This is a genomic window from Variovorax sp. PAMC 28711 (assembly GCF_001577265.1).
Lineage (GTDB): Bacteria > Pseudomonadota > Gammaproteobacteria > Burkholderiales > Burkholderiaceae_C > Variovorax.
The window spans coordinates 3,150,117-3,207,419 of record NZ_CP014517.1 but is presented as its reverse complement, the minus strand read 5'-3'; the positions used below and the strand labels follow the sequence as shown (position 1 = coordinate 3,207,419).

The window sequence follows — 57,303 nt, the reverse complement described above, 5'->3', positions numbered from 1 at the left end:
GCCGGAGTAAAAGGACGCGATGAAAAATAAAACGCTGGCCGCCTGGCTGAGCTTCATCGGTGGCCCGCTCGGACTGCATCGCTTCTACCTGCGCGGCTTCGGCGACCTCATGGGATGGCTGTTGCCGATCCCGACGGCACTCGGTCTGTACGGCATCGAACGCGTCAAGCAGCACGGGCTCGACGACCTGTGGAGCTGGGTGCTGGTCCCCCTGCTCGGTTTCACTGTCGCGGGCTGCGCCCTGACGGCCATCGTCTATGGCTTGATGACCCCGGAGAAATGGAACGCGCGCTTCAACGCCGGCGCAGCGCCGGATGCGGCATCTGGCCAGACCAACTGGTTCACCATCGGTGCCATCGTGTTCGCATTGCTGATCGGCACCACGGTGCTGATGTCCAGCATCGTGTTCAGCTTCCAGCGCTACTTCGAATTCCAGGTCGAGGAAGGCCGGAAGATCTCGCAGTAGCGCCGCGCAGGCACCACCTGCGCGTCAGAACATCGTGTTGCCGTGGGCCATCTGCTCGGGCACCTGCTGCATGACGTCCCAGTGCTCGACGATCTTGCCGTTCTCGACGCGGAAGATGTCGACGATCGCGGTCTCAGGGCCGCCGGGCTGCGCCAGCGACTGCACATGCAGAACGACGAGGTCGTCCTGCACGACCACGCGCCGGACCGTGGCCTTGAGCGCGGGGTTGGCCTTCTTCAGATAGCCGTTGATGAAGCCCTTGAGCGCCTCGACGCCGTCCGCGGCACGCGGGTTGTGCTGGATGTACTTGGGGCCGATGAAGGCCGCTGCGGCATCGGCGTCCTTCTTGTTGATGGCCGTCTCGTAGAACGCGAGGACCACGTCCTTGTTCGCCTGTTCCTGGGGGCTGAGCGCGAGTGCCCCCGTGCAGAAAACGGTGACGGACGTGGCGAGCAGGAACGCGCGCAGTGCGGGCGGAAGAAATTCAGGGTGGTCATGGGACGCGATCGGTTCGGAACCGGCAGAGAAGAAAGAGAAAGGCCGCCCCGAGGGCCGACCGGCAAACCTTCATTCTTGGGTTCGACTGTGTCTGCGCCTTAGGCATCGTGTGTCGATGCCGACACAAAGCGCAGCTCGGCCCGCAACCCGCCGCCCGGCCGGTTCGCGAGCGAGAGCTGCGCACCCTGTCGCAGCGCCAGTTCGCGCGCGATGTACAGGCCCAGGCCGGTGCCGCCCGTCTGGCGATTGCGCGAGGACTCGACCCGAAAGAAGGGCTCGAACACGGCATCCAGGTGCTGCGGCGCGATGCCCGGGCCGCGTCCTCCACGAGGATGCGAACCTCCGCCCCTGCGACCCGCACCGACACCTCGGCACGGCCGGCATAGCGCAGCGCGTTGCCCACCAGGTTGCCGACCACGCGGCGCAGCGCCGCGGGTTCGGCACGCACCACCTGCGCACCGGCATCGTCATTGTCCGCGGCGAAATGCACGGCCTCGCCCTGCTCGATCCAGTCGTCGGTCAGCGACTGCACCAGGGCCACGACGTCGGTGTCCTGCAGCGCGCCGGGCGTGTCGAGCGCATCGCCCCGGAAGACGCCAAGCACCGTGTCGATCAGCCGGTCCATCTCGCGGATGTCCTCGACGGCGCGCCGCCGCAGCGGCGCAGCCGTATCGCCGTCCATCGCGTCGATGCGCATGCGCAGCCGCGTGAGCGGCGTGCGCAGGTCGTGCGAGATCGCCGCCACCATGAGGCCGCGCGCCTTGAACTGCTCGCGCAATCGCCGCGCCATTGCGTTGAACACCCGCGCGGCTTCGCGCACCTCGCGCGTGCCGCGGCCTTCGTCGAGCAGCACCGGTTCCGGGGGCCCGGTCAGCGTGCCACCCAGACCCTGCGCCGCGGCCACCAGGTCGCGCGTCGGACGGGCCAGCCAGCGCGAGCCCCACCAGGCGGCCAGCGCGATCACGGCGATGCGCACACCGTAGTCGAGCAGCAGCACCTGGAGCGGCAGCGCCGCCGCGTCGGCGGGCATGTCGTGCGCAGCGGGCACGCCCGGCGTCGGCGGCAATCCGGGCATGGCGGCGACGCCGGACGCCGTCGGCGCGTGGCCGGCGTCGAGGTAGAAAACATGAACCACGAGATAGCCCGCCAGATGGCTCGCCACCAGCGCCACCCACATCAGCAGGAACAGCCGGCGGGCCAGGGTGTCGTGCAGCAACGCCTTCATGGGTGCACCACGCCGTCGAAAAGATAGCCTTCGCCGCGCAGCGTGCGGATCAGCCGCGGCTGCCGGGGCAGCACCTCGAGCTTCTGGCGCAGGCGCGACACGGCCAGGTCGACGCTGCGGTCGTTGACCTCCACGCCGGACGCACGGGTCAGGTCGATCAGCTGGTCGCGCGTGAGCACGCGGCCGGGCCGCTCGACGAAGGCCGACAGCAGCCGGAACTCGGCCTGCGACAGCGACACGACGACGCCCTTGGCCGAGGTCAGTTCGCGCCGCACCCGGTCGAAACGCCAGCCGTCGAAACGCACGCTGGACGCCGATTCGCCCGCCGCCGCGCGCGGCCCCTTGTGGATGCGCCGCAGCACCGAGTGGATGCGCGCCACCAGCTCGCGCGGCTCGAAAGGCTTGCCCAGGTAATCGTCGGCACCCATCTCCAGCCCGAGCACCCGGCTCGCCGGGTCGCCGTGCGCGGTCAGCATGATCACCGGCACGTTCTGGCTTTGCTGGGCCCAGCGGCACAGCGCGAGGCCGTTCTCGTCGGGCAGCATCAGGTCGAGCACGACCACGTCGAAGGCGTCGGCCGCCATGCGCGCGCGCATCTCGCGGCCGTCGGACGCCGCGGCGACGGTCATGCCGAAGCGCTCGAGCAGCAGCTGTAGGGAGGCGCGGATCTCGGGTCGTCATCGACCACCAGGCAATGGGTCATGAAGGCTCCTCGGCGAACGGGACACGGCGGGGCTGCAGCAGTCTTCGCCGGGACCCACCGGATGATAGGTCGCGCGTCAAGCAAGGCGGCCTGAACGCAGCCCCGCCCTAGAAGATCTGAAGGCTGATCCAGTAGGCCACGGCCGCCACGAACGCCGAGGCCGGGATCGTGAAAATCCAGGCCCAGACGATCGTGCCCGCCACGCCCCAGCGCACCGCGCTCGCACGCTGCACCGAACCGACGCCGACGATCGCGCCCGTGATGGTGTGGGTGGTCGACACCGGAATGCCCAGCGCGGTGGCCAGGAACAGCGTCAGCGCCCCGCCCGTCTCGGCGCAGAAACCCCCGACAGGCTTGAGCTTGGTGATCTTCTGCCCCATCGTCTTCACGATGCGCCAGCCCCCGAACATGGTGCCCATCGCGATCGCGGTGTAGCAGCTCACGATGGTCCAGAGCGGCGGCGCCGCGTCGGCGGCCGACGCATAGCCGGTCGCGATCAGCAGCATCCAGATGATGCCGATGGTCTTCTGCGCATCGTTGCCGCCATGCCCGAGGCTGTAGGCGCCTGCAGACACCAGCTGCAGCCGGCGAAACCAGCGGTCGACGCGGGACGGCGTCGAGCGCCGGAACACCCAGGCCACCAGGATCATCATGAACGAACCGAGCAGAAAACCCAGCAGCGGCGACACGAAGATGAACGCGACCGTCTTCCAGATGCCCGATGCCACCAGCGCACCGGCGCCGGCCTTGGCGATCACTGCGCCGACAATGCCGCCGATCAGCGCGTGCGACGAGCTGCTGGGAATGCCGTAATACCAGGTGACGAAGTTCCAGCTGATCGCGCCGATGAGAGCGCCGAACACCACGTGCACATCGACGATGCCCGGCTGGGCGATGCCTTTGCCCACGGTGGCCGCCACGCTCAGGTGGAACACGAAGATCGCGATGAGATTGAAGAAGGCGGCGAACACCACCGCCTGGCCGGGTTTGAGCACGCCGGTCGAGACCACCGTCGCGATCGAGTTCGCCGCATCGTGGAATCCGTTCATGAAGTCGAACAGGATCGCCAGCACCACCAGCACGACCACCACCCACAGGGCGACCTGAACCGTTGCCATCTGCGCTACCCGCTCAGGAGTTCTCGAGGATGATGCCCTCGATCACATTGGCCACGTCTTCGCACTTGTCGGTGATCGTTTCGAGCAGCTCGTAGATCGCCTTGAGCTTGATCACCTCGCGCACATCGGGCTCTTCGCGAAAGAGCTTGCTCATTGCGCTGCGCATCACGCGGTCGGCGTCCGATTCCAGGCGGTCGATCTCTTCGCAGGTCTTGAGCGTGGCTTCGGCGACGGCCGGGTCGGTGATCTTGCCGAGGTACTTCACCGCATCCGCCAAGCGATCGCAACATTTGACGCTGAGCGCGGTGAGCCTGACGATTTCCTCGGTCATGTGCCGCACGTCGTACAGCGCCATGGTCTCGGCGCAGTCCTGGATCAGGTCGGCCACGTCGTCCATCGTGTTGATGAGCTTGTGGATCTGCTCTCGGTCGATGGGCGTGATGAAGGTCTTGTGCAGGACGCGGTTGACCTCGTGCGTCACGCGGTCGGCGGCGCGCTCGGCATTGTCGACATCGCGGTTGTATTGCTCCCGCAGATGCACGTCGTTGTAATTGGCGACCAGGTTCTCAAACGCACGCGCTGCCTCGACGATGCGCTCGGCGTGCTGGTTGAACATCTCGAAAAAATTCCCCTCGCGGGGCAGCAGCTTGCCGAACATGGCGCTCTCCAGGGTTCGCGACCACCACAGGTATGTGACAGTTTCGTGAAAAACCGCGCAAGTGTAATGGCCGGGCCGGAACCGGCCCGCGATCCCGAGGGCGCCTCAGCGAATCCGTTCGATGACCTGCTTCGAAACGCGCGCCAGTGCCGCAGCGGGCACCTTGTCGGGCGCGATCTCGGCCAGTGGCTTGATGACGAACGCGCGGTCCCGCATGCGTGGATGAGGCAGCGTGAGTTCAGGCGTGTTGCGCACGGTGTTGGCGAACATCAGCAGATCGAGGTCGAGCGTGCGTGGCGCATTCGGGAACGGCCGCTCGCGACCCGCTTCCGATTCGAGGCGTTGCAGCGCAGCGAGCAGCTGCTCTGCATCCAGCCCGGTGCGCAACGCGACCACGGCGTTGATGTAATCGGGGCCGGTGGCATCGACCGGCGCGCTGCGGTAGAGCGAAGAGCGCGCGGTCACGAGCGTTTTCGGCAGTTGGCCGAGGGTTTTCATTGCGCCCAGCACCGTGGCAGCGGCATCACCGAGGTTCGCGCCAAGACCGACATAGGCGGACACCGTCGCGTAGTCTTCCTTGGTTCGCCGCACCACCGACCCCGTGGGCGACTTGCGTGTCGGGCCGGGCGAGCGCGTCGCAGGTCCTGTCTTGCGCTTGGGTGCGCCGCCTTGCGGCCGGGCTGGTGACCGGTTCATGCGTCGGGCGCGTCGCCGCCCTCGTCAGGTCCACCGCCCTCACCGCCCGTGCGTGGCTTCCGGCGCCGGCGGCGCTTGCGCGGCGCCGCGGCTTCCCCATCGGGCGGCACGGCCACGGCGTCTGCCGAAACCTCGTCGTCTTCTTCGGACTCCGCGGAGTCGCGCTGAGGCGGCTGCGCTGTCGCCGCTTGTGGCGCGCGGACCCGCACGCGCGGACCCTTTTTCTGCTCGTCACGGACCTGGTCCATCAAATCCTGGCGACGCAGGTCATCGGCCGTGCTGAACTCCTGCCACCACTCGCCGATCGCTTCGCTCACTTCGCCCACGTCGGCCCGCAACCGCATGAAATCGAAGGCCGCGCGAAAGCGGGCCTGCTCGACCAGGCTGTATGGCGTGGCGCCGCTGCGCTTGTCGAAGCGCGGCTGCATCATCCAGATCTCGCGCATGTCGGCGGCCAGCTTGCCGCGGCCCGACACATCGCCGATGCGTGAATTGAACACATCGTCGATCGCGTCCTGCAACGCCGGGTAGGCAGGCTGGCCGCGCTGGCCGTGCCGTCCTTCGATGCGGGCAGCCCAGCCGTCACGCACATCGGCCCACAGCACGCAGGCGAGCAGGAAGCTCGGCGCCACTGGCTTGCCTTCGCCAACGCGACGGTCTGTGTCTTGCAACGCTGCGTTGACGAAAGGACTGTCGGCCCGCTCGACAACCACGTCGAGCAACGGGTAAATGCCCTTGGCCAGGCCGAGCTTGCGCAGCTGCGCGACGGTGGCGATCGCATGGCCCGTTTGCAGCAGCTTGAGCATTTCGTCGAAGAGCCGGCTCTGCGGCACGTCGGCCAGCAGCTTGCTCGATTCGATGAGCGGCGCGGCGGTTTTCGGCTCCATGCTGAAACCGAGCGCGGCGAGCTTGGCCGAGAAGCGGATCGCGCGAATGATGCGCACCGGGTCTTCGCGGTAGCGCGTGGCGGGGTCGCCGATCATGCGCAGCGTGAGCTTCTTCGCGTCGCGGATGCCGTTGTGGTAATCGACCACGATCTGGTTCGCCGGGTCGTAGTACATCGCGTTCACAGTGAAGTCGCGGCGTGCGGCGTCCTCGTCCTGCGGGCCCCAGACGTTGTCGCGCAGCACGCGGCCGCTCGAATCGACCGCGTGCGTCATTCCGGCCAGTTCGCCCTTGCTGGTGCGCTCGTTGCCCTTGACCTGTTCGGCCGCGGCGTTGTCCATGTAGGCACGGAACGTCGACACCTCGATCACTTCGTGTTCGCGCCCGCGGCCGTACACCACGTGCACGATGCGAAAGCGCCGGCCAATGATGAAGGCGCGCCGGAACAGGCTCTTGACCTGCTCCGGCGTCGCGTTCGTCGCCACGTCGAAGTCTTTCGGTCGCAGGCCGAGCAGCAGGTCGCGCACCGCACCGCCTACCACGTACGCCTCGTAGCCGGCTTGCTGCAAGGTCGTGACGACGTTCTTGGCGCGCTCATCGACGAGTGCCGGGTCGATCCCGTGGACAGAGGCTGCGACTTCCTGTCGTTTGCCGAAACGGGGCGCTTCGGGCGATTTCCCAAGCAGTTTGTCGATGAAATTCTTGATCATTTTTTGTGTGTGAGCGCGCGTTGAGGCGCCTATTCATTTTCCAGCATCGCGCGGATCAGCGGAATGGTGATCGCGCGTTGCGTCTGCAAGGCAAAGCCGTCGAGCTGCGTGAGCAGCTCCATCAGGCTTCCGAGGTCGCGGCTGAAGCGGTGCAGCATGTAGTCGAGCACATCGTCCGACAGCATCACGCCGCGCGCGTCCGCCGCCTGGCGCAGCACTGCGCGGCGTTCGGGCTCGCTCAGCACGTGCAGATGGAACACATGGCCCCAGCCCAGCCGGGTGCGCAAGTCTTCACGCAGCGCCAGATCGGCCGGCGGCAAGGCGCCGGCAGCCACGACGCCGCGCTGCAAGGTCTGCGCGTTGACGAACCAGTTGAAGGCCGCGTGCTGCTGCACTGCGGTGTAGAGGTGCACATCGTCCATGAGCACAGCGCCCCAGCGTTCGTCGAATTCCGGCGGCTCGGCCAGGCCCGGGTGCAGCCAGCCGACCGCGGCGCCCTGCTCGCGCAACGCGACGCGCACCGACTCGAGCAGGTGGCTCTTGCCGCAACCGCCTTCGCCCCAGAGGTACGTCGGCACCGGCGAATGCACGGCCGGCCCCGACGTGCTGCCGACCCAGACTTGCAAATGCCGCAGCGCCGCCTCGTTCGGGCCTGCGAAGAAGCCCGCAAAGGTCGGGCCGGTCGCAATGCCGATGTCGAGCGCGAGCTGTTTCATCCGGGGAAGAAGTTGTTCATAAAGCGGGCCGTGGAAGCGGGGATGCGAGGCCCTTAAAATCGTGTCGAATTCTATCGGCCCGGGCATCTCGGTTGCCTCGGCCCTTCCCTCCCCTCTTTTCGCCTGCCCATGACCTCTCCCTCGGCCACTCCGCTCAGCTACAAGGACGCCGGTGTCGACATCGACGCCGGTGATGCCCTGATCGACCGCATCAAGCCCCTCGCGAAGAAAACGATGCGCGAAGGCGTGCTGGCCGGCATCGGCGGCTTCGGCGCCTTGTTCGAGGTGCCCAAGCGCTACAAGGAACCGGTGCTGGTGAGCGGCACCGACGGCGTCGGCACCAAACTGCGCCTGGCTTTCGAATGGCAGATGCACGACACGGTCGGCATCGATCTGGTCGCCATGAGCGTCAACGACGTGCTGGTGCAGGGCGCCGAGCCCCTTTTCTTCCTCGATTACTTTGCCTGCGGCAAGCTCGAGGTGGACACCGCCGCGGCCGTCATCGGCGGCATCGCCCGCGGCTGCGAATTGAGCGGCTGCGCGCTGATCGGCGGCGAAACCGCCGAAATGCCCGGCATGTACCCGGCCGGCGAATACGACCTGGCCGGCTTCGCGGTCGGCGCGGTCGAAAAATCGAAAATCCTCACCGGCCAGGACGTGAAGCCTGGCGACGTGGTGCTCGGCCTGGCCTCGGCCGGCGTGCACTCCAACGGTTTCAGCCTGGTGCGCAAGGTGATCGAGCGCGCAGGCGCCGATATCCCGGCCACGCTCGACGGCCAGCCGTTTCGCCAAGCCGTGATGAAGCCGACGCGCCTTTACGTGAAGCCGGTGCTGGAGGCGCTCGCAAAGCACCCGATCAAGGCGTTGGCGCACATCACGGGCGGCGGCCTGCTGGAGAACATCCCGCGCGTGCTGCCCGAAGGCACCGCCGCCCAGCTCGTCAAGGGCAGCTGGCCCCAAACGGAGCTGTTTGCCTGGCTGCAAAAAGTCGCCGGCATCGACGACACCGAAATGAACCGCACGTTCAACAACGGGATCGGGATGGTCGTCGTGATCGACGCAGCCGAAGCGTCCGCCTGCGCCGCCACCTTGCGCGCCGCCGGCGAGACGGTGTACGACATCGGCGTGATCGCCGCGCGCGGTGAAGGCGCTGCGGTCGTCGTCGCTTGACGTCGCCAGCAAGTCCGCCGAGCCGATGGGCCCGCCCCGAACCGTGACGATTTCCGCCGACGCCGCGCAGCGTCCGACGTCGCGCGCGACCATCATCGCCAGCTACCTGTTGATGGGGGGTGCGTTGCTGGGCGTGATGCTCAACCATCTGCTGGTCGGCCTGCTGTGCGTCTGCCTTGGATTTCTCGCAACGCGCTGGTTCGTGCGCCTGCTCCATCGGCTGCTCGACCGGAGTGGGCGTTCCCGTTCGCCCGCTGCGCGCCCATCGTGGCTGCAGGCCAGCGTGCGCGTGCTGGCCGTGGGGCTCGTCGTGCTCGGCCCGATCGCCTTGCTGGTCATCGGACTTTCGCAAGCGCGTGAGTACGTCGTCGATGCTCCGCAGCAGTACCGGGAACTGCTCGACTACGTCGCGCGCACCATTCTTGAGTTGCGGCAAAAGCTGCCGCCGGACATCGCGGCCTACCTGCCGGTGGCCGCCGACGACGTGCAACGCATGGTCGCCAACTATCTGCGCACGCAGGCGGGATCGCTGGCGCTGGCCGGGCGCGCCTGGCTGAACGCGCTGCTCTTCGCGTACGTCGGGCTCATCATCGGCGGCCTCGCGGCAGTCGCGAGTGCGCCGCAGCAGCGGCGTCCGCTGGCCGCGCAAATGCACCAGCGCATCACGACCTTCGGCGATGCGTTCGCGCAGATCGTGGCGGCCCAGTTCTGGATCGCCGCCTTCAACACGATGCTGACGGCGATCTTCCTGCTCTTCTTGCTACCGCTCTGGGACTTGCGCCTGCCCTATACGCCCGCGCTCATCACGCTGACCTTTCTCGCTGGCCTCATCCCGATTGTGGGCAACCTGCTGTGCAACGCGGTGCTGACGCTGGTCGGCCTTTCCGTGTCGCCACTCACGGCAGTCGCCTGCCTGATCTTCCTGATCGTGATCCACAAGGCGGAGTACGTGATCAACGCGAAGGTGGTCGGCAGCCGAACGCACATGGCGGTGTGGGAACTGCTCGCGGTGATGTTCGTCGCCGAGGCGGTGTTCGGCCCGGCCGGCCTGGTGGCGGCGCCGCTGTTCTACGCGTACCTCAAGAAAGAGCTCGAAGCCGCACGGCTCGTGTGAGCTCGACACCGGACAAATCGATGCTTGAAATGCGCCCGGATTGCGAGCACTGCCACAAGGCACTGCCGCACGACGCGACCGACGCCCGGATCTGCAGCTATGAATGCACTTTCTGCGCAGACTGCGTGACGCGCGTGCTCCACAACGTGTGTCCGAACTGCGGCGGCGGACTGGAACCGCGGCCGGTGCGACCTCCCAAGTCGGCAGCGGCCACCGCCTAGAGATAGCCGCAGAAACGCAGGACGTGGCCGTCCGGCTCGCGGATCGCGAACTCGCGCAGGCCCCAGGGCTGGGACACCGGCGACTCGATCACGTCGACGCCGCGCCGGAGATAAGCGGCGTGCAGACCGTCGACGTCCCGGCCGACATGAATCACGATCTCGCCGCGCCATTGCCGCGTTTCGCGCGCGTTGCATTGCCAGAGACGGACGTAGACCGGGTCGCCATAACTGCGATCGCCCTTCTTGACCCGAGCGTAGCTGGGCGGCTCGCCGGCGATGAAGTCGAGTTCGAAGCCCAGCACATCGCAAAAATAGCGCGCCGCACGGCTGACATCGGACACCGGCAGCACCGGCTGCACGCCGTGGAACTGGTGCTGCGTGCCCAGGTCCGGCACGGCAGAAGCGCCGGCCTGCGCCGCCATCAGTACCTGGCGCGGCGAAGCGCGGCGACCCGTTCGGCGATGGCGTCGAGGTCGAGCGCATCCTCTGCGTGCCGCAGGTAGGTCTCGAGATCGCGCACCGCTTCGGCGGTGTTGCCTTGTTCGGCGTGGGCCAGGCCGCGGTCGCGGTACTCGCTCCAGGCGTCTGGTAGCAAAGTGATGAGGCGGTCCTGCACGGCGATGGCGCGTTGCCAATCCTCCTGGGTGCTGTGCACTTCCTTCAGGTTGCGCAACATTCGGGAGATGATCTCGCGCGGGCTGGCAGGCTGCAGGTACAAGCCCAGCGGCACGTCGAAATCGCCGACCAGACCGTTGCTGCGCTTGTAGGGCTCGAGCCGCTCACCCAGCTCTTCGCGCGACAACGATTTTCCGGTGAACGGATCGATCACGACCTGCCCCTTCGGCAGCGTCACCTTAAGCATGAAATGACCCGGAAATCCGACGCCGCGTGCGTTCAGTCCGAGCCCCTGCGCGAGCTCGATCCAAAGCACCGCCAGCGAAATCGGGATGCCACGACGCGTGCGCAACACGGCATTGAGGTAGCTGTTGTCGGGGTCGTAGTAGTCGTTGACGTTGCCGCCGAAGTTCAGGTCGTGAAAGAAAAACTGGTTGAGCAGACGCAGCCGCTGCAACGGTGCGGCGTCGGCCGGCAAACGGCGCTTGAGGCGGGCCAGCAACTGGTCGACATCGCCGAGCACCTGCTGCACGTCGAGTTCCGGGTATTCGTCTTGCGCGAGGCTGGTGGCGGCTTCGAGCAGAGGAAAGTGTTCGTCGCTCTGGACAAGAGAGCCGAAGTACTCGAGGGCGGTGGGCGCTGAATAGCTCAGGGACATGTGTCTTTGTAGTGGAGGCCACCGGGGCCGTCAAGGCGGCGCGGCGCTGCGGCGCTCAATGGCGCAGGAAACTGCGCAACTTCAGGCCGGCCAGCGTCAGCACGCCGAAATACAGAACGCCCGCACCCGCGATGAACGCAGCCAGCAGGCCGGCCCGCAACAGCCGCTGGTCGCGCAGCGCGATCCAGTCGAAGTGCTGGTTGCCCCAGGCCAGCAGGGCCGCGAGCAGCAATGTGGCGGCCAGCACCTGCGCGAAAAAGCGCCACCAGCCGGGCAGCGGCTTGAACGCGCCGATGCGGCGCAGCCCGATGAGCAGCAGCAAGGCATTGAGCAGTTGCGCCAGGCCGATCGACAGCGTGAGGCCGGCGTGCTGCAGGTACGGCACGAGAAAGATGTTCAGCACCTGCGTGAGCGCCAATGCGATCAGGCTGAAGCGCATCGGCGAGCGCATGTCGTGCCGCGCGTAGTAGCCGGCGGCCAGCACCTTGATGGCCACGATGCCCACGAGACCCGTGCCGTAGCCCATGAGCGCGACAGTCGTGCGCTGCACGTCGATTGCGCTGAACGCGCCGTTGTGGAACAGCACCGCGACCAGCGGCTTCGGAAAGACCAGCAGCGCCACTGCGCAGGGCACCGCCAGCAAGACGATGAGCCGCAGGCCCCAGTCGAGCATGGCGGAATAGCGCAAATGGTCTTGCGCCGCGCGCGCGGCCGCCAGCTGCGGCATCAGCACCACGCCGAGCGCGACGCCGAGCATCGCGCTCGGAAACTCCATGAGCCGGTCGGCGTTGGTGATCCAGGTCACGCTGCCTTCGGCCAGATGCGACGCGATCTGCGTGTTGATGAGGAGCGAAATCTGCGCCCCGCTCACCCCGATCATGGCCGGCAGCATGAGGCCGAGGATCTTGCGTGTGGTCGGGTCGGCCCAGGCCGTTCGAAGGGCTGCGAAGGTCACGCCGATGCGCGGGAACATGCCGAGCTTCCGCAACGCCGGCAGTTGCAGCCCGAGTTGCAGCATGCCGCCGACCAGCACGCCCACGCATTGCGCGTAGATCGGCTCGATGCCCCAGCGCCGGAACAAAGGCGCGCCCACGACGATCGACAAGATCAACGCCACGTTCAGCAGCACCGGCGACGCGGCCGGCACCGCGAACTTGCGCCACGTGTTGAGGATGCCGCCCGCAAACGCCACCAGCGACATGAAGCCGATGTACGGGAACATCCAGCGCGTCATGACGACCGCGGGGTCGAAGCCGCCCGATTTCTGCAGGCCGCTGGCCATCGCCCAGACCATCAGCGGCGCCGCGACCACGCCGGCGATGCACAGCAGCACCAGGGTCCAGGTCAGCAGCGTGCCGACATGGTCGATCAGCTGCTTGGCCCCCTCGTCGCCTTTTTCCGTCTTGCAGGCGGCCAGCACGGGCACGAACGCCTGGCTGAAGGCGCCCTCGCCGAGCACGCGGCGGAACAGGTTGGGAATGCGGAAGGCGACGTAGTAGGCGTCGGTCAGCGCGCTGACGCCGAACACCGAGCTCATCAACACGTCGCGGATCAGTCCTGTGATGCGCGAAGCGAGCGTGAGCAGGGAAACGGTGGAGGCGGAGCGAAAAAGGGACACGCGGGCAGTGTATCTGGCCCCAATCGCGGCACGGCCTATAATGGAAGGCTTTGCTGCATCATCCTCAGACACCTAAGGAACACAACTATGGCATCCGCCAAGCCCAAAAAGAAAAACCCCCGTCTCGCCTCCGGCCGCAAACGCGTCCGCCAGGACGTCAAGCTGAACGCTGCGAACACCTCGCTGCGCTCCAAGTACCGCACCGCTGTCAAGAACGTCGAAAAGGCTGTTCTCGCTGGCGACAAGACCAAGGCAACCGAAATGTTCGCCAAGGCACAAAGCATCGTGGACATGGTTGCCGACAAGGGCATCTTCCACAAGAACAAGGCCGCTCGCGACAAGAGCCGCCTGTCGACCAAGGTCAAGGCCTTGGCTCTGGCGCCCGAAAAGGCCGCCGCCTGACCCCAGTCAGGCAAACAGCCCGGACAGAAAACCTTCTGTCCGCCGTTTGATCGGGGTGCGCTGCAGCAAAGATGAAAAAACCGCCTTCGGGCGGTTTTTTCATGGGCGGTCGGGAAGGACGCAGGCCTCGCCGACCTGCAGCCCGTTGTCGCGGGCGAAATTCATGACGAAGTCCCACGCCATGACTTCGTGCTCGCGCAGTTCGCGGTCGACCACCACGCACTTGATGCCGTTGATCGTGTTCGGCACGCACCACGGGGAATAGCTCAGGTGATCGCCGGGAATCGGGCCACCGGGGCGGAACGAACTCATGACGCCTGCCAGCCGCTCGGCCCAGTCGCTGGGCCGGAAGGCGCGACCGTCGGCGGTGACGCCCATGACGAAAATGTGTTTGGCGGTGGGGGTATCCATTGAGCGGAGTAGCGCCTGCGGCCTGGTGCTGCAGTGCACAAGGATTTTACCCATCAAGCCGCGCACGAGGCGTGCCAGCGGGCATTGCTGTGATGCGCATTCCTCAACGAAACCGTCGAAGCACGCCCCTAGAATCCAACGTTCCCTTTCTGGAGAACCGCATGAGCACCCCCGACCAGCCGACCTCGCCCCACGTCATGAACACCTACGGTCGCCTGCCGATCGCGTTGTCGCACGGGCAAGGTTGCCGCGTCTGGGACACCCACGGCAAGGCCTATATCGACGGGCTCGGTGGCATCGCCGTCAACACCCTGGGCCACAACCACCCGGAGCTGGTGCCCGCGCTGCAGGACCAGCTCACCAAGCTCATTCACAGCTCCAACTACTACCACGTGCCGGGCCAGGAACAGCTGGCCGCCAAGCTGGTGGAACTGTCGGGGCTGACCAACGTGTTCTTCTGCAGCACCGGCCTGGAAGCCAACGAAGCCGCACTCAAGCTGGCGCGCAAGTTCGGCCACGACAAGGGCATCGAACGGCCCGAGATCGTGGTCTACGAGCATGCCTTCCATGGCCGCTCGATCGCCACCTTGTCGGCCACCGGCAATCCGAAGATCCAGGCCGGTTTCGGTCCGCTGGTCGAAGGCTTCATCCGCGTGCCGCTCAACGACATCGAGGCGCTCAAGAAGGCCACCGAAGGCAACCCGAACGTGGTCGCCGTCTTCTTCGAGACCATCCAGGGCGAAGGCGGCATCCATCCGATGCGCTGGGATTACCTGAAGCAGGTGCGTACGCTCTGCGACCAGAAGGACTGGCTCATGATGATCGACGAGGTGCAGTGCGGCATGGGCCGCACCGGCAAGTGGTTCGCGCACCAGTGGGCGGGCATCCAGCCCGACGTGATGCCGCTGGCCAAGGGCCTCGGCTCCGGCGTGCCGATCGGTGCGGTGGTCGCCGGCCCGAAGGCCGCCAACATCTTCGGCCCCGGCAACCACGGTACGACCTTCGGGGGCAACCCGCTCGCGATGCGCGCCGGCGTCGAGACGATTCGCATCGTGGAAGAACACAAGCTGCTCGAGAACGCGGCCAACGTGGGCGCGCACCTGAAGGCAGCGCTGGAGCGCGAGTTCGAGGGCCTGGCCGGCGTGAAGGAAGTTCGCGGCGCCGGGCTGATGCTCGGCATCGAACTCGACCGGCCTTGCGGCGTGATCCTGAACCGCGCCTGCGACGCCGGCCTGCTGCTGAGCGTGACGGCCGACAGCGTGATCCGCCTCGTGCCGCCGCTGATCCTCAGCACCGCCGAGGCCGACGAAATCGTGGCCATCCTCGCGCCGCTGGTGAAAGCCTTTCTGCTGGAGCCGGTGAAATGACAGCGGCGCACACGATCCGGCACTACCTGCAGTTCTCGGACTTCACGGCCGACGAGTACGGCTACCTGTTCGAGCGCATGGGCATCATCAAGAAGAAGTTCAAGGCCTACGAACGACACCAGCCGCTGGTTGACCGCACGCTCGCGATGATCTTCGAGAAGGCCTCGACGCGCACCCGCGTGAGCTTCGAGGCCGGCATGTACCAGCTCGGCGGCTCGGTGGTGAACCTCACCACCGGCGACAGCCAGCTCGGCCGCGCGGAGCCGATCGAGGACAGCGCCCGGGTCATCAGCCGCATGGTCGACATCGTGATGATCCGCACCTTCGGGCAGGACAAGATCGACGCCTTCGCGGCCAATTCGCGCGTGCCCGTCATCAACGGCCTGACCAACGAGTTCCATCCTTGCCAGATCCTCGCGGACATCTTCACCTTCATCGAGCACCGCGGTTCGATCGCGGCCAAGACGGTGGCTTGGGTCGGCGACGGCAACAACATGGCCAACACCTGGCTGCAGGCCAGCGAGATCCTTGGCTTCAAGGTGCATGTGAGCACGCCGAGCGGCTATGAGGTCGACCAGTCGATCGCGGGCATCCGCTCGAGCGACAGCTACAAGGTCTTCAAGGACCCGATGGAAGCCTGCCGCGGCGCCGACCTCGTCACCACCGACGTGTGGACCAGCATGGGCTACGAAGCCGAGAACGACGCGCGCCGCAAGGCCTTCGCCGACTGGTGCGTCGACACCGACATGATGCGCATCGCCCAACCCGACGCGCTCTTCATGCACTGTCTGCCGGCGCACCGCGGTGAAGAGGTCGAGGCCGACGTGATCGACGGTCCGCAATCGGTGGTGTGGGACGAGGCCGAGAACCGGCTGCATGCCCAGAAGGCGCTGATGGAGTTCTTGCTGCTCGGACGCCTGTAAACGGCGGCTAAAAAGCCCAGGCGCCGAGCTGGTAATAGTCGAATCCGCTGGTGCGGCCGCCCAGGCACTTTGCAAGGAAGTCCTCGGTGTGCCGGTACATCGTCAGGTTGTTCGGCCAGCGCTGGTTGCCATGCCCGTCGCCCTTGAAGGTGACGAATTCCACGTTCTTACCGGCCTTGCGCAGGGCGTCGACCATGCGCTCTGACTGCTCTAGCTTCACGCGCGGGTCGTTCACGCCATGCATGATGAGGATTGGCTTCTGGACCTGGTCAGCCCTGTACACGGGTGACTTTGCGTCCATCAGCCGTCGCTGCTCTGGATTCGCCGGGTCGCCGACGTAGCGCCGCCACCATGCCAGTCCCAATCCCCAGTAAGGCGGCGCGGTTTCCACCAGTCGCGCAAGGTCCGAGACCCCGACCACGTCAATGGCACAGGCGAAGGTCTCCGGCGTGAAAGTGGCCCCGACCAACGCCGAGTAGCCGCCATAGCTCGCACCGTAGATGGCCACCCGTTCGGGGTCTGCGACACCGCGTGCCACGGCCCAGCGAACGCCATCGATCAAGTCGTCGTGCATGCGGCCGGCGAATTCGCCGATCGCCTTTTCCATGAAGGCTCGGCCGTAACCCGTCGAACCGCGATAGTTGACCTGCAACACGGCATAGCCGCGGTTGGCCAGGAACTGTTGAAGGGTGCGGGCCGCGCCTTCGTCGCCCCAGCGGTCGCGTGCCCATGGCCCCCCGTGCACCAGCAGCACCATGGGCAGGTTTCGCGGAGCCACCCCTTTGGGCAGCGTCAGATAGCCGTGGATCTTCAATCCATCCCGACTGATGAAGTCGATGGGCTGTGTCGACGTCAGCGCTGCCGAAATCAGGCTGAGGCGGGTCTCGCCCAGAAAGACAGGGGCGCCGCCGTCGGCGTTCAACAGGTGGTATCTGGTGCCACGATCGCTGGTCACCGCGACGGTCATCACACGGTCGCTGTCGTCCTTGCTTGTTACGGCAATCTCGGCAGGTTGATCGTCCTTTAGTACAGCCAGACGTTGTTTCAGCGACTCATCGAACACGTCCACCCGCGGGTAACCCGGCATCGCGTACGCCATCAGTGGTGCGCGCGACTGTTTGCCAAGCAGAACATTGTCGAGATCGACGTCCGGCACCGCGAAGACCGGTGTCTCCTCGCCAGTGTCGAGACGCAGCTTGACGAGTTCCAGGCGGTCACGGCCCCGGTTCGACAGCGCCCACACCGTCTGTTCGTCGGCGAAATCCAGAAACCGCACGGATTCGAAACGGCTCCATGAAAAAGCCGTGCGCCACGCGGCCTCCGGGGTGGGACCGGGCAACTGCAACCGGCTTTGATCTCCCTCCAGCAGCAGGCGGGCACGCAGCCGACCGGTACTGTCTGCACCCCACCACCCCACCGAACCCGGGTTGATTGCCAGTCGATCCAGCCGGCCTGTCTCCAGGTTGAGTCGGTAAGGGTCGAACACTTTCCGGTCACGCTGGTTCGTCTCGACGATCACGTCGGCGCTACCTTCGATGACGCGCGTCAGTCCCACCTTCGTGCCCGCGAACGGCGTGCGGTTGACGAAGCTTGCGTCCGGCCGGTCCGCTGGCACGACGTAGACCTGCGTGTCTTCATTCCCGCTTGGGTCGGCCATCGCCACGATGAACCGGCTGTCCCCCGACCACACAAAGCGGCGCGCCCGCATCGGGAAAGCGCGCTCTTCGGACTGCCCGATGGTTTTGACCCGGATCGCCCCCGTCAGGCCCGAAGTGCCGCCCCAGGCGAGCTTGCGTCCATCGGGCGAGACACGGTAGGCGCCAGTGGCCTCCCGGCTGGCGACGAAGGATCGCACCGGCACCAACTCAGGCAACGCGCCGCTCGCGAGCGACGGATGCGTGGGAGAGCTGGCGCAACCGGCGAGCAACAAGGCCAGACCCAGCGCCGCTGGCGCCTTCCAATCGATGAACATAAGCACCTCCCGTGTGACCCGCTCATTGTGTGTCGCCGACCTTAAGGTCAGCCAAAGCCGAAACGCACCTTTGGCTCCCCTTCAGCCACGCTCGCCACAATCGGCGCATGCACTTGCTCCTGATCGAAGACGACCTCGACCTCGGTCGCGCACTGCAAGCCGCGTTCCGCATCGAAGGCTTTACCAGCGAATGGCGCCGCCGCGCAGCCGACGCGCCGGGCACGCTGAAAGGCGAGGGCTTCGACTGCGTCTTGCTCGACCTCGGACTGCCGGACGGCAGCGGCTTCGAGTTGCTCGAACGCTGGCGTGGCCGCGGCGATCACACCGCCGTCATTGTCGTCACAGCGCGCGAAGCCGTCGAGGACCGGCTGCGCGGACTCGATGGCGGTGCCGACGACTTCGTCATCAAGCCCTTCGTCACCGCGGAACTAGTGGCACGCGTCCATGCGGTCCTGAGGCGCGGCGCGCGCCAGGCGAGCGAGCGCTGGACCATTGGTGACCTCACCATTGAACCCCGTCGACACCTTGTCCACCGTGACGGGCAACCCCTTGCCCTGTCGCCGCGCGAGTTCCAGCTGCTGCTGGAACTCGCGCGCGATCCGGGCGCGGTCATCGCCAAGAACGTGCTTGCCCAGCGGCTGGAGCCGCTGGGCGAGCCGGTCGACTTCAGCGCGATCGAGGTGCACCTGTCGAACCTGCGGCGCAAGATCGGCGCCGAGCGCATCCGCACGGTGCGGGGCGTCGGTTACCTCCTGGTGGATGCATGAACGCCATCAGGCTCTCCCGCCCCTGGTCCCGATTACGCGCGCAAATCGTCCAGCCCACGCTGCAGCGCCGCAGCGTCGCGTCGGTGCTGATCGCCTTCTTGGCAATCTGGGCTGTGCTCCTCGGCTATCTCTATGTCGACAGCCAACGTCTCGACACGAGCTCCCCCGGGCTCGACAAGTTTGGCGCAGCACTGACGCAATCACTGGCACCGATCGATGACCCGGCGCAAGCCAGCGCTGCGATCGAGGCGACGAGCCGGTGGATCAACCAGCGCCGCCGTGAGATCGGTCGGCTGCCCGGCTTGCTGCTGCTCGAACTGCTCGATGACCAAGGCAAGCGCATCTGGGCGTCTCCAACCTTGCGAGCCATGACACTCGAACGACCTGCGCGCCAACTTGCTGAGATCGTGGTGGAAGGAAAGCCACATGCCGTCTACGAAGGCCACGCCGGCCGTTGGACGTTGCGTGTTGTGGAACCTGTGCGCAGCGACGCGGACTTCCTTTCCTACAACAGCCGCTTCCTGCTGCGATACCTCGCGCTGGCGCTGCCTTTCATCCTGCTGCCGGTCTGGTGGTCTGTTCGCGTCGGGCTGCGGCCGTTGCAGCAGTTCGCAGAAGGTATCGCGCATCGCGCGCCGGACGACCTGAGCCCACTCGCACTGCCCGTCATGCACCGGGAATTGCAGCCGCTGGGAAGTGCGATCGACACTTTGCTGGAGCGACTCCGCCGAAAGATCGATCGCGAACGCATGTTCGTTCAGGACGCCGCGCACGAGACACGCACGCCGCTCGCAGTCGTCGTCACCCAGGCCCATGTGCTGGCGCATTCCACTTGCGCCAACGCTCGACGCGAAGCGCACGAGCAACTCAACCGCGCGATCGGCCGCGCCTCGCACCTGACCCAGCAGCTTCTGGCGCTCGCCAAACTGGACGACAGTGTGGCGGCGGCACCGCGGCCGCTCGATGTGGCGCAGGCATGTCGCCAGTGGCTTGCGCAACTGGTGCCTGCCGCCATCGCACGCGGTACCGAGCTCGAACTGCAAGCCCCCGACAGGCTGGTGCGGGCGATCGACCAGGCGATGCTGAACTCGATCGTCTACAACCTCGTCGACAACGCTATCCGCTACGGACGGGCCAATGGCAACGTGCGAGTGGATCTGCGCGACGACGGTGAGCGGTTAACTCTGCATGTGCTCGACGACGGGCCAGGCATCACATCCGAGGACAGAGCCCGCGTGTTCGAGCGCTTCTGGCGAGGCAATGGCCAGGATGCCTCAGGTTCGGGTCTCGGCTTGGCCATCGTCCGACAGGCGGCTTCTCGGCTTGGCGGCAAGGTCGTGGTCACTGCCGGACTCGGCGGCGGCGCCGGCTTTCTCGTCAGCATTCCCAATCCCGATTTCCGCGCAACCTGATCATGAGCACATCCGTCTGCCAATCCTGCGGCGCCTGCTGCGCCGCTTACCGCGTGGACTTCAGCGTCCACGAACTCGACGATCACGGCGGCCGCGTACCGGCTGGCCTGGCGGTCGAGGTGAACGACACGATCTGCCGCCTGCGAGGCACCGACCACACGCCGCCGCGCTGCGGCGCGCTCGGCGGCACCATCGGCCAGTCGGTGGCTTGCGGGATATCCGAGTGGCGACCGAACCCTTGCCAGGAGCTCGAAGCGGGCAGTGACGCATGCGAGCGCGCACGCGCACGGCATGGTTTGCCAGTGCTGCTCTAAACTTGAACGAAATCGGGCTCCAACGCCCGTCTCTTCTGCGGAAGAAGCTATCTTTTTGATAGCAAATGACCCTCTTGGCAGATCTGGGGTTTACGCGTCACCACCCCATGCGTACATTGTTCACATCGATGAGAAGGAGCGCCCCATGCACTACCCCGAGATCGCTTCCCGCGCCGAATGGCAACGCGAGCGCGACGCGCTGCTGACGGAAGAAAAGGAACTCATGCGCGCGCACGACGCGCTCAAGGCGCGCCGCCGCCGGCTGCCGATGACCGAGATCACGACGGACTACTTTTTCCAGTCTACCGAGCGCAGCGACCTGCGGCTGGCCGACCTGTTCGACGGCCGCGACCAGCTCGTGCTGTACCACAACATGCTCACAGCAGACCACATCTGCCCCGGCTGCTCGATCGTGTGCGACCACCTGATGAACCACTTCGCGCACCTGCACGCGCGGCGCACGTCCTTTGTGATGGTCGCGCGCGCCAGTGTGCCGCGCATCGACGCGGTGAAGGCCCGCTTCGGCTGGAACTTTCCGTGGGTGTCGTGCGAGGGCACCAGCTTCCACGACGACTTCGTGACCGCGCAGAAGCAGGCCTTCGGTATGTCGGTGTTCCTGCGGCATGGCGACCGCGTGTTCCAGACCTGGTTCACCTCCGGCCGCGGCGTGGAGAACGCGAGCAACACCTTCAACCTGCTCGACCTCACGCCTTGGGGCCGGCAAGAGACGTGGGAAGACTCGCCCGCCGGGTGGCCGCAGACGCCGCCCTACCGATGGCAGAAGCTGCACGACGAGTACCCGGCCTGACCGCATTCACTTCGTGACATGTGGCGTTGGAAATAACCGACACCACGACCCCTCGCGCAGCGCTAACTTCGCTGCATGACTTCCACACCCCGCCTCTGGGACATTTCCCCGCCGGTCTACGAAGGCGCCCCGGTCTTCCCGGGCGACACGCCCTACCGGCAGCGCTGGGCCGCGAGCATCGGCCCGGGCTGCCCGGTCAACGTGAGCGAAATCACCTTGTCGCCGCATGTCGGTGCGCACGCCGATGCGCCGCTGCATTACGACCCAAGCGGCGCGACCATCGGGCACGTCGACCTCACGCCCTTTCTCGGCACCTGCCGCGTGATCCACGCGATCGCCAAAGGGCCGTTGATCGAATGGGCGCACATCGAACATGCGCTCGACCAACTCCCGCCGCGCGTGCTCGTGCGCACTTACGAGAGCGCGCCGGTCGACCGCTCGGACAGCGCCCTCGCCGCCTACGCGCCGGCCACCATCGAACGCCTCGCCGCGCTGGGCGTCAAGCTGGTCGGCATCGACACCGCGAGCATCGACCCGGCCGACAGCAAGACGCTCGACAGCCACCAGGTCATTCGCCGCCTCGACCTGCGCGTGCTCGAGAACCTCGTGCTCGACGACGTGCCCGAAGGCGACTACGAACTCATCGCGCTGCCACTGAAGCTGGTGAGCGCCGATGCCTCGCCGGTACGCGCCGTGCTCCGCGAACTCCCCAACCGATGAAGACAACCATGACCCTCGACGATTGCCGCGCGCTCGACCGCCAGGACCCGCTCGCACCACTGCGCGACCTGTTCACCCTGCCCGAAGGCGTGATCTACCTGGACGGCAATTCGCTCGGCGTGTTGCCCGCGGCCGCGCCGGCGCGCATCGCCCAGGTGGTGACCGAAGAATGGGGTCAGGGGCTCATCCGCTCGTGGAACAGCGCCAGCTGGTTCGACCTGCCGCAGCGCCTGGGCGACAAGGTCGCGCGCCTCATCGGTGCCGCGCCCGGCGAAGTGGTGTGCACCGACAGCACCTCGATCAATCTCTACAAGGTGCTGTTCGCCGCCCTCTCGCAGCAACGTGACAGCGGCCGCAAGCAGGTGCTGAGCGAACGCAGCAACTTCCCCACCGACCTGTACATCGCCGAATCGCTCTGCCGCGAGCGTGGCTTCGTGCTCACCCTGATCGACAGCGTCGACGAGTTGCGCGACGCCCTCACCGACGACGTCGCCGTGCTCCTGCTCACGCACGTCAACTACCGCACGGGCGCGATGCACGACATGAAGGCCGTCACCGCCGCGGCCCACGCTGCGGGCGCGCTCACCGTCTGGGACCTGGCCCACAGCGCCGGCGCCGTGCCCGTCGCGCTCAACGAGGCCGACGCTGATTTCGCGATCGGCTGCGGCTACAAGTACCTCAACGGCGGCCCCGGCGCGCCGGCCTTCGTGTGGGTGCACACGCGGCACGCAGGCGCGTTCGAGCAACCGCTCTCGGGCTGGTGGGGCCACGCGGCGCCCTTCGAGTTCACGCCGCACTACCGGCCGGCGCCGGGCGTCGGTCGCTACCTGTGCGGCACGCAACCGATCGTCGCGCTCGCGGGGCTGGAATGCGGCCTCGACACGGTGCTCGCCGCCGAAGCGTTCAACGGCGACTTCGGTCCGATGGCAGCGCTGCGCAGCAAGTCGCTCGCGCTCACCGACGCGTTCATCGCGCTGGTGGAACAACGTTGCGCCGACCGCTTCACGCTCGTCACGCCGCGCGATCATGCACAGCGCGGCTCGCAGGTTTGCCTGGCGATGCGCGAGCCGCATCCGACGGCGGCCTACGCCATCGTGCAGGCGCTGATCGCGCACGGCGTGATCGGCGACTACCGCGCCGGCGACGCCCAGACCCCGCACATCCTGCGCTTCGGCTTCACGCCGCTGTACCTCGGTTTCGAAGACGTGTGGAATGCGGTGGAACACATCGTGCAAGTGCTCGACGCCAACGAGTGGCAGCGCGCCGAGTTCAACCAGAAGAACGCCGTCACCTGACATGACCACCGACAAGATCGTCCACGAAGAAAAGGCGCAGCTCGACTTCAGCGCCTCGATGAGCTACGGCGACTACCTGCACCTGGACGAGATCCTGAATGCGCAGCATCCGCGCTCGCCCGCGCACGACGAGCTGCTTTTCATCGTGCAGCACCAGACCAGCGAACTGTGGATGAAGCTGATGCTGCACGAGCTGCGCGCCGCCATCGCCTGCGTGGCCAACGACGAGCTGGCCGATGCTTTCAAGATGCTCGCGCGCGTGACGCGGATCATGGAGCAGCTGGTGAGCGCCTGGACCGTGCTGTCGACCATGACGCCGCCCGAGTACAGCGCGATGCGGCCCTACCTCGCGAGTTCCAGCGGCTTCCAGAGCGCGCAATACCGCTGCATCGAATTCGCGCTCGGCAACAAGAATGCCGCGATGCTCAAGCCGCATGCGCACCGCCCCGATCTGCTGGCACAGGTGCAGGTCGCCTGCGAGTCGCCATCGCTGTACGACGAGGCGCTGCGCCTCCTCGCGCGGCATGGCGTGCCGGTGCCGGCCGACCACCTCCAGCGCGACTGGACGCAAGGCTATGTCGAGAGCGAAGGCGTCGAGCAGGCCTGGCTCACCGTGTACCGCGACCCGAAGGCGCACTGGGATCTCTACCAGCTTGGCGAAAAACTCACCGACATCGAAGACGCCTTCCGGCTCTGGCGCTTTCGCCACGTGACCACTGTGGAGCGCGTTATCGGGTTCAAACGCGGCACGGGGGGCACCGGCGGCGTAAGCTACCTTCGCAAGATGCTGGACGTGGTGCTCTTCCCGGAGATCTGGAAGCTCCGAACCGACCTCTGAGACAAGCCGGTCCGTCACGCCCGTCCTGCCGCTTGGCAGCCATTTTTGCCAGCAACGGGAGACTCGAAATGAGCGAAACGAACGGACATTTTTCTTCGGATGAACTGGCGACCTTGCGCACGCACGGCGTCGTGCTCCACGCCGATCGCGTGATCTTCGAGGCGCAGCCGCCGATGGCGGAAGATGTGATCGCGGCGGTACAGGAAGTCTGTGCCGGACCACTTCCTCAGCAGCTGCTGGCGCTGTGGCGGGATACAGCCGGCGGTCGTCTCGACTACGACCTCACGCTCGCCATGAACGGCAACGAGGAAGCGATCAGCTGGAGCGAGTTGTTCTTCAACGGCAGCGACGGATACCGCGACCTCCAGGGCTGGATCGAACACGAACAGGAAATCGCCGAAGAAGCCGCCATCGAGGAAGGCCACGCGTGGCAGGGCCGCCTCACGCATTTGCCGATCGGCGGTTTCGAGTACCTGGACCGGATCTACGTGGTGGTCGAAACCGGTGAAGCGCACGGCCAGGTCGTTGCGTGGAAGCAGGGGCTGCCACCGGCATGGACGCACCGTCTGCACGAGGATGGCATCAGCCCGATCGCTGCCGACCTGCACGGCGCCTTCGCAGCGCTCCACCTTCACGAAGATCCGCTCGCGCCGGCCGGCGACTATTTCTCCGGCCAGGCGCTGATCGAATACCTCGACGACCGGCATGAGGAACACGGCCTCGACATCGACCTGATGGACAAGCTCGTCGCGTTCTATCGGCGCGCAATGCTCGACTGGCGCGCACCGCTCACCGACGGAACGCTGCGCCACCACCCGGCGCTCGCACGCGTCGCTGTGCGGCACGCGATCGCGACGGACGATGCCGAAGGGATCGCGGCGCTCGCCGCCGCAGGCGTGTCGTTCGACGGACCGTTGCAGGGCAGCGCGATCGCCACCGATGTGGCGATCGGACTTGGCGCGTTTGCCGCCGCTGGCGCGCTCGTGCGCGCTGGTGCACCGGTCGCAGCCGACGCGCTGGCCAACATCGACGACACGATTTCACCGGAACTCACGTCGGCGCTACTGGACAACGGCGCCGAGCCGGACATGCCAGCAATGGTCAAGTGCGTGGCATGCGGGGCCCCCGCCAGCGCGCGGTTGATCGCCCAGGCGTGCGCGCAGGTCGGCATCGACGTGCCCGCGGCCTACGAAACCGATCGCGATGCGGCGCTGAAGGAATTGGAATCGTCGTTGGCCAAGGTCAGCGATCCAGTCCAGGCCTTCGGGCACTACCTCGGGGCCGAAGGCCTGGCCGAGCGCATCGCGAACCTGCGGGACTTCAGGCTGTAGCAGCGGTGCTCAGCCGCCGTACAGCCACGGCTGATCCAGCAAGGCTGCACCGAGCGCGCGCATGGCCAGATCGCGGCCCAGGCGCACCGGTCCGCTCGCATGAAAGATTTCACCGTTGCGATGTGCGCGTGCCTGCACCCGGGCGTTGCGCTGCCAGCGCGCCGCGGCATAGAGCGCGAACGCATCGGGCAAGTCGGCGGGCCCGCCGCGGCCCACCGCATCGGCGAGCGCGGTCGCGTCCTCGATCGCCATGCCGGCGCCTTGCGCGAGGTACGGGACCATCGGGTGCGCTGCGTCGCCGAGCAGCGCGACACGGCCGCGCGCCATGCCTTCGGCGGCGGTCAGCGGCGGGCGGTCGTTCAGTGTCCAGGCGCGCCAGTCGGGCATGGCGTCGAGCAACGACTGCAGTTCGGTGCCGCAACGGCCGGTGGCCTGCTGCAGCGCGGCGAGGCTGCTGGCCTGGTCCCAATCGCGCGCATCGCCTGCGGGTGCCGACTCGGCGATGACCACCACGTTGAGCCCCTCACCGCCGCGCACCGGGTAAGCGACCGCGTGCAGCTGCGGGCCGAGCCAGACATCGACCTGCCCGCTGCGCAATGCGGCAGGGAGTGCTGACTGGGCGATCAATGCGCGCCACGCCGTGTGGCCGGTCGCGCGCGGCGCAGTGGCGACGTCTTCCACCTGCTGGCGCACCACGCTCCAGAGGCCGTCGGCGCCGATCAGCGCATCGCCTTCCCACGCACGGGCATCGACGGTCGACACGCAGACCAGGTCGTCGCTCGTTTGCACCTGCGCGACGCGGGCGCCGGTGGCGAGCGCCACGTCGCCGTGCGTGCGAACGGCGTCGAGCAGCAGCGCGTGGAGATCGGCGCGGTGCACGCAGAGATAGGGCGCGCCATAGCGTTCGCTGACGGAATGGCCGAGCGGCATGCGCGCGAGCACCGAATGGCTCGCTGCACTGCGCACCACCAGCGCCTCGGGTTTCGCTGCGATCGCGTCGAGCGACGCGGCGAGCCCCAGGGCATGAAGCCGCTTCGTCGCATTGGGGCCGAGCTGCACGCCCGCGCCGATTTCGCCGAACACGGCGGCCTGCTCCAGCAGGTCGATCCGGTGACCCTTGCGCGCCAGCGCCAGCGCGCCCGCGAGCCCGCCGATGCCGCCGCCGGCGACCAGGAGGTGCGCGGGCATCGGGCTCAGCGCGGCGAGAACTTCGCGTCGGCGGCGGGTGCGTCGGATTTTGCACACGCACCGCAGCTGTCGCACGATCCGCAGCCCGACGACTTCGCCAGCGATGCAGCGAGTTCGTCCGCGCGCTCGCGGTCGACCAAGCCTGCGCGGTGCGAGCCCGCAGCCACCTTCTGCGCGGCCGAGCGGCGCCAACCAGCCGGCATCCAGCGCCACACCGCGTAGAGCGCTGCGATGGCGACGATCACGCCGACGATCAGTTGCTGTGTCATGTCAATCCTTTCATTCAGCCCCAGCCCAGCGCGACGGCCACGCGGTAGGTGATGAAGCAGGCGATGTAGGCCAGGGCGAACAAATAGCCCGCCATGATCCACACGTACTTCCACGAGTTGGTCTCGCGCTTCACGGCGGCGAGCGTCGAGATGCATTGGGGCGCGAAGACATACCAGACCAGCAGCGAGAGCGCCGTGGCCAGCGACCAGCTGCTCGCGATCAGCGGCTGCAGTTGCCCCGCGACCTCGTCGCCCGCAGCCGACAGTGCATACACCGTGCCGAGTGCGCCGACCGCGACTTCACGCGCCGCCATGCCGGGCACCAGCGCGATCGAGATCTGCCAGTTGAAGCCGATCGGCGCAAAGATGTGCTCGAGCCCGCGGCCCAGCATGCCGGCGATGCTGTACTGGATCGCCGGACCGGTCGCGCCTTCGGGTGGCGACGGAAAGGTCGACAGGAACCACAAGAGGATGGTGAGCGTGAGGATGATCGTGCCGACGCGCTGGATGAAGATCCATGCGCGCTCATAGAGGCCGAGCAGCAGGTTGCGGATGTTCGGCCAGCGGTACGCCGGCAGCTCCATCAGCAAGGGCGAATGCGACTGGTTGTCGCGAAAGCGCTTCATGACCCAGGCCACCGACATCGCCGACACGATGCCGAACACATACAGCGCGAACAGCACGATGCCCTGCAGGTTGAACAGGCCCGCCACGGTGCGCTCGGGAATGAAGGCCGCGATGAGCAGCGCATACACGGGCAGCCGCGCCGAACACGTCATGAGCGGCGCGATCATGATCGTGGTGAGCCGGTCGCGCCAGTTGCTGATGGTGCGCGTGGCCATCACGCCCGGAATGGCGCAGGCGAAGCTCGAGAGCAGCGGAATGAACGAGCGGCCCGACAGCCCGACGGTGCCCATCACGCGGTCGAGCAGGAACGCGGCGCGCGGCAGGTAGCCCGAATCTTCCAGCGCAAGGATGAAGAGAAAGAGGATCAGGATCTGCGGCAGGAACACGATCACGCCGCCCACGCCGGCCACGACGCCGTCGACCAGCAAGCTCTGCAACATGCCTTCGGGCACCAGGGCCTTCAGGCCGTTGCCGAGCGCTTCGGTGGCCGCTTTGATCGCGTCCATCGGCACGTTGGCCCAACTGAACACCGCCTGGAACATCAGGAACAGCGTGGCCGCCAGCACCAGCGAGCCCCACACCGGATGCAGCACGATGCGATCGATGCGGTCGCTGGTGGCGAGGCTGCCCACCGACTCCTGCACCGCGAGGCCCAGGATGCGGCGCACCTCGCGCTGCGTGGCGAGCACGTCGTCCAGCGCCGGCGGACGCCAGGTTTGCGGCAGCGCTGCCGCCACGGGCGCGTCGAGCTGCGAGAGCAACGCCTTCGCGCCGCCGCTGTGCACGCCCACCGTCTCGATCACCGGCACGCCGAGCTCGCGCGACAGCACCGCGGTGTCCACGGTGATGCCCTGCTTCTTCGCCATGTCGGTCATGTTGAGCGCGACCACCATCGGCAGGCCGAGCTTCCTGGCTTCGAGCACCAGCCGCAGGTTGAGGCGCAGATTGGTCGCGTCGGTCACGCACACCAGCAGGTCGGGCATCGCTTCCTTGCTCTGGCCGGTGACGACGTCGCGCGTGACGGCTTCGTCGGCGCTCAGCGCATTGAGGCTGTAGGCGCCCGGCAAATCGAGCACGAAGACGCGTCGGCCGGACGGCGTGCTCAGCGTGCCCTCCTTGCGCTCGACCGTCACGCCGGCGTAGTTGGCGACCTTCTGACGGCTGCCCGTCAGCAGGTTGAACAACGCGGTTTTGCCGCAATTGGGATTGCCCAGCAAGGCGATGCGTGCCGGCTGGCCCTTCGGGGCGAATCCGCCCGGCCCCTGGATCACGGCCTCAACCATGGTGCTCGGCCCCCGGCGTGACGCGAATGAAGGCCGCTTCGTAGCGGCGCAGCGCAAAGGTGGTATGGCCAAGCCGCACCGCCAGCGGCTCGCGGCCGGGCACGCCGCTCGCGACGATGCGGACCGCTTCGCCCGGCACGAAGCCGATTTCGGTCAGTCGAAGAACGAGGTCGTGCCCGTCGGTGTCGGTGGGGCGTTCGAGGTCGAGCACGGTGGCCCACTGGTGGCTCGGCAGGTTGTCGAGGCTCATCGCGCCGGTTGGCATGCCCGCAGCCGACGCTGCGATCGTTGTTGTCGTCACCCGGAGAACTCACTTGAATCAAAACGAGAATTATTCTCGAAAACTCGATCCTCGTGAAATTTCCGGGTATCAGGCTCCCGTCAGCCGGCCAGGAGTTGCCTCAGCACAAACGGCAGGATCCCGCCGTGCTTGTAGTAATCGACCTCGATCGGCGTGTCGATGCGAAGGCGTACCGTGACTTCCTGGTGGGCACCGTCGAAGCGCCGGATCACGACCTTCACGTCCATCTGCGGCCGGAGCTCGCCGCCGATGACCACGTCGACTTCCTCGTCGCCGGTGAGCCCGAGCGACTGCCACGAATCGGCACCGCGGAACTGCAACGGCAGCACGCCCATGCCGACCAGGTTGGCGCGATGGATGCGCTCGAAGCTGCGCGCGATCACCGCCTTGATGCCCAGCAGTTGCGTGCCCTTGGCCGCCCAGTCGCGCGATGAACCCGTGCCGTATTCCTCGCCGCCGAAGATCACGGTCGGCACGCCGGCCGCCATGTACTTCTGCGCCGCTTCGTAGATGAACATCTTCTCGTTGCCCGGCTGGAAGCGCGTCACGCCGCCCTCTTCCTGCGTGCCGTTGGCGTCGGGCGGAATCATCAGGTTCTTGATGCGCACGTTGGCGAAGGTGCCGCGCATCATCACTTCGTGGTTGCCGCGGCGGGAGCCGTAGCTGTTGAAGTCGGCCTTTCCGACGCCGTTCGCCTTCAGCCAGATGCCCGCCGGCGAGCTTTCCTTGATGGAACCTGCCGGCGAGATGTGGTCGGTGGTGATCGAGTCGCCGAAGAGCGCCATCACGCGTGCGTTGCGAAAGCCCGGATCGGTGGCGTGCGGCTTCATCTTGAAGCCCTCGAAGAACGGCGGCTCGGCAATGTAGGTCGACTCGGGCCACGTGTACACGTCGCCCTTCACGCCCTTGATGCTGCTCCACAGCTTGCCCGGGTTCTCCTTGATCTGCTCGTAGTTCTTGCGGAACGCCTTGGCGTTCATCGCGAAGCGCAGGTTGTCGTCGATTTCTTTCGGCGTCGGCCAGATGTCGCCGAGGAAGACGTCCTTGCCGCCGGTGCCCTTGCCGACCGGCTCGGTCATCAGGTCGACCATCACGTTGCCGGCGATGGCGTACGCCACCACCAGCGGTGGCGACGCGAGGAAGTTGGCCTTCAGGTTCGGATGGATGCGCGCCTCGAAATTGCGGTTGCCCGAGAGCACCGCGGCGGCCACCAGGTCGTTCTTGGTGATGACCTCGTTGATCTCCGGCGCCAGGTCGCCGGCGTTGCCGATGCAGGTGGTGCAACCGTAGCCCGCGAGGTAGAAGCCGAGCTTGTCGAGGTACGGAATGAGTCCGGCCTTCTCGAGGTATTCGGTGACGATCCGCGAGCCCGGTGCCAGCGACGTCTTCACGTGTGGCTTGACGGTGAGGCCCGCCTCCACCGCTTTCTTCGCCAGCAGGCCGGCCGCCAGCATCACGCTCGGATTCGAGGTGTTGGTGCACGAGGTGATGGCCGCGATCAGCACGTCGCCGTTGCCGATCGTGATCGGCTTGGGCGGTGCGACGGGCGCCGTCACCGCGCTGTGGGCGGCGGCACGCGTCGAGCGGTTGGCAACCATCTCGACCAGCTCACGCGGACCGCCGGGGCGCGGCGCCGCGGCCTCTTCTTCGCCACCGCTACCGATCGCCGTGACCGGAAAGCGCTGCTTGAGCTTTTCGGTCGGCTGGTTGAAGCCGTTGGCCTCTTGCGGCTTGCTGTACAGCTCCGAGAACTTGGTCGCCAGATGGCCGAGGTCGATGCGGTCTTGCGGACGCTTCGGGCCGGCCAGGCTCGGGGTGACGGTGCCGAGGTCGAGCTTGACGATCTTGGTGTAGTCGATCTCGCCCGGTGCCGGCATGCCGAACAGTCCCTGGGCCTTGTAGTACGCCTCGAAGCGCTCGATTTCCGCCGTGGTGCGACCGGTGCCCTTGAAGTAGGCGAGCGTCATGTCGTCGACCGGGAAGAACCCCATCGTCGCGCCGTATTCGGGTGCCATGTTGCCGATGGTCGCGCGGTCGGGCACCGCGATCGATGCCGCGCCGGGACCGAAGAATTCGACGAACTTGCCCACCACTTTTTCGCCGCGCAGGATGGCGGTCACGTACAGCACCAGGTCGGTCGCCGTCACGCCTTCGCGCAGCTTGCCGCTCAGCTCGAAGCCGACCACGTCGGGCGTCAGCATGTAGACCGGCTGGCCCAGCATCGCCGCCTCGGCCTCGATGCCGCCCACGCCCCAGCCGACCACGCCGATGCCGTTGATCATGGTCGTGTGGCTGTCGGTGCCGACCAGCGAATCGGGGTAGTACGTCTTGGTTTCGGCCTTGTCGTAGGGGCTCGCGTAGACACCGCGTGCAAAGTATTCGAGGTTCACCTGGTGCACGATGCCGAAGCCCGGCGGCACGACGCCGAAGGTGTCGAAGGCCTGCATGCCCCACTTCATGAACTGGTAGCGCTCGTTGTTGCGCTGGAACTCCAGCTTCATGTTCAGGTCGAGCGCCTTGGGGTGCCGTAGTAATCGACCATCACCGAGTGGTCGACCACCAGGTCGACGGGCACCAGCGGCTCGATGATCTTGGGCGACTTGCCGAGCGACTTCGCCACGCTGCGCATGGCGGCCAGGTCAGCCAGCAGTGGCACGCCGGTGAAGTCCTGCAGCACCACACGCGTGACCACGAAACGGAATCTCGTCGGTGCGCTCGGCATTCGGCAGCCAGTGCGCGAGTTGCGCCACATGCTCGGCCGTGACCTTCTGCCCATCGCAATTGCGCAGCACCGACTCGAGCACGATGCGGATCGACACCGGCAGACGCTCGATGCTGGGGTGCTTCTTCGCGAGCTCTTTCAATGACCAGTACTTGCCAGTCTTGCCCGAGGCAGTCTTGAACGTCTTGTGGGTCGAGGCAAACGCGTGTTTCGACTGGGTGGCCATGGGCACTCCTTCGTTTTTTGTGGGGGTTCCGGCAAAGATAGCAGGCTTCGATGACTGCGGCAGCCGGATGGGCAGCCGGGCCTAAAGCCCAGACTGCTGGATCAGCACCGACAGGGCGCTGTCGATCCAGCCCTGCGCGAGGCTCTGGCGCGTGCCCTCGAAGTGCACGCGAACTTCGCGCACGGCGTCTGCGGGTGCAGCGGACTCCCCTTCGACGAGCACGCGAAACCACGCGTCGGCGGGCCGCAGGTCTTTCTTGGGCGCCGTCGGATTGAGCGGCACCTGGCCGCCGTGTTCCTGCGCCAGCAGCAGGTGCGGCAGCCGCGTCACCGGGCTGCTGTCGATTGCGCTCGGTCGCGAGTGCTGCCACCCGCCAGCGGCGACCGTCGACCAATCGCGATCTGCTGCTGCGGGTCGACCCAGGTGCCCGGTTGCAGCTGGGACCGACATCGCGGACCGTTCGGCGCCAACACCGCCGCCGTCTTGCGCATTCAGGCCGACGGCGGCCTGCCGATCGAGTTGCGCCAGCAAAGTACCTGAACAACATCGAGGGGCAGGACCACCGAGCCGTCAAACGGACCACCTGGCAAATGCTCGGCTTCAAGACCTTTCGCTGCGGGCGCATCCGGATCGCAAGGATTTAGATCATGCACATGATCCGAAAGGGCCCACTCGGCAGAATCAAAGGCCGATCCTCGTCTGCAGCTGACCAGTCTACTCACTCGCCTTCTGATCGGTGCCCGCCGCGCGGTCATGCCTGACCTCGTCGCGCTATTGCGCAAGCGCCATTTTGTCTACGAACTTCTAACTCACGCCACTAGGTGGCCGACACCAGATCAAGGCACTGCTTGCGACGCCAAACAGTTTCCCGGACAGCCGTTGGATTGCCTTGAAACACAACCTTGTACTGGCACACCAGATAGTTGTTTGAATCAGGCATCTTGAACTTGAAGTTGTAGTCCCATTCTTGGCCACGCGTGCCTTGGCTTTCCCTCAGCGGTTGCCCGAGCAATTGAACAACTTGTGTAGCCGTGAATCCAGGAACCACCCGACGAAATCCGGCTGGATTGCTCACTACGCCGTCGCGGAGGAAGGGCTCCTTGAAGTCGGGGTGGTGCGCCTCGACATCCGCGTACTTGAGCTTTTCCGGATTGCTCGTCGCATCGAGCGGGTTGTGGTGACCAACGGCCACACAGCCACTCAGCAACAGGCCCGTCGCCAGTAAGGCGGCCAGGGGAGTGGATCGGATCATCTTCATGGTTGTTTTCCTCGCATTGCAGTTCATGGAAACGAGCGCCAATCAGCGCTCTCTCAGCGCCTCACGCGCGCGATTCAGGGGTTTGGTCAGGTAGTTCCAGACGCTGCGCTGGCCTGTGCGGATGTCGGCGGTGGTCACCATGCCAGGCACGATGGGAAAGCGCTGGCCGCTCTTGCTCACCAGCGAATCGGCGCCAGCGCGCACCAGCACCGGGTAATACACGATTTCGGGCTTCACTTCGTCCTTCACGGTGTCGGGCGCGATGTTCACCACCTCGCCGTCCAGCCCGCCGTAGATGGCGTAGTCGTAGGCCGTGATCTTCACCATCGCCTTTTGCCCGGGGTGAATGAATGCGATGTCGCGCGGAGAGATGCGCGCTTCGATCAGCAACTGATCGTCCAGCGGCACCAGCGTCATCAGCGAGCCGTTGGGCGGCACCACGCCGCCGATGGTTGTCACGTCCAGGCTCTTGACGATGCCGCGCACGGGCGACAGCAAGGTCAATCGCTCCAGCGTGTCTGCCCGGCCACGCACCACGGACGACAGCGACCGGACCTCGGCATTGGCTTTGGCCAGTTCCTCGCGGCTGCGCACCATGTAGCCGGTGCGCGTCTCGGTGATCTTCAACTCCAGCTCGGCGCCCTGTCGTTGCAGGCGGATCAGCTCGACGTTGCTGGCCGCACCGCTGGCCACCAGCGAGCGCGTGATCTCCAGCTCGCGGCGCACCAGGCCCAGCGCCTGGTTCAGGCCACCCACGGTCTCGCTCAGGCTCGCGCGGCGCGAGCGGAACAAGGCCGCCTCGGCCGACTTGAGCTGCGGCCAGGCATTGAGTTCGTCCGGAAAGTCGATGCCGCCCTTGCCTTCGACCTCAGCCTGAAGGCGCGCCCCGCTGGCCAACGCCGCACGGTATCGCGCCGCTGATTCCTCCACGTTCGATTCGCCGCGCGTCGGGTCCAGCTGCGCGAGCACCTGGCCCTTCTCCACGATCTCGCCCTCGCGCACGCGCAACTCGGTCAGGATCCCGCCTTCGAGCGACTGGATCCGCTGTTCCCGCGAGCTCGGGATCACTTTGCCAGTGCCGCTGGACACCTCGTCGATGTCGAAGAACCAGGCCCAGGCGAAAAACAGCGCCACGAACAGCGCCATCCAGACCACCACGCGGCCCGAGCGGCTGGCACGCACTTCGTCGAAGTCGTCCAAGTTGTTGGCTGTCGGTCGGGCCGACCGGGACAGGGGCAGCCAACTCATGCTGCACCCCCGTCCGATGGTGGCGCGGCGGGCCGGGCCTGCTGCTGCAGCAGCGTCCTGACCGGCACGCGCTGGACGCCCTGCACTGGCTGCACTGGCTGCGCGGCCTGCGTTCCCTGCGCGGCATTGCCCCGCAGCCGGCCCAGCACCTCGTCGCGAGGGCCATCCATGACGATGGCGCCGCCGTCGACCACGATCAACCGGTCCACCGCCTCCAGCACCGCGGGCCGGTGCGTGGCCAGCACCACGGTGCGGCCGGGCGCGAACGTGCGCAGCTGCGCGATGACCTCACGCTCAGCGACCTCGTCGAGCGTGGCGGTGGGCTCGTCCAGCAGCAGCACCTGCGGGTTGCGCAGCAGCAGCCGTGCCAGCAACAGGCTCTGCCGCTGACCGCCAGACAGGCCCAATCCCCCTTCGAGGATCGGGTGGTCCATGCCCCGGGCCAGCTTGCGCACGAAGGCCCAGGCACCCACCGCCTGCAACGCTGCCAGGATCTCGGTGTCGGTTGCGTGCGGTGCGCCCAGCACCATGTTCTCGCGCAGCGAACCGTGGAACAACCGTGCGTTTTGCGTCAGCAACGCCACGTCGCGGCGTACGTCGGCCGGGTCGATGTGCCCCAGCGTCACGCCGTCGAGCAGCACCGCTCCCGACTTCGGCTCCAGCAGGCCCGACAGTCCCTGCAGCAGCGTGGACTTGCCCGCGCCGTTGCGCCCGAGAACGCCGATGCGCTCGCCCGGCTGCACCTTGAGCGCCTTGACGCTCAGCGCCGGCGTCTCGCCGTCATGGCTGAACACCGCTTGCTGGAAGTCGTACTCGCCTTGCAGAGCAGGACGGTGGATCCGCGTGCCTTCGGGCGCGTGGTCCACCGGCAGATGCATGAGCTGGTCCAGCGCCTGGGCGCCGACCTTCGCCTGCTGCCAGCGGTTGAGCACCTGCGTCACGCCGGCCAGCGGCGCCAGCATGCGGCTGACCAGGATGGACGCCGCCACCAGCACGCCCGTGCTCATCTCGCCCAGCATCACCATCGGTGCGCCAAAGAAAATCACCACCGCGAACGCGCCGCCCTGAACCGTCTGCAGCCAGTTGTTGAGCTGGTTGAGCAGCGCGCGCATACGCAGGCCCGACTCGGCATTGACCGCGTTGTAGTGGTTCCACTGGTTTTGGAAACGCGGCTCGGCTTGCAGCACCTTGATGTCCTCGATGCCCTGTACTGATTCAATCAACATGGCATTGCGCAGCGACGCCTCACGCATGCTGGCCTGCGCCAGCGCGCGCAGCCGGCGTTGGGCCAGCAGGCTGGGCACGATCAGCAGCACGCAGGCCACCACCGGCACCCACACCAGCGCGCCGGCGATGAACCAGAACACCACACAGAACAAAAAGAAGAAAGGCAAATCCGCCGCCGCCGTGATGGTGGTGGAGGTGAGCATCTCGCGCACCGGCTCCAGCTCGCGCACCTGGGAGATGAAGGTGCCGGTCGAGCGCGGGCGCGCCGAGTTGCGCACGCGCAGTGCGTGGCCAAAGACACGGTCGGAAATGCGCAGGTCCGAGCGCTTGCCCAGCGTATCGGTGATCTCCATGCGCGCCGCGCGCATCACCCAGGCAAACACGATGGACAGCAGCACGCCGCCGAACAGCACGTACAGCGTGGGCGTGGACTGCGCGGGCACCACGCGGTCGTAGACCTGCATGGAAAAAATCATGCCGCCGAGCGCCATCAGGTTGGTGACCAACGAGGCGATCAGGATGTGTCCATAGGGCCGCAAGTCCGCGAACACGATGCGGCGCAGCCAGTGAGGCTCCACCGGCTTGATGTAGGCATCGACCCGCGAATCCGGTGCCTGCTGCGCGGGCCGCAACACGGCCATGGCCCGCACGTGCGGCTGCAGCTCGGCCACGGTGCGCGTGGTTTGCGCGCCCTGGTCACCGCTGAAGACCAGACTCAGGCCGTCCTGCGTGATGGCGGTGATCACCGCGACCTGCGCTTCGTCGTGGCCGCGTCGCCCTGACCTTTGTCGCCCTGGCCCGCCAGCTGCACCACCACCGGCAGGCGCCAAGGCGTCAGGCGGTCCAGTTGCGGCGCCACGTCACGCAGCGTCAGACCGGCCTGGCGCGCCATCTGGCGCGCGCTGTCGGCGATGGGCTGACGGCCGTTCCAGCGCACGTCCACACGGATGCGCTCACGCGAGGCGTCCAGTTGGTAATGGGCGGCCACCACCAGCACGGCCTCCAGCCAGCCGGCCTGCACCGCCGCGTGGCTGCGCTGGCGCGCGGCAGCCTGTGCAGCGACCTGGGCTGCTGCAGCGCGCGCGGCCAGGTCTTCTTCCAGCTGCGGCTCCACCTTCACTTCATTCATTGCGTTTGACCCTGTGTCACATCAATCCCGAAGGCGCTGCGCAGCCGATCGGTGTAGAGCAGGCACTGCAGCGCCTGTTGCTGACGTTCGTGTTCACTCTCGATGAGCTCCTGGCGCGCCGCGTAATACTCCTGCTCGGCATTGAGCAGGTCCAGCAGCGAACGCGTGCCCAACTGCAGGTACTGTTGGCGGTATAGATCGCCCGTGGTGCGGATGCTCTCGACCCGCGCGGCCAGCACCGGCAGACGCTGCGTGTATCCCTGCGATTGCGCCTGCGCATCCTCGAAGCCCACGCGCGCGGTCAACTGAGCCTGCTCCAGCGCAGCGTCGGCCGCGCTCAGCGCATACACGGCGGCGCGCTCCCGGGCCTGCCCACTGCCGCCTTCATACAGCGGCGCCGAGAAGTTCAGCCCCAGCGTGGTGTTCACGCTTGTCTCGCCCGGCAACTGCGAGCGAGCGCCGATTCCACGGCCGACCGAACCGTCGAGCGACAGCGTGGGCAAGCGCTGGGCTTCGGCCTGACGCACGGTGGCCTGCGCCACCGCGCGCTGCGCCTGGGCCAACTGCACGGCGGGCGGCGGCGCCGGCGTCTGCGCCGAGGCGTCGGCCACACAAGCCGTGTCGAGCCAGGGGGGCGCATCGCCCGCGATACCCACCGGCGCAGCACCGGGCGAACGACGACCTGTCAGCAGCATCAGGTTGATGCGCCCGCGTGCCGCTTGCGCCTGCGCGTTGAGCATCTGGGCCCGGGCGGACTCGATGCGCGACTGCGCCTGCACCGAGTCGGAGCGCGAGCTTGCGCCCAGGCGCGTGCGTTCATTCACACGGCCGGCCAGCTCCTCCACGCTCGACAACTGCTCGCGTGCGATCACGGCCAGCGCCTGCTGGCGATGCACGTCCACCCACGCCTGCGCCGTGTCGCGCGCCACCTCGTCGACCGACAACAGCACCTGGGCGCGTGTGGCTTCTACCGAGGCTTCGGCCCGACCGACCGCGCTGGACACCTTGCCGAAGTCGTACAGCATCTGCGAAGCCGACAGCGTGGCCGTGTTGACGCGCCGGCTGTCGTAAGACCCGATGTTGCGGTTGCCCAGTTGCGAGCCGATGCCCGCACGCACCTGCGGGTAGTAACCGGCGCGCGCCTGCGCAATGCCCTCGTCCGCCTGCAGCACCTGCTGCGCAGCGTTGCGCACGCTGGGGTGCCATTGCGCGGCCGCGCGCACGGCCGCCACCAGGCCCAGCCCATCGGGCGTGCTGTCCGTGCCCTGCACCACCACCGTGCGCGTGCCGGCCGGCGCGCTGGGCGCCGCAGCCGTTTGCGCCGCCACCGCGCACGCCCACAAAGACAAGCACAGCCAAGCAGCGACGCCTGCAGTGACCGGTGCGCGGCGTGAAAAGCGCTTCAAGACAGAGAACATGCAAACAGCCAAAAGAAGAAAAGAGAAAACTTGGCAGATCTCTCCATCCGAACCCGCCTCACGTGAAGCGGGTTGGGATGGAGACCAGCGACACGCGCTGGCCAGCCACCGATCAAAAGCCATCGCCCTCCCCCGCCAGGGGAAGGGTTGTGGCTGGGCCGCATTGTCGCGGCGCAGGGTCAGACGTAGGAATGGGTGATGTCGTCGTCGATACGTACTGTCACCAAGCTGGCACCTGCCCCACTGGTGTAGTCGGTGTAGCCGCCTGAAGATGCGCCTGCGGTCCAGGCGCTGGCGCCCCCACCCAACTGCACGCTGTCATCGCCCGTGCCGTTGATGGTCAGAATGTGATTGCTGCCAGTGAGACTCAGCACATCGGTCGCCGTCAGGTTGGTGACAGCGTTCTCACCTTGGGCCGACAGGTCGAGCACCTCGATGTTGCGCAAGCCCATCGCGAGGTTCGCGCCGCTGACGTCTTCACCCAAACGCAGTGCCACCGTGTCGTCGCCAGCAGCGCCGTTGATGATCGCTTTGCCCTCGCCACCCCAAATGAAACTGTCGGCACCTGAAGTGGGTTGCACCACAGTCATGTTCACGGTGATGTCGGCAGTCTCGACCGCCGATATAGGGCCGCCACCGCTCTCCACCGTCCATGCTGTGACTTCGATCTGGGTGCCGGCAGCACCATCCTGGTCGACCAGCGCAGACGCCGCCTGCTTGAAGCCCAGTTGGTCCATCTCAACCTGCGTCAAGCCGGTGATGGTGTACGTGTCCGTTAGGTCGTTGTAGCCGATGGTGTGACCCGACGTGCCACTGTCCGTCAGAAGCGTGCTGTCCACATAGAAAGCCGCGTACTCGCCCAGCCCCTTGAACTGCACTGTCACGGTTTCCGTGCTGCTGTCTGGCAGCGTGGACGTGGCCGCCACCGGGTCAGTCATCGAGGCGTTGAGGTTCAGACCGATGATCCCGCCTTCACGACCGACAGCCTGCGTGGTGTCCAGCGTCAGGCCACTGGCCACCGGCGTCACGGTTACAGATGGAAGAAGGAATTCCTCGAGCGACTTCGCCAGCAAATTCTCACCCGACTCCACCACCAACTTCAGTCCATTCAGCTCGCCGCTCCAGTGTGCGGGCGGCGCGATCTTCACTTCGCCGAAGGTGCCACTGTTAGAAATCACCCATGTGTTGGAGGTGCCGTTGCCGCCAGCGTTGGTTGCCAGTTGGCCGCCGACATACACCAGGAAGCCCACCGGCACGCCCGCCAGCGTGACCGATTTGATGCTCTCGCTGCCGTCGCTGTCGATCAGGTTAACCATCAGGCCAGGCAGCGCGATGGCCGTGCCCAGGCCGGAGCCGTCGGTCTCGGGCGCTGACACCGGGGTGCTGAAACCTGTCACCGTCACGCCGTTGTTGACGGCGCTGATGGTGGCCGTATCCGACGCGCTACCAGTTACCACGGCGGCACCGGTCTCCTGCGTGTTGGCCAGTGCAGTGAAGATGACATTGCCGGGGGAAGTGCCCGAAGGAGGGGTGTACACCAGGTTGACGCTGTCTCCGGAGGGACCAACGGGCACCAGGTAGTAGGTGCCAGCGGGCACGCCCGGAGGATTCGTGACAGGCGTCAACGCCGCCGGGTTGCCTTGGTATGTCAGCGTGCCGCCAGCGTTGCCGCCGCCGGTGGCGCTCACCTGCACATACAGCAGCCCGCCTACGATCACGCCATTCGAGCCGTCGACCGGGTTGCTCCTGACGTCGATGGTCACGCTGACGCTGCCGTCGACAGGGTTCTCGCCGGCGTCCACCGCACTGACGGTAATCACTGCGGCATCGGTCACCGGAGCGACCGGGATGACCATGACCGTATCGGGAATGGTTTGGCTGACGCTAAAGCTGCCCTGCGCCGAGGCCGTGAGCGTGGCGTTGAAGTTGAACGCATCCTCCGCGTTGTTCTCGTTGCTGTTGGGCGGTGGCGTGATCTGGATGCCGTTCAGCAGGCCTTCCAGCGCAAGTTCGACCGCTGCATCATTGGCGCCCGCCGGCACGACCACCGTGGCCGTCCAGGTCGGCACGCCGTTGACCGAGGTCAGCACCATGCCCTGGACCTGCGTGCCTTCCGGCAGATCGGTGAGGCTGACGGTGAAGATGTTGGGAACACTGACGTCTACCACGGTGACTTGGGCGTCGACCACGTCGGACAGCGAGAAGGTCAGATCCTCGTTGACGTCCGCGCCGTTGTACACCCACTGGTCGATCGTCGGCGGCAGACTTTCACCGGCTCCATCGTAAGTCGTCACCAGATTCCAGGTCACCGAATCCTGCGCCTGACCGGAAGTCACCGCACCACGGTCCTGCGTCTGCACGGTCATGGTGATCGGGTGTGTAGCCTGCGCCACATCCACGCCCGTCAAGAACTGGACACCGAGCGTGATGCCGCCCGCCGCGTTGATTGGCAGTGCGTTAGCAGCGAACACCAGCACCCAGGTGCCGATCCCGACCTGTTGCGCCTGGCCATTCACCGGCGCGTTCACCGTCACACCGTCGGGCACGCCCTCGATCAGCACGCGCATGACTCGCTCGCTGCCGTCGTAGTCCACCGAGGCGATGTTCAGGTTGACGGTGACAGTGGTGCCGGCCGCGTCCACAACGGCGGTGTCGGGGTTCGCGTCGTCGCCCTGCACTTCATCGCTGATCGAAGCCGCACCGCTGATGCCCGTGATGGACAAGTTCACGGCGTCGGTGACGGGGGTGGCACTCAAGGTGAGGGTGCCGTCCTTGAGGACCGTGTCGATTGAACCGGCGGGGGTCAAACCATAGGCGCTGTCGATGACTTCGTATTTGAAGTCGAACGCGCCCAGGTTCCCATCAAGGTGCGCGCTGCCCAGTGCGCCCAGTTGTCCCGCCTGACCGGCCGGTATGACGTAATAGCTCACGCTATCGATGGTCTGGGTGGCAAGGCCCGCAGCGGCTATTGGTTGATTGCCAAAGTACAGAACGTATCCCGGCCCCGTGGCTGCGCCGACCGCGATGAACACTCGGCCCAATTCCTCGTCGGCGTCACCGTTCTGCTGAACGATCCCCAAATCCAGCGGCTTGAGCACGTCCTCCACCAGCGTGGCGCTGGTGGTCGCGGTGCTTCAGCGGACGGCGTGACGGTGAAGCTGACAGCCACCGGCGTGCCAGTCCTGGAATCGCCATCGTTCTCGGTGGTGACACCGGCAACCTGCAGCGTGACGGGCCCGCTGTAATTGGCGGGTGCCTTGATCTCGACATTGCCCATCTGAGTGGCGGGCAACGTCCACACGCGCTCGGTGCCAGTGCCACCCTGCAACAGGGTCGCACCCGTCAGCGTGAAGCCTTCCGGCAGGCCGGTGATGCGCACACTCACGGTTTCCGAACCATCGGCATCAGGGGTCACCACGTTGGTCACCAGATCCGACAGCTTGATGACGGTGGTGCCAGCATCCAGCTGCGCCTCGGTGTAGATTTTCGCCGGGGTGAGGGTCACCGTGGCTTCGTCGGCCACGCCTTCCACGCTGACCTGGATGGCTCGGGTGGCCGCAGGCGCCGATGTCGAAGCGCCGTCCACCGAAACGGCCGTGACGTTCAGCGCGAAGTCCACGTTGCTGTTCAGCGGCGGCTTGATGCTCATCGGTGCCGCGTTGTTGAAATTCTGGATCGTGAAGCTGGTTTGGCCTGTGGTCGCCGTGAAGGTAATGGCACCTGTACCCGAGCCATAGGTGATCGTCGCGCCCACTGGAATAGCGGCGATGGTTACGTTGAACGTCTCCGACGGGTCGACGCTTGTGGTGCGGATCACCAACGCGATGTCGGTGTCTTCCAGGCCGCTGGCACGGCCGTTCACAGCCATGGTCACGGGGTCGGCGACAGGGTCGATTTTGATGGTGCTCAACAACGCAGTGCCGCTGACCGCGACGCTCACGCCGGGCCCGCTGACGGTCGGTGGGTTCAACGGATCGACGACAGCTGTGCTGTCATCGTCATAGTCCACCGTGCCGGCCTGAACCGCGATGTTGAAGGTACCCGACACATTGGGTGGGGCCTTGAACTGCAACGTGTCCAGGAACCGCGACGGAATCCACGCTGGTGAACCCGTGGTGTAGGTCACGCTGTGCCATGTCGTGCCGTCGTAGTAGCGGAACACGGAGCCACTGGCGGTTTCGCCAGTCGTGCCCGAACTCAGAACCGGCGTGAGGACGGCGAAGGTGGACTCGTCGGGGTCCTCGTTGGTCCATACACCCGGTGCTCCCAGGCCTGTCCAACCACCACCCGTGGCGTCGGTGGCATTGGTGCCCAGTGCGAACCACTGGTCTTCCGCGCCAGCAGTGCCGTAGGGGTGGTCGCCATTGATGGTGACGTCGTTGCCGTTGGCACCATCGCTGTCCGTTTCCACTTGCTCCGCCACCGGTGTGACGGTGATCTTCAGCGTTGGGGTGCTGGTGACCGTGCTGGTGCCGGTGCCGTTGGTGTCGGTGGTGACGATGCTGAGGGTGATGTTTACATCCGCGCTGCTGTGGGCAGGCGGCAGGATCCTGAAGCCGTCGAGCGCCGCTTCGATGTCCGCCTGGTTCATGCCCGTGAAGGTGATGGCCACCGAGCCGGTGGGTCCACCGGTCACAGTCATGCCGGTGACGGTCGGGATTGTCGTCAGCGTCCAGCCCGTGGGCACATCGAACGACACCGAGTTGATGACCTCAGTGCCGTTCGTTCCGGTGTCGGTCACCCGCACGCCGGCCAGGAAGGCCACGGCCGTGTCTTCAGCAGTTGTCGCGGGATCGACCGCCACGTCGCCGGCCACCGGCGTGACGACGAGATCCAGCGTGACGGCGCTGGTGACGGTGGTGGGGATGTGAATCGAATCGCCGTCGATGTCCTTCGAATTCAGCGTGATCGTGATGCCGTTGATCTGCCCGCTGAAATTGGCTGGCGGCTTGATGGTGATGCTCGGCGGGGCCGTGAAGGTGGCGCTGGCCGCGGACGTCACCATGCCTGTCCCGTTGGCGGTGTAGTCGGCGCCATTGATGTTGACGACCGTTCCGGGCGGCAGGCCATCGACGGTGTACCAGTAGGTTTCGCTGCCGTCGGTGTCGTTGCCGCCGTTGGCATCGGTGCTCGCCAGCGTGGCGGTCAGATAGGTCGACAGGTTGATCGTCGTGTCTTCGGCAAACGCCGGCGGGTTGCTGCTGCTAATGGCCAACGTCGCTCCGTCGGTGACCGCCTGAACGTCGACGGTGACGACCTGAGAGCTGGACGCGCCGGCCACGGCCGGAATCTTGACGCCCGCGGCATTGACTTCGTAGCTGGTTGCGCCAACGGTGACGGTGAAGTTCTGATGGGTCTCTGCTGCCGGTTGAGCCGTGATCGCCGCGTACTCAGTTGCGGTCAGGTAGTAAACGCCAGCGGTGCCGGCCGTGGGCACCAGAGTGGCGTCGCCGGTCACGTGCAGGCTGCTCGGCGTGGTCGAGCCGGCGGTGTCGGTGATGACGATTTTGATCACCCCGCCCACTGGCGCCAGCGTGGTCGGCGTGCCGTTGATGGTGGTGGTGAAGGTCGCACCCGCTGCGCCAGCGCCGCCCGCCGTGAGTGTGATGGCCCCCAGGCGTTCCGGTGCGTCGCCCGTGCCTGTTCCGTTTTGGTCGGTGTTGTCGGTGATGACCGGCACCGTGAGGGCCAGCGCAATGGACGCGTCTTCGTTGACGACGAGCGCTTTGTCGTCAGCCATGTTCGGTGCGTCGGACACCGGCGTGATCTGGAAGGTTAGCGTCTGGGTGATCGGCTGGCCACCCTCGACCTCCACCATCGTGTAGGTGATAACCGGCACCGCGCCCGAGTAGTTGGGCAGCGGGGTGAAGACGTAGTCACCGTTGAGGGCGATGGTCAATGCGCCCACGCCGTCGATGATCACGACATCGCCTGGTTGATGGGTCGTGGCTTGGCCAGCGACCGTAAAGCTCACCAATTCGATAACGTCGTCCGGATCGGACACGTAAATCTGGAGCGTACCGGTTTGGGCGCCGCCTGACGGGTCTTCCAGCAAGAGGACGACGGCGTTTACCCCGGTCACGTCGTCATTGCTGCCATTCACGGTGACGGTGATGACCTGATCGCTAAAGGCGCCGTGCTGGTCGATCACGCGGGCGGTAAATTCTTCCGTCGGGTTGTCGCCATCGTTGAGTGCTTGCGTGGCAGGGCGGGTGTTATCCAGCGTGTAGGTCCACACGCCCGTGGTCGCGTTGATGCTGATCGTGCCGTAGACGCCGTTCAAGGTACCCGGGATGCTCCAGGCCTGAGTCGCGCCCGTGTCTGCATCGCTCGCTGTCAGCGTACCGCTGACGGTGGATACGGCACTTGGGTTGACAGTCCCTTGCTCCGTCACAATCCCCAGCGCGGAGGCCGCATTGGATGTAATGAGCGGCTGGTCATTGGTGCCCGTGACCGTCACGGTCAGCGTGCTGGTGCTGCTGGCACCGAACGCGTCCACGGTGGTGTAGCTGAACACTTCCGTCGCGCTGGCGCCCTGCGCCAGTTGCTGCGTGGCGGGCAGGCTGTTGTCCAGCGTGTATGTGTACGTGCCGTTGGCATTGAGCACCAGGCTTCCGTAGGTGCCCGACAGTGCGGCACCCAGAGCGCCGGTCGTGCCACCGAAGCCCACCGCCGAGACGGCCAGCGTGGCCTTCTCGCCATCGTCCACGTCGGTGTCGTTGGTCAGCACGTTGCCGCCGGCTGTAGGCGCGCCGGCTTCACCCGTGTTGCCGCCGTTTTGAACACCCGATTCCTTGACCGTGGCCGTGTCGGCCACCGCCACAGGCACATCGTTTTTTCCGGTGATGTTGATGGTCACAGTCTGCTGCGCCGTGCCGCCGTTGCCGTCGGCCACCTGGACCGTGAACGTCAAGGGAACTTCCTGGCCTTCTTTGAGCGCCTGGGTTGCGGGCAAGCTGTTGTCCAGCGTGTATGTCCAGGCGCCGGACGCATTGAGGGCGAAGTTGCCATAGGTGGCGTTGGGCGTGCCCACCACAGACCAGACCTGATTTGCGACGTCGCTGTCGACGTCGGTGGCTGTGAAGGCACCCCCGGCATTGGGGGCGCCGTTCACAACCGTGCCGTCATCTTCGTTGCCGGCCTCGACCACCGTGCCGGCCTGCGCGCCCCCGACGATCACGGGCGCGTCGTTGCCCGGGTTGACGGTGATTGTCACCGTCCGGGTCAAGCTTTCGCCTGAATTGGCATCGGTCACCGTGTAGGTGAAGCTGTCGGTGCCGTTGAAGTTGGTGTTAGGCGTGTAGGTGTAAGTGCCGTTCGGGTTCACGACCACCGAGCCGTTTGCCGGGTCGGTTGCCTTGACGAAGGTCAGCGTGCCCCCGCTGGTGGTGCTGTCGTTGTTCACCACCGTGCTGGTGACCGGCGTGTCTTCGTTGGTGACAGCGCTGTCGTCGCCTGCCGCAAGGTCGACCACCGGGTTGACGGTGATGTTCACCGTCCGGGTCAAGCTTTCGCCCGAATTGGCATCGGTCACCGTGTAGGTGAAGCTGTCGGTGCCGTTGAAGTTGGTGTTAGGCGTGTAGGTGTAAGTGCCGTTCGGGTTCACGACCACCGAGCCGTTTGCCGGGTCGGTTTCCTTGACAAAAGTCAACGTGCCGCCGCTGGTGGTGCTGTCGTTGGTCACCACCGTACCGCTGACTGGCGTGTCTTCGTTGGTGGTGTTGCTGTCATCGGCCGCCACCAGGTCGATCACCGGGTTGACGGTGATGGCCAGGACAGCTGTGTCCGTGCCGCCCTCGCCGTCGCTGATCGTGTAGGTCACCGTCGGTATGGTGCCGTTCCAGTTGGCTTCAGGCGTGAAAGTGTAGGCGCCGTCGCTGCCCAGCACCAGCGTGCCGACGCCTGCGATCGTGGCCGTAGCGCCCGCGGTGTAAGTCTCTCCATTCACTTGGAACTGCGTCACCACCAGCGCGTCGCCATCGGGGTCCGTATCGGCTTGGTCGCCGGCGCCGGCGCCGGCGCCGGTCAGGACGTTGCCACTGACGGGTGTGTCTTCATTGGTCGTGGCCGCGTCGTCGCTGGCCTCTGGCGCCGGATTGGTCACCGTCCAAGTGAAGGTCTGGTCGGTGCTCTCGCCGTCCGGGTCGGTCGCCGTCACCGTCACGGTGTACGGGCCATCCGTGCTGGCCGAAGGGTCGATCGTGCCGCTGATCACGCCCGTGATGGGGTCGATGGTCAGCCCGGGCGGCAGGCCCGTGGCGGTGTAAGTCAGCGTATCGCCGTCCACGTCGGTGAACCCGCCGGCGGTGGGTACATTGACGCCGCCTTCCGCGTCTGCACCTGTCTGGTTCGGGATCGCACCCACGGGCCCCGGAGCATCGTTCACGGGAGTGATGTCGATTACCACCGTGCTGGTGGTCGTGCCGCCCTTACCGTCGTCCACGGTCACGACGAACTGGTCGGGACCGCTGTAGTTGGGTTCAGGTGTGAAGGTGTAGCTGCCGTCGGGGTTGATGACCAGCGTGCCGTGGCCCGGCGGCGTGACGAGCGTGTACTTGAGCGCGTCGCCGTCGCGGTCGGTGCCGCCAATGCGGCCCGTGACCACGCCGTCTTCGGCGATGGTGTGCTTGTGGTCCGGCGCCTCGGGCGGGCGATTGGCCACAGGCGGAACCGGAATGAAGCCGCCTCCGCCACCACCGCCGCCACCGCCACCGCCCGCGGCGGCCGCCAGACCCAGCACACCCAGGCCGGCGATCAGCCAGGGCGGCAGCCACAGCGGGGCTATATCGTCCCATTCGATCTCGGTGAAATGGAATTCGCTCCACGGCGAGGTGTACTGCCCCCACCACAGGACGCCGTTCGCGTCTTCCAGAACGAGATCGTTGCGACCTTCGCCCTCGTACTGGGTAAAGAAGCCCTGCACAGCGACTTCTTTGCCGTTGCGCAACACCAGGACCAAGTCGTCGCCGCGGCGCTCGTACCTGGCCACGGCCTCGGGCGCAATCTTCAGGGAAATGACGGACGGCCGATCAAGGTCCAGGGCGCCTTGTTGATTCGGTTGGCGAGCGCTTCCGCCTGACTTGTACACAGATTCCATGATTGATTTCAACGCCTTGGGAGGCTTCTCGAATGGTTGGGGTTAGTAGGCAGAAGAGTCTGTTGCGGCCAGATCGCATGCGCGATCCTGGCTTCGCTTTCACACGTCGGTTGTTGCGGCCGCCGGGTTCAGTGCTTCGACGCGGGCCGGCGCGGCATGCGCCGCTTCGACGAGCGCTGCGCCATCGAACAACTTTCGGCTCTCGAGCGCGAGCCAGTGGGACCGCGGGCGCAGCATTGCAGCCGGTTTGCAAACGGAGGAGGCATGTCTCGATGAGTCCTTGCGTTCCTGTAACCCTTTCGAATTACAAGAAACTTTTCAAATGTGAATAGCTTCTGACAATGTTAACGGAGGTATTCGGCGCTCCGTCTTACGCGCCCGCGTGCGCTCGATTTGCGCGCTGAAAAGATGAGAAATTGGCAAAAAAAGTAACTTGTTTACCATCTGACCGGCAATTACCGTCGGATTAGGACGACATCGGTTTGAGGCGTTCCGCCGTGCGCAGGCCGCCCCCGCCTTCTAGGCTGATCGCTTCTTCAACAAATGAAAAAGACACCCGCCATGGCTGCTTCCAACGAACACGAAAAACTCTTCGACCTGATCAAGGACACGCGCTTCGGCATGCTGACGCATCGCCACAGCGATGGTCAGTTGCACAGCCATCCACTGACGACGCAGAACAAGAAAGTCGACGAAGGCGCGACGCTCTATTTCTTCATCCCTAAGAACGGCGAGATTGCGCGCCATGTGGCGAGCGACGCGAGCGTGAACGTGGCCTACGCGAACACCGATGCCGACAGCTATGTCTCGGTGACCGGCCAGGCCAGCCTGCTCGAAGACCAGGCCAAGAAGGAAGAACTGTTCAACCCGATGGCCAAGGCCTGGTTCCCGGCCGGCGTGACCGACCCGAACCTCGGCTTGCTCGCCGTCAAGATCGTCGAAGCCGAGTATTGGGACGTCGACGACAGCAAGATGGTGCAGCTGTTCAAGATGGCCAAGGCGGCCATCACCGGCGAGACGCCGAAAGACCTTGGCGAGCACAAGAAGCTCAATGTGAGCTGAACGAAAAAAACCCCGCACTGCGGGGTTTTTTTGGGGCGGCGTGAACCGGGGCCAGGGCTCAGGCAGCCACGCCGTCGGCGATGTCCTTGTACTCGTCGATCTTGTCGAAGTTCAGGTACTGGTAGATCTGCGCGCTGGACGCGTCGAGCACGCCGACGCTGGCCATGTACTCCTCTTTCGTCGGGATGCGACCCAGGCGCGAGCAGATTGCGGCGAGCTCGGCGCTGCCGAGGTACACGTTGGAGTTCTTGCCCAGGCGGTTCGGGAAGTTGCGCGTGCTGGTCGACATGACGGTCGCACCTTCGCGCACCTGCGCCTGGTTGCCCATGCACAGCGAGCAGCCCGGCATTTCGGTGCGCGCGCCGGCATTGCCGAACACGCCGTAGTGGCCTTCTTCGGTGAGCTGCTGCGCGTCCATCTTGGTTGGCGGTGCGATCCACAGCTTGACCGGGATGTCGCGCTTGCCTTCGAGCAATTTCGACGCGGCGCGGAAGTGGCCGATGTTGGTCATGCAGGAGCCGATGAACACTTCGTCGATCTTCACGCCCGCCACTTCGCTCAGCGTCTTCACGTCGTCGGGGTCGTTGGGGCAAGCGCAGATGGGCTCGTGGATGTCGGCGAGGTCGATCTCGATGACGGCTGCGTAGTCGGCATCGTCGTCGCCCTTGAGCAATGCGGGGTTCTTCAGCCAGGCTTCCTGCGCGGCGATGCGGCGGGCCAGCGTGCGTGCGTCGGCGTAGCCCTCGGCGATCATCCACTTCATCAGCGTGATGTTGCTGTTGATGTACTCGATGATCGGTTCCTTGTTCAGGTGCACCGTGCAGCCGGCGGCCGAGCGTTCGGCCGAGGCGTCGCTCAGTTCGAAAGCCTGTTCCACCTTGAGGTCGGGCAAGCCTTCGATCTCGAGGATGCGGCCCGAGAAAATGTTGACCTTGTTCTGCTTGGCGACCGTCAGGAGACCCGACTTGATCGCGTAGAGCGGGATCGCATTGACCAGGTCACGCAGGGTGACGCCCGGCTGCATCTTTCCCTTGAAGCGCACCAGCACCGATTCGGGCATGTCGAGCGGCATGACGCCGGTGGCCGCCGCGAAAGCCACCAGGCCGGAGCCGGCCGGGAAGCTGATGCCGATCGGGAAACGCGTGTGGCTGTCGCCGCCGGTGCCGACGGTGTCGGGCGTCAGCAGGCGGTTGAGCCAGCTGTGGATCACGCCGTCGCCCGGGCGCAGCGACACGCCGCCGCGGGTCGCCATGAAGTCGGGCAGCTCGTGGTGCATCTTGACGTCGACCTTCTTCGGGTACGCCGCCGTGTGGCAGAACGACTGCATGACGAGGTCGGCCGAGAAACCCAGGCAGGCCAGGTCTTTCAGCTCGTCGCGCGTCATCGGGCCGGTGGTGTCCTGCGAACCCACGCTGGTCATCTTCGGTTCGCAGTAGGTGCCGGGGCGCACGCCCATGCCTTCGGGCAGGCCGCAGGCGCGTCCGACCATCTTCTGCGCGAGCGAGAAGCCCTTCTTGGTGTCGACCGGGCTGACCGGCAGGCGGAACAGCGTCGAGACGGGCAGGCCCAGCGCCTCGCGCGCCTTGGTGGTGAGGCCGCGCCCGATGATCAGCGGGATGCGGCCACCGGCGCGCACTTCGTCGAACAGCACGTCGCTCTTGACCGTGAACTCGGCAATGACCTGGCCGTCCTTCAATGCCTTGCCGTCGTAGGGACGCAGCTCGACCACGTCGCCCATCTCCATCTGGCTCACGTCGAGCTCGATCGGCAGCGCGCCCGAGTCTTCCATCGTGTTGTAGAAAATCGGCGCGATCTTGCCGCCCAGGCAGACGCCGCCGAAACGCTTGTTCGGCACGAACGGGATGTCTTCGCCGGTGAACCACAGCACGGAGTTGGTGGCGCTCTTGCGCGACGAACCGGTGCCGACCACGTCGCCCGCGTAGGCCACCAGATGGCCGCGTGCGCGCAGGTCTTCGATGAACTTCACCGGGCCGCGCTTGCCGTCTTCTTCGGGCACGATGCCGGGACGCGCGTTCTTGTGCATCGCCAGGGCGTGCATCGGAATGTCGGGGCGCGTCGTCGCATCGGGTGCGGGCGACAGGTCGTCGGTGTTGATTTCGCCCGCCACCTTGAAGATGCTGACGGTGATGCTTTGCGGCACTTCGGGCCGGCTGGTGAACCATTCGGCATCGGCCCAGCTCTGCAGCACGGCGATGGCGTTGGCATTGCCCTTGTCGGCCTTTTCCTTGACGTCGTGGAACTGGTCGAACATCAGCAGCGTCTTCTTGAGGCCCTCGGCCGCCACCGCGCCGACTTCGGCATCGTCGAGCAGGTCGATCATCGGGCTGATGTTGTAGCCGCCGAGCATGGTGCCCAACAGCTCCGTCGCGCGGGCGCGGGTGAGCAGCGGGGTCTTCTCGGTGCCATGGGCCACGGCCGCCAGGTAGCTGGCCTTGACCTTCGCTGCATCGTCGACACCAGCCGGCACCCGGTAGGTGATGAGGTTGAGCAGCAGCTCGCCGTTTTCCGGCGTGGCGGCCTTCATCAGCTCGATCACCTCGGCGGTCTGTTTGGCCGACAAGGGCAGCGGGGGAATGCCGAGCGCGGCGCGTTCGGCAACATGGTCAGCGTAGGCTTGCAACATCTTCTTTTCTCCAGAAACTGAAACGGGGCGGCTCCTGCTGCAAGCAAGAGCCGCGCCCTGACTTGATGACTTACTTCTTCGGTGCGTCGGCACCTTCGAACAGGTCTTTCGGCGGGTTCTTCTTCATTTCGGCGGCAAAGGCGACCTGCTCGGCGGTCTGGCATTCGTCGGCGATGCGCAGGCCCTGCTTCTGGTTCATCAGCATCGACTTGTTGCCGAGCTGCAGCCACATGGCGCCAACACGTGGGTCTTCGAGGCGGATGGCGCCGGTGCGGCTTTCGACCGGGTGCATGCGGTAGCGCTGGCCCTTGGTCGTGACGGTGAAGTATCCGGGCTTCTTTTCGTCGGCGGTGACAGTCACGTCGGCGCCGAGTTCGCACTGGGCCTTGCCGAGCGACACGCGCTTGGCGACGGCGAGGTCGGCCTCGGTCAGTGCGACGTCGACTTCATTGCCGATCGGGGTCACTTCTTCGACGGCCTTGGCCGCCTTGCGCGTCACCTGGCGCTTCTTGGGCGCCGGCTTCGCAGCCGTGCTCTTGGCAGCAGCCTTTGCAGCCGGCTTGGTAGTTTGTGCGGTCGCGGCGAATGGCAGGGCCAGTGCCACGGCGGCGATCAATGCGATGTGCTTCATGGGTTTCCTAGGATGTTGGGTTTCTGAGGGTGTCGAACCAGGCCAGGGCCTCGTTCGGCAGCGCGCGCCCTGTGGCGTGCGCGCGTGTCAGCACTTGCCAAAAATGGCGATAGCTGGCGCGGTCGTGCAATGTGCCATCAAAACTCACAGGCGCCCAACCCGCATGGGCGCCAGCAGCTATGATTTTTGTAGCAATGTGAATCTGTTCCTCGTCCGGCGCGAAAGCTTCGAGGATCGGGCGGATCTGCGCGGGATGGATGCTCCACATCCGCGTGTAGCCGAACTGGCTCGCCGCCTTGTGCGCGGCACCGCGCATGGCGTCCACGTCGCTGAACTCGGTCACGACGCAGTGCGACGGCACCTTGCCGTACGCATGCGCGGCCGACGCGATGGCGAGCTTGGCGCGCACCACGAGCGGATGGGTGAACTGGCCCGTCGCGCCCATGCCGTCGGCTGGAATCGCACCGGCGTGCGCCGACACGAAATCCATCAGGCCGAAGCTGAGCGACTGAACGCGCGGGTGCGCCGCGATCTCGAAGGCGTTGTGCACTGCCAGCGGCGACTCGATGAGCACGTGCAACGGCAGCGCTTCGGCATCGGCCGCATCGAGCGCCTCGACCGCCTGCAGCACGTCGGCGAGCGTGTCCACCTTGGGCACCATGAGGTGACTGAGCCGCGCGCCGGCGCGGCCCGCGATGGTGACCACGTCGCCCGCGAACGCCGGATGGTCGACGGGATGCACCCGGACGCCGACGCGCATGCCCGGCCGCGCGCCCAACGCCAGTTCAGTGACCAACGCAGCGTGATCGGCCTCGCCGCCCACCGGCGCGCCGTCTTCGCAATCGAGCGTGACGTCGAACACGCAGGCACCGAATTCTTCGGCCATCTCCGCCTGCAGCGCCAGGCTCTTTTTCATTCGGGCTTCGACGCCGCTGTAGTGGTCGCAGACCGGCAACAAGACGGCGCCCGCCTGCGCGCCGAGCAGCACGTCACCCGGGCGAACAACGGCGCTCATGCCTTTTGCGCCACGATGAACATGCGCGGAAATGCCAACAGCAATTTGCCGTCGGTCCGCGCCGGGTAGGCCTGCGCGACACGCGCCTCATATTCGGCGAGATAACTCGCCTGCAGGTTTGGCGACAGGCGATCGACGAAGGGTTTGAGCCCCGTGCTGCGCACCCACTCGACAATGGCCACGGCAGACGCCATCGGGTGCTGGTAAACGGTGTGCCAGACATCGACCCTCGCCGCCACAGGCGCGAGCAGGTCGTAGTAGCCGCCGATACCGAGCAATTCGGTGCGCAGGCGCTCGGCATCGCCGATGGGCTCGGCCCATGGTGCCTCTGCGGCCACTTCGCGCATCAGGCGATGCGTCGGTTCCTGGCGGTTGTCGGGCATCTGGATGGCGAGCACGCCACCCGGTGCCAACGCGGCGAACAGGCGCGGGATCAGCGATTCGTGATCGGGCACCCATTGCAAGGCTGCGTTGGCGTAGATGAGGTCGGGCGCCGCGTCGGCCGACGCGGGCGCCCAGGTGGCGATGTCGCCGAACTCGAAGCGCGCCTGCGGCAGCCTCTCGCGCGCACTGAGCAGCATGGCTTCGGAGTTGTCGGTGCCGAGCACGTCGGCACCGGGAAAGCGCTGCACCAGCAGCTCGGTGGAATTGCCCGGACCGCAGCCGAGGTCGACCACGCGGGTCGCCTTGGTCAGCGGAACGCGCGCCAGCAGTTCGTGTGCGGGGCGCGTGCGCTCGTCCTCGTAACGACGGTAGAGCGCAGGATTCCAGTCGAGCATGGGCAGCGGCCGCTTACTTGATGAGGTGCGCGACGCCAGCTTGCTCGTCGGTCAGTTCTTTGAGCGTCTTGTCGATGCGTTCCTGGCTGAATGCGTCGATGTCGAGGCCTTCGACGATTTTGTATTCGCCGTTTTCGGTGGTGACCGGAAAGCCGAACATGACGTCCTTCGGAATGCCGTACTGGCCGTCCGACGGGATGCCCATCGTGACCCACTTGCCGTGGGTGCCGAGCGCCCAGTCGCGCATGTGGTCGATGGCAGCATTGGCAGCCGACGCCGCCGACGACAGGCCACGCGCCTCGATGATGGCCGCGCCGCGCTTGCCGACGGTCGGCAGGAAGGTGTCTGCGTTCCAGACCTGGTCGTTGATCAGGTCCTTCACGCTCTTGCCTGCCACGGTAGCGAAGCGGTAATCGGCGTACATCGTGGGCGAGTGGTTGCCCCAGACGGTGAGCTTCTCGATGTCGGCCACGGCCGTGCCGGTCTTGGCGGCGATCTGGCTCAAGGCGCGGTTGTGGTCCAGGCGCAGCATCGCGGTGAAGTTCTTGCGCGGCAGGTCCGGTGCGCTCTTCATGGCGATGTAGGCGTTGGTGTTGGCCGGGTTGCCGACCACCAGCACCTTGACGTTGCGGCTCGCGACGTCGTTCAGTGCCTTGCCCTGCGCCGTGAAGATGGCGCCGTTGACGGCGAGCAATTCGGCACGTTCCATGCCCGGGCCACGCGGACGCGAGCCCACGAGCAGCGCGTAGTCGGCGTCCTTGAAGGCGACCAGCGGGTCGCCCGTCGGGATCACGCCGGCCAGCAGCGGGAACGCGCAGTCTTCAAGTTCCATGATCACGCCCTTGAGCGCCTTCTGGGCCTTCTCGTCGGGGATTTCAAGCAGTTGCAGGATGACCGGCTGGTCTTTTCCGAGCATTTCGCCGGAGGCGATGCGGAACAACAGGGCGTAACCGATTTGACCGGCGGCACCGGTGACTGCAACGCGAACAGGCTTTTTGCTCATGGGGAAACTCCAGATGTGAGAAAGGAAACAGTGTCGGGAACGTCTCGGATTTTATGCCGATTCGCGGTTTCGGTGGCGTCCGTCTTATGTCTTATATAAGATACCAATTGCTTTATGAACGCCCCCACCGCCATCGTCGAACCCGCGACGCCGTCTTTCAGCCCGCTCTACCAGCAGATCAAGTCCTTGATCCTGCAGAGCCTGCAAGCCGGCGAATGGAAGCCGGGCGAGCCGATTCCCAGCGAAATGGACCTGTCCGCTCGTTTCCGGGTGAGCCAAGGCACGGTGCGCAAGGCCATCGACGAACTGGCCGCCGAAAACCTGGTGGTGCGTCGCCAGGGCAAGGGCACGTTCGTCGCCACGCATGCCGAACAGCATGTGCAATACCGGTTCCTGAAGCTGGTGCCCGATAACGGCGACCTCGCCACCGAAGGTCCGGCCGAACGCACGATCGTCGACTGCAAGCGCCTGCGCGCCGCGGCCGACATCGCCCGCGCCCTCGCGCTGCGCACCGGGGACGCCGTGCTGCAGGTGCGACGCGTGCTGGCTTACGGCGGCGTGCCGACCATCCTCGAAGACCTGTGGCTGCCGGGTGCGCCCTTCAAGGGCCTTACCGCCGAGCGCCTCAGAGCCTGGCGCGGCCCCATGTATGCGCTGTTCGAAACCGAGTTCGGCGTGCGCATGGTGCGGGCCGAAGAAAAAATCCGCGCCGTGCTGCCCGATGCGGCGCAAGCGGCGCTGCTCGGGGTGCCGGTCGGCATGCCGCTGCTCAGCGTGGAACGGGTCGCCACCACTTACCACGACGCACCAATGGAGCTGCGACGCGCCCTCTATCGCACCGACACGCACCATTACAGAAACGAACTCGGCTGAACTCCGCAACGAAACTCCGCGTGGGCGCCCGTCCCGTCGACTTGAGCAGCTATCAAAACCATAGCAACCCGCAAGTGCACTGTGTTGACGCCAAGGTGCATGCAGTGTGATGGTGCATTGCAATAGAATTTTGCGTTCCTTGCATTTCTTGCAAAGAACACAAGCCGAACAAGCCATCCCGCTCGAAAAGCTACGAAAGCCATTTTCCCCATGACAGAGCTTGCCTCCGCCTCGCGGTCCAAACGCCGCGAGTTTCGCAATATCAACGCCTTCACCGATCTGACGACCTACCGGCTCCCGCCGGCCGGCATCGTGTCGATCCTGCACCGCGTCAGCGGCGCGATGATGTTCCTGCTGCTGCCGTTCATCATCTGGATGTTCGACACCTCGATCTCTTCGGACATCTCGTTCGCCCGCTTCACGGCCGCGTTCAATATCGGCATCGGCGTCGTTCCGGGCTGGTTCATCAAGCTCGTCGCGCTCGCGCTGATCTGGGCGTATTTGCACCACTTCATCGCGGGCCTGCGCCACCTCTGGATGGACGTGAGCCATGCCGCCGTCACCAAGGAGTTCGGCAAGACCTCCGCCATTGTCACGCTCGCGCTCAGCATCGGTCTCACGATCGTGCTCGGCCTGAAGCTGTTCGGCGCTTACTGAGGAGCACGACATGGCAGTGAACTACGGCACCAAGCGCATCGTCGTCGGCGCGCACTACGGACTTCGCGACTGGCTCAGCCAGCGCATCACGGGCGGCCTGATGGCCCTTTTCACGATCATCCTGCTCGCACAAGTGCTCTTTGCGCGCGGCCCGATCGGCTACGACAAGTGGGCGGGCATCTTCTCGGCGCAGTGGATGAAGGTGCTCACCTTCGTCGTGATTGCCTCGTTGCTCTACCACGTGTGGGTCGGCATGCGCGACATCTGGATGGACTACGTCCAGCCCGTCGCCATCCGCCTCGCTTGCCAAATTTTCACCATCGTCTGGCTTGTCGGATGCGCCGGCTGGGCCATCCAGGTTCTCTGGAGACTGTGACCCCATGACTTACACAAAAGACCAAATCACCAAGCGCAAGTTCGACGTCGTCATCGTCGGCGCCGGCGGCTCGGGCATGCGTGCCTCGCTGCAACTGGCGCGCGCCGGCCTCAACGTGGCCGTGCTGTCCAAGGTGTTTCCGACGCGCTCGCACACGGTGGCCGCGCAAGGCGGCATCGGCGCCTCGCTCGGCAACATGAGCGAAGACAACTGGCACTACCACTTCTACGACACGATCAAGGGTTCCGACTGGCTCGGCGACCAGGATGCGATCGAGTACATGTGCCGTGAAGCACCCAAGGTGGTGTACGAGCTCGAACATTTCGGCATGCCGTTCGACCGCAACCCCGACGGCACGATCTACCAGCGTCCGTTCGGCGGCCACACCGCCAACTACGGCGAAAAGCCGGTGCAGCGCGCTTGCGCCGCAGCCGACCGCACCGGTCACGCGATGCTGCACACGCTCTACCAGAAGAACGTCGAGGCTCGCACACAGTTCTTCGTCGAATGGATGGCACTCGACCTGATCCGCGACGACGAAGGCGACGTGGTCGGCGTGACCGCGCTCGAGATGGAAACCGGCGACCTGCACATCCTGCAGGCCAAGACCGTGCTGCTGGCCACCGGCGGCGCCGGGCG

At 65.9% G+C, this 57,303-nt stretch carries 50 protein-coding genes and 2 pseudogenes (2 of these 52 running past the window's edge); 21 read left to right on the top strand and 31 right to left on the bottom strand.

The window, feature by feature from the left end; genetic code table 11:
- Together AX767_RS15515 and AX767_RS15510 are read left to right on the top strand one after the other, a co-directional pair.
- Nucleotides 1–10, top strand: the 3' end of a protein-coding gene (locus tag AX767_RS15515) for a GNAT family N-acetyltransferase (protein ID WP_068632153.1). 512 nt of this gene lie to the left of the window's left edge; 10 of the gene's 522 nt are visible here — the last part of the coding sequence; its start codon lies beyond the left edge, outside the window; its stop codon occupies nt 8–10.
- A 9-nt stretch (nt 11–19) separates the two neighbouring features.
- Nucleotides 20–466, top strand: a complete 447-nt coding sequence (locus AX767_RS15510) for a hypothetical protein (RefSeq protein ID WP_068632152.1) — start codon at nt 20–22, stop codon at nt 464–466.
- A 24-nt stretch (nt 467–490) separates the two neighbouring features.
- On the opposite strand, the gene AX767_RS15505 is transcribed toward AX767_RS15510, so the two are convergent.
- The 8 genes from AX767_RS15505 to hda form a co-directional block, all read right to left on the bottom strand.
- The gene (locus AX767_RS15505; protein ID WP_237288477.1) at nt 491–847 is read right to left on the bottom strand and encodes a nuclear transport factor 2 family protein; all 357 of its coding nucleotides are present in this window, start codon (nt 845–847) and stop codon (nt 491–493) included.
- A gap of 112 nt (nt 848–959) precedes the next feature.
- Nucleotides 960–2,189, bottom strand: a complete 1,230-nt coding sequence (locus tag AX767_RS15500) for a histidine kinase dimerization/phospho-acceptor domain-containing protein (protein ID WP_068632150.1) — start codon at nt 2,187–2,189, stop codon at nt 960–962.
- A complete protein-coding gene (locus AX767_RS15495; protein WP_156481054.1) occupies nt 2,186–2,818 on the bottom strand; it encodes a response regulator in 633 nt (210 codons plus the stop codon). The genes AX767_RS15500 and AX767_RS15495 overlap by 4 nt, the downstream gene beginning before the upstream one ends.
- 181 nt (nt 2,819–2,999) lie before the next feature.
- Nucleotides 3,000–4,010: an inorganic phosphate transporter gene (locus AX767_RS15490; protein WP_068632149.1), complete on the bottom strand. Its 1,011-nt coding sequence runs from the start codon at nt 4,008–4,010 to the stop codon at nt 3,000–3,002.
- A gap of 13 nt (nt 4,011–4,023) precedes the next feature.
- A complete protein-coding gene (locus tag AX767_RS15485; RefSeq protein ID WP_068632148.1) occupies nt 4,024–4,668 on the bottom strand; it encodes a DUF47 domain-containing protein in 645 nt (214 codons plus the stop codon).
- A gap of 105 nt (nt 4,669–4,773) precedes the next feature.
- Nucleotides 4,774–5,364 carry a 2-amino-4-hydroxy-6-hydroxymethyldihydropteridine diphosphokinase gene (gene folK, locus AX767_RS15480; RefSeq protein ID WP_082755031.1) on the bottom strand — a complete coding sequence of 197 codons (591 nt, stop codon included), beginning with the start codon at nt 5,362–5,364 and terminating at the stop codon, nt 4,774–4,776.
- A complete protein-coding gene (pcnB, locus tag AX767_RS15475; RefSeq protein WP_068632146.1) occupies nt 5,361–6,959 on the bottom strand; it encodes a polynucleotide adenylyltransferase PcnB in 1,599 nt (532 codons plus the stop codon). The genes folK and pcnB overlap by 4 nt, the downstream gene beginning before the upstream one ends.
- A 29-nt stretch (nt 6,960–6,988) precedes the next feature.
- Nucleotides 6,989–7,675, bottom strand: a complete 687-nt coding sequence (gene hda, locus AX767_RS15470; protein ID WP_068632145.1) for a DnaA regulatory inactivator Hda — start codon at nt 7,673–7,675, stop codon at nt 6,989–6,991.
- Between the two features lie 129 nt (nt 7,676–7,804).
- Here hda and purM point away from each other — a divergent pair, with 129 nt between their 5' ends.
- The 3 genes and pseudogenes from purM to AX767_RS15455 all read left to right on the top strand — a co-directional run.
- Nucleotides 7,805–8,845 (top strand): phosphoribosylformylglycinamidine cyclo-ligase, encoded by a 1,041-nt coding sequence (gene purM, locus AX767_RS15465; RefSeq protein WP_068632144.1) that lies wholly within the window; start codon nt 7,805–7,807, stop codon nt 8,843–8,845.
- A 25-nt stretch (nt 8,846–8,870) separates the two neighbouring features.
- Entirely contained in the window at nt 8,871–9,959 is a 1,089-nt protein-coding gene (locus AX767_RS15460) for an AI-2E family transporter (protein ID WP_068633764.1), read from the top strand.
- Nucleotides 9,960–9,979: 20 nt separating this feature from the next.
- A pseudogene (locus AX767_RS15455) lies at nt 9,980–10,159 on the top strand (DUF1272 domain-containing protein); the annotation flags it as partial.
- 17 nt (nt 10,160–10,176) lie between these two features.
- Here the strand turns inward: AX767_RS15455 and AX767_RS15450 are convergent.
- The 3 genes from AX767_RS15450 to murJ are packed head-to-tail and all read right to left on the bottom strand — an operon-like array spanning nt 10,177 to nt 13,071.
- A complete protein-coding gene (locus tag AX767_RS15450) occupies nt 10,177–10,602 on the bottom strand; it encodes a bleomycin resistance protein (protein ID WP_068632143.1) in 426 nt (141 codons plus the stop codon).
- Entirely contained in the window at nt 10,602–11,453 is an 852-nt protein-coding gene (locus tag AX767_RS15445) for a SirB1 family protein (protein WP_068632142.1), read from the bottom strand. The genes AX767_RS15450 and AX767_RS15445 overlap by 1 nt, the downstream gene beginning before the upstream one ends.
- A 55-nt stretch (nt 11,454–11,508) precedes the next feature.
- A complete protein-coding gene (gene murJ, locus AX767_RS15440) occupies nt 11,509–13,071 on the bottom strand; it encodes a murein biosynthesis integral membrane protein MurJ (RefSeq protein WP_068632141.1) in 1,563 nt (520 codons plus the stop codon).
- Between the two features lie 87 nt (nt 13,072–13,158).
- Here murJ and rpsT point away from each other — a divergent pair, with 87 nt between their 5' ends.
- Nucleotides 13,159–13,473 carry a 30S ribosomal protein S20 gene (rpsT, locus tag AX767_RS15435; protein WP_068632140.1) on the top strand — a complete coding sequence of 105 codons (315 nt, stop codon included), beginning with the start codon at nt 13,159–13,161 and terminating at the stop codon, nt 13,471–13,473.
- Nucleotides 13,474–13,572: 99 nt separating this feature from the next.
- Here the strand turns inward: rpsT and AX767_RS15430 are convergent, their stop codons facing one another.
- Nucleotides 13,573–13,884 carry a DUF3579 domain-containing protein gene (locus tag AX767_RS15430; protein ID WP_068632139.1) on the bottom strand — a complete coding sequence of 104 codons (312 nt, stop codon included), beginning with the start codon at nt 13,882–13,884 and terminating at the stop codon, nt 13,573–13,575.
- Nucleotides 13,885–14,045: 161 nt separating this feature from the next.
- Between AX767_RS15430 and AX767_RS15425 the strand changes: the two genes are divergently transcribed.
- Nucleotides 14,046–15,251 carry an aspartate aminotransferase family protein gene (locus AX767_RS15425; RefSeq protein ID WP_068632138.1) on the top strand — a complete coding sequence of 402 codons (1,206 nt, stop codon included), beginning with the start codon at nt 14,046–14,048 and terminating at the stop codon, nt 15,249–15,251.
- Nucleotides 15,248–16,174: an ornithine carbamoyltransferase gene (argF, locus tag AX767_RS15420; protein ID WP_068632137.1), complete on the top strand. Its 927-nt coding sequence runs from the start codon at nt 15,248–15,250 to the stop codon at nt 16,172–16,174. The genes AX767_RS15425 and argF overlap by 4 nt, the downstream gene beginning before the upstream one ends.
- A 7-nt stretch (nt 16,175–16,181) precedes the next feature.
- On the opposite strand, the gene AX767_RS15415 is transcribed toward argF, so the two are convergent.
- Nucleotides 16,182–18,146, bottom strand: a complete 1,965-nt coding sequence (locus tag AX767_RS15415; RefSeq protein ID WP_068632136.1) for a S9 family peptidase — start codon at nt 18,144–18,146, stop codon at nt 16,182–16,184.
- 107 nt (nt 18,147–18,253) lie between these two features.
- Here AX767_RS15415 and AX767_RS15410 point away from each other — a divergent pair, with 107 nt between their 5' ends.
- The 8 genes from AX767_RS15410 (at nt 18,254) to AX767_RS15375 (ending at nt 25,631) form a co-directional block, all read left to right on the top strand.
- Nucleotides 18,254–18,913: a response regulator gene (locus tag AX767_RS15410; RefSeq protein WP_068632135.1), complete on the top strand. Its 660-nt coding sequence runs from the start codon at nt 18,254–18,256 to the stop codon at nt 18,911–18,913.
- The gene (locus AX767_RS15405; RefSeq protein WP_068632134.1) at nt 18,910–20,325 is read left to right on the top strand and encodes an ATP-binding protein; all 1,416 of its coding nucleotides are present in this window, start codon (nt 18,910–18,912) and stop codon (nt 20,323–20,325) included. Before AX767_RS15410 ends, AX767_RS15405 begins: the two co-directional genes overlap by 4 nt.
- Before the next feature lie 2 nt (nt 20,326–20,327).
- Nucleotides 20,328–20,639, top strand: a complete 312-nt coding sequence (locus tag AX767_RS15400; protein ID WP_068632133.1) for a YkgJ family cysteine cluster protein — start codon at nt 20,328–20,330, stop codon at nt 20,637–20,639.
- 145 nt (nt 20,640–20,784) lie between these two features.
- Nucleotides 20,785–21,447, top strand: coding sequence for a DUF899 domain-containing protein (locus AX767_RS15395; RefSeq protein WP_068632132.1), 663 nt, complete (start codon nt 20,785–20,787; stop codon nt 21,445–21,447).
- A 75-nt stretch (nt 21,448–21,522) separates the two neighbouring features.
- Nucleotides 21,523–22,167 (top strand): arylformamidase, encoded by a 645-nt coding sequence (gene kynB / locus AX767_RS15390; RefSeq protein ID WP_068632131.1) that lies wholly within the window; start codon nt 21,523–21,525, stop codon nt 22,165–22,167.
- 8 nt (nt 22,168–22,175) lie between these two features.
- Nucleotides 22,176–23,462, top strand: a complete 1,287-nt coding sequence (gene kynU, locus AX767_RS15385; protein ID WP_068633762.1) for a kynureninase — start codon at nt 22,176–22,178, stop codon at nt 23,460–23,462.
- Between the two features lies 1 nt (nt 23,463).
- Nucleotides 23,464–24,300, top strand: coding sequence for a tryptophan 2,3-dioxygenase (kynA, locus tag AX767_RS15380; RefSeq protein ID WP_068632130.1), 837 nt, complete (start codon nt 23,464–23,466; stop codon nt 24,298–24,300).
- Nucleotides 24,301–24,368: 68 nt separating this feature from the next.
- Entirely contained in the window at nt 24,369–25,631 is a 1,263-nt protein-coding gene (locus AX767_RS15375; RefSeq protein WP_068632129.1) for a hypothetical protein, read from the top strand.
- A gap of 9 nt (nt 25,632–25,640) precedes the next feature.
- Here AX767_RS15375 and AX767_RS15370 read toward each other — a convergent pair whose 3' ends face one another.
- From AX767_RS15370 to AX767_RS21405, 13 genes and pseudogenes are all read right to left on the bottom strand, one after another.
- A complete protein-coding gene (locus AX767_RS15370; protein WP_068632128.1) occupies nt 25,641–26,819 on the bottom strand; it encodes an FAD-dependent monooxygenase in 1,179 nt (392 codons plus the stop codon).
- Nucleotides 26,820–26,824: 5 nt separating this feature from the next.
- Entirely contained in the window at nt 26,825–27,088 is a 264-nt protein-coding gene (locus tag AX767_RS15365) for a DUF6587 family protein (RefSeq protein WP_068632127.1), read from the bottom strand.
- A gap of 14 nt (nt 27,089–27,102) precedes the next feature.
- Nucleotides 27,103–28,998 (bottom strand): ferrous iron transporter B, encoded by a 1,896-nt coding sequence (feoB, locus tag AX767_RS15360; RefSeq protein WP_068632126.1) that lies wholly within the window; start codon nt 28,996–28,998, stop codon nt 27,103–27,105.
- Nucleotides 28,991–29,299: a FeoA family protein gene (locus tag AX767_RS15355; protein WP_443082749.1), complete on the bottom strand. Its 309-nt coding sequence runs from the start codon at nt 29,297–29,299 to the stop codon at nt 28,991–28,993. Before AX767_RS15355 ends, feoB begins: the two co-directional genes overlap by 8 nt.
- A gap of 80 nt (nt 29,300–29,379) precedes the next feature.
- Nucleotides 29,380–32,247, bottom strand: a pseudogene (locus tag AX767_RS15350) (aconitate hydratase).
- Between the two features lie 81 nt (nt 32,248–32,328).
- The gene (locus tag AX767_RS21410; protein ID WP_156481053.1) at nt 32,329–32,577 is read right to left on the bottom strand and encodes a hypothetical protein; all 249 of its coding nucleotides are present in this window, start codon (nt 32,575–32,577) and stop codon (nt 32,329–32,331) included.
- 487 nt (nt 32,578–33,064) lie between these two features.
- On the bottom strand, nt 33,065–33,505 hold the full coding sequence (gene bamE, locus AX767_RS15340) for an outer membrane protein assembly factor BamE domain-containing protein (protein ID WP_068632123.1): 441 nt from the start codon (nt 33,503–33,505) through the stop codon (nt 33,065–33,067).
- A 42-nt stretch (nt 33,506–33,547) separates the two neighbouring features.
- Nucleotides 33,548–34,753, bottom strand: coding sequence for an HlyD family efflux transporter periplasmic adaptor subunit (locus AX767_RS15335; RefSeq protein WP_068632122.1), 1,206 nt, complete (start codon nt 34,751–34,753; stop codon nt 33,548–33,550).
- A complete protein-coding gene (locus AX767_RS15330; RefSeq protein WP_237288473.1) occupies nt 34,750–36,726 on the bottom strand; it encodes a type I secretion system permease/ATPase in 1,977 nt (658 codons plus the stop codon). Before AX767_RS15330 ends, AX767_RS15335 begins: the two co-directional genes overlap by 4 nt.
- The gene (locus tag AX767_RS21930) at nt 36,723–37,109 is read right to left on the bottom strand and encodes a hypothetical protein (protein ID WP_237288472.1); all 387 of its coding nucleotides are present in this window, start codon (nt 37,107–37,109) and stop codon (nt 36,723–36,725) included. Before AX767_RS21930 ends, AX767_RS15330 begins: the two co-directional genes overlap by 4 nt.
- Nucleotides 37,106–38,527, bottom strand: a complete 1,422-nt coding sequence (locus tag AX767_RS15325; RefSeq protein ID WP_168164833.1) for a TolC family outer membrane protein — start codon at nt 38,525–38,527, stop codon at nt 37,106–37,108. Before AX767_RS15325 ends, AX767_RS21930 begins: the two co-directional genes overlap by 4 nt.
- Nucleotides 38,528–41,492: 2,965 nt before the next feature.
- Nucleotides 41,493–47,624 (bottom strand): tandem-95 repeat protein, encoded by a 6,132-nt coding sequence (locus AX767_RS15315; RefSeq protein ID WP_156481051.1) that lies wholly within the window; start codon nt 47,622–47,624, stop codon nt 41,493–41,495.
- Between the two features lie 99 nt (nt 47,625–47,723).
- Nucleotides 47,724–47,861 (bottom strand): hypothetical protein, encoded by a 138-nt coding sequence (locus tag AX767_RS21405; protein ID WP_156481050.1) that lies wholly within the window; start codon nt 47,859–47,861, stop codon nt 47,724–47,726.
- Between the two features lie 324 nt (nt 47,862–48,185).
- On the opposite strand from AX767_RS21405, the gene AX767_RS15310 reads away from it, so the two are divergent.
- Nucleotides 48,186–48,686, top strand: coding sequence for a pyridoxamine 5'-phosphate oxidase family protein (locus AX767_RS15310; protein ID WP_068633759.1), 501 nt, complete (start codon nt 48,186–48,188; stop codon nt 48,684–48,686).
- 58 nt (nt 48,687–48,744) lie between these two features.
- Here the strand turns inward: AX767_RS15310 and AX767_RS15305 are convergent, their stop codons facing one another.
- The 5 genes from AX767_RS15305 to AX767_RS15285 form a co-directional block, all read right to left on the bottom strand.
- Nucleotides 48,745–51,330, bottom strand: coding sequence for a bifunctional aconitate hydratase 2/2-methylisocitrate dehydratase (locus AX767_RS15305; RefSeq protein WP_068632119.1), 2,586 nt, complete (start codon nt 51,328–51,330; stop codon nt 48,745–48,747).
- Between the two features lie 70 nt (nt 51,331–51,400).
- Nucleotides 51,401–51,961, bottom strand: coding sequence for a hypothetical protein (locus AX767_RS15300; protein WP_068632118.1), 561 nt, complete (start codon nt 51,959–51,961; stop codon nt 51,401–51,403).
- A gap of 7 nt (nt 51,962–51,968) precedes the next feature.
- The gene (locus AX767_RS15295; RefSeq protein ID WP_068632117.1) at nt 51,969–52,976 is read right to left on the bottom strand and encodes an HpcH/HpaI aldolase/citrate lyase family protein; all 1,008 of its coding nucleotides are present in this window, start codon (nt 52,974–52,976) and stop codon (nt 51,969–51,971) included.
- Complete coding sequence (gene tam, locus AX767_RS15290; protein ID WP_068632116.1) at nt 52,973–53,755, bottom strand: trans-aconitate 2-methyltransferase; 783 nt, start codon at nt 53,753–53,755, stop codon at nt 52,973–52,975. Before tam ends, AX767_RS15295 begins: the two co-directional genes overlap by 4 nt.
- A gap of 13 nt (nt 53,756–53,768) precedes the next feature.
- On the bottom strand, nt 53,769–54,758 hold the full coding sequence (locus tag AX767_RS15285; protein WP_068632115.1) for a malate dehydrogenase: 990 nt from the start codon (nt 54,756–54,758) through the stop codon (nt 53,769–53,771).
- A 114-nt stretch (nt 54,759–54,872) separates the two neighbouring features.
- On the opposite strand from AX767_RS15285, the gene AX767_RS15280 reads away from it, so the two are divergent.
- From AX767_RS15280 to sdhA, 4 genes are all read left to right on the top strand, one after another.
- Entirely contained in the window at nt 54,873–55,631 is a 759-nt protein-coding gene (locus AX767_RS15280; RefSeq protein WP_068632114.1) for a GntR family transcriptional regulator, read from the top strand.
- Nucleotides 55,632–55,841: 210 nt separating this feature from the next.
- Nucleotides 55,842–56,288: a succinate dehydrogenase, cytochrome b556 subunit gene (gene sdhC, locus AX767_RS15275; RefSeq protein ID WP_068632113.1), complete on the top strand. Its 447-nt coding sequence runs from the start codon at nt 55,842–55,844 to the stop codon at nt 56,286–56,288.
- 10 nt (nt 56,289–56,298) lie between these two features.
- The gene (gene sdhD / locus AX767_RS15270; protein ID WP_068632112.1) at nt 56,299–56,664 is read left to right on the top strand and encodes a succinate dehydrogenase, hydrophobic membrane anchor protein; all 366 of its coding nucleotides are present in this window, start codon (nt 56,299–56,301) and stop codon (nt 56,662–56,664) included.
- Nucleotides 56,665–56,668: 4 nt separating this feature from the next.
- Nucleotides 56,669–57,303, top strand: the start of a protein-coding gene (sdhA, locus tag AX767_RS15265; protein ID WP_068632111.1) for a succinate dehydrogenase flavoprotein subunit. Its footprint extends 1,174 nt past the window's final position; only the first 635 of its 1,809 coding nucleotides appear in the window; it begins with the start codon at nt 56,669–56,671; its stop codon lies beyond the right edge, outside the window.

Excerpts from the sequence above, each read along its gene's own strand:
- AX767_RS15510 (WP_068632152.1), top strand. The coding sequence starts at position 20 with ATGAAAAATAAAACGCTGGCCGCCTGGCTGAGCTTCATCGGTGGCCCG.
- AX767_RS15500 (WP_068632150.1), bottom strand. The coding sequence starts at position 2,189 with ATGAAGGCGTTGCTGCACGACACCCTGGCCCGCCGGCTGTTCCTGCTG.
- AX767_RS15495 (WP_156481054.1), bottom strand. The coding sequence starts at position 2,818 with ATGACCGTCGCCGCGGCGTCCGACGGCCGCGAGATGCGCGCGCGCATG.
- AX767_RS15490 (WP_068632149.1), bottom strand. The coding sequence starts at position 4,010 with ATGGCAACGGTTCAGGTCGCCCTGTGGGTGGTGGTCGTGCTGGTGGTG.
- AX767_RS15485 (WP_068632148.1), bottom strand. The coding sequence starts at position 4,668 with ATGTTCGGCAAGCTGCTGCCCCGCGAGGGGAATTTTTTCGAGATGTTC.
- folK (WP_082755031.1), bottom strand. The coding sequence starts at position 5,364 with ATGAACCGGTCACCAGCCCGGCCGCAAGGCGGCGCACCCAAGCGCAAG.
- pcnB (WP_068632146.1), bottom strand. The coding sequence starts at position 6,959 with ATGATCAAGAATTTCATCGACAAACTGCTTGGGAAATCGCCCGAAGCG.
- hda (WP_068632145.1), bottom strand. The coding sequence starts at position 7,675 with ATGAAACAGCTCGCGCTCGACATCGGCATTGCGACCGGCCCGACCTTT.
- purM (WP_068632144.1), top strand. The coding sequence starts at position 7,805 with ATGACCTCTCCCTCGGCCACTCCGCTCAGCTACAAGGACGCCGGTGTC.
- AX767_RS15460 (WP_068633764.1), top strand. The coding sequence starts at position 8,871 with ATGGGCCCGCCCCGAACCGTGACGATTTCCGCCGACGCCGCGCAGCGT.
- AX767_RS15450 (WP_068632143.1), bottom strand. The coding sequence starts at position 10,602 with ATGGCGGCGCAGGCCGGCGCTTCTGCCGTGCCGGACCTGGGCACGCAG.
- AX767_RS15445 (WP_068632142.1), bottom strand. The coding sequence starts at position 11,453 with ATGTCCCTGAGCTATTCAGCGCCCACCGCCCTCGAGTACTTCGGCTCT.
- rpsT (WP_068632140.1), top strand. The coding sequence starts at position 13,159 with ATGGCATCCGCCAAGCCCAAAAAGAAAAACCCCCGTCTCGCCTCCGGC.
- AX767_RS15430 (WP_068632139.1), bottom strand. The coding sequence starts at position 13,884 with ATGGATACCCCCACCGCCAAACACATTTTCGTCATGGGCGTCACCGCC.
- AX767_RS15425 (WP_068632138.1), top strand. The coding sequence starts at position 14,046 with ATGAGCACCCCCGACCAGCCGACCTCGCCCCACGTCATGAACACCTAC.
- argF (WP_068632137.1), top strand. The coding sequence starts at position 15,248 with ATGACAGCGGCGCACACGATCCGGCACTACCTGCAGTTCTCGGACTTC.
- AX767_RS15415 (WP_068632136.1), bottom strand. The coding sequence starts at position 18,146 with ATGTTCATCGATTGGAAGGCGCCAGCGGCGCTGGGTCTGGCCTTGTTG.
- AX767_RS15410 (WP_068632135.1), top strand. The coding sequence starts at position 18,254 with ATGCACTTGCTCCTGATCGAAGACGACCTCGACCTCGGTCGCGCACTG.
- AX767_RS15405 (WP_068632134.1), top strand. The coding sequence starts at position 18,910 with ATGAACGCCATCAGGCTCTCCCGCCCCTGGTCCCGATTACGCGCGCAA.
- AX767_RS15400 (WP_068632133.1), top strand. The coding sequence starts at position 20,328 with ATGAGCACATCCGTCTGCCAATCCTGCGGCGCCTGCTGCGCCGCTTAC.
- AX767_RS15395 (WP_068632132.1), top strand. The coding sequence starts at position 20,785 with ATGCACTACCCCGAGATCGCTTCCCGCGCCGAATGGCAACGCGAGCGC.
- kynB (WP_068632131.1), top strand. The coding sequence starts at position 21,523 with ATGACTTCCACACCCCGCCTCTGGGACATTTCCCCGCCGGTCTACGAA.
- kynU (WP_068633762.1), top strand. The coding sequence starts at position 22,176 with ATGACCCTCGACGATTGCCGCGCGCTCGACCGCCAGGACCCGCTCGCA.
- kynA (WP_068632130.1), top strand. The coding sequence starts at position 23,464 with ATGACCACCGACAAGATCGTCCACGAAGAAAAGGCGCAGCTCGACTTC.
- AX767_RS15375 (WP_068632129.1), top strand. The coding sequence starts at position 24,369 with ATGAGCGAAACGAACGGACATTTTTCTTCGGATGAACTGGCGACCTTG.
- AX767_RS15370 (WP_068632128.1), bottom strand. The coding sequence starts at position 26,819 with ATGCCCGCGCACCTCCTGGTCGCCGGCGGCGGCATCGGCGGGCTCGCG.
- AX767_RS15365 (WP_068632127.1), bottom strand. The coding sequence starts at position 27,088 with ATGACACAGCAACTGATCGTCGGCGTGATCGTCGCCATCGCAGCGCTC.
- feoB (WP_068632126.1), bottom strand. The coding sequence starts at position 28,998 with ATGGTTGAGGCCGTGATCCAGGGGCCGGGCGGATTCGCCCCGAAGGGC.
- bamE (WP_068632123.1), bottom strand. The coding sequence starts at position 33,505 with ATGAAGATGATCCGATCCACTCCCCTGGCCGCCTTACTGGCGACGGGC.
- AX767_RS15335 (WP_068632122.1), bottom strand. The coding sequence starts at position 34,753 with ATGAGTTGGCTGCCCCTGTCCCGGTCGGCCCGACCGACAGCCAACAAC.
- AX767_RS21930 (WP_237288472.1), bottom strand. The coding sequence starts at position 37,109 with ATGAATGAAGTGAAGGTGGAGCCGCAGCTGGAAGAAGACCTGGCCGCG.
- AX767_RS15325 (WP_168164833.1), bottom strand. The coding sequence starts at position 38,527 with ATGTTCTCTGTCTTGAAGCGCTTTTCACGCCGCGCACCGGTCACTGCA.
- AX767_RS15315 (WP_156481051.1), bottom strand. The coding sequence starts at position 47,624 with ATGGAATCTGTGTACAAGTCAGGCGGAAGCGCTCGCCAACCGAATCAA.
- AX767_RS21405 (WP_156481050.1), bottom strand. The coding sequence starts at position 47,861 with ATGCTGCGCCCGCGGTCCCACTGGCTCGCGCTCGAGAGCCGAAAGTTG.
- AX767_RS15310 (WP_068633759.1), top strand. The coding sequence starts at position 48,186 with ATGGCTGCTTCCAACGAACACGAAAAACTCTTCGACCTGATCAAGGAC.
- AX767_RS15305 (WP_068632119.1), bottom strand. The coding sequence starts at position 51,330 with ATGTTGCAAGCCTACGCTGACCATGTTGCCGAACGCGCCGCGCTCGGC.
- AX767_RS15300 (WP_068632118.1), bottom strand. The coding sequence starts at position 51,961 with ATGAAGCACATCGCATTGATCGCCGCCGTGGCACTGGCCCTGCCATTC.
- AX767_RS15295 (WP_068632117.1), bottom strand. The coding sequence starts at position 52,976 with ATGAGCGCCGTTGTTCGCCCGGGTGACGTGCTGCTCGGCGCGCAGGCG.
- tam (WP_068632116.1), bottom strand. The coding sequence starts at position 53,755 with ATGCTCGACTGGAATCCTGCGCTCTACCGTCGTTACGAGGACGAGCGC.
- AX767_RS15285 (WP_068632115.1), bottom strand. The coding sequence starts at position 54,758 with ATGAGCAAAAAGCCTGTTCGCGTTGCAGTCACCGGTGCCGCCGGTCAA.
- AX767_RS15280 (WP_068632114.1), top strand. The coding sequence starts at position 54,873 with ATGAACGCCCCCACCGCCATCGTCGAACCCGCGACGCCGTCTTTCAGC.
- sdhC (WP_068632113.1), top strand. The coding sequence starts at position 55,842 with ATGACAGAGCTTGCCTCCGCCTCGCGGTCCAAACGCCGCGAGTTTCGC.
- sdhD (WP_068632112.1), top strand. The coding sequence starts at position 56,299 with ATGGCAGTGAACTACGGCACCAAGCGCATCGTCGTCGGCGCGCACTAC.